This is a genomic window from Faecalibacterium sp. Marseille-Q0746, assembly GCF_017377595.1.
Lineage (GTDB): Bacteria > Bacillota > Clostridia > Oscillospirales > Ruminococcaceae > Faecalibacterium > Faecalibacterium duncaniae.
In genome coordinates this window covers 172021-229691 of sequence record NZ_JAFREI010000002.1, presented here as the reverse complement: position 1 = coordinate 229691, position 57671 = coordinate 172021, and the positions used below count along the sequence as shown (strand labels likewise).

The 57671-nt window shown below is 58.2% G+C and carries 50 protein-coding genes (2 of these 50 only partly in view); 19 read left to right on the top strand and 31 right to left on the bottom strand.

The window, feature by feature from the left end; translation table 11 throughout:
- The 3 genes from J3351_RS02370 to J3351_RS02360 all read left to right on the top strand — a co-directional run.
- Positions 1-630, top strand: the end of a protein-coding gene (locus J3351_RS02370; RefSeq protein WP_207697040.1) for a DUF5046 domain-containing protein. Its footprint begins 999 nt before the window's first position; the window shows 630 of its 1629 coding nt (coding positions 1000-1629); its start codon lies off the left edge, out of view; the stop codon is at positions 628-630.
- A gap of 12 nt (positions 631-642) precedes the next feature.
- Positions 643-1635, top strand: coding sequence for a PstS family phosphate ABC transporter substrate-binding protein (locus tag J3351_RS02365; protein ID WP_097773684.1), 993 nt, complete (start codon positions 643-645; stop codon positions 1633-1635).
- A gap of 113 nt (positions 1636-1748) precedes the next feature.
- Positions 1749-2324 (top strand): transporter, encoded by a 576-nt coding sequence (locus tag J3351_RS02360; protein ID WP_207697039.1) that lies wholly within the window; start codon positions 1749-1751, stop codon positions 2322-2324.
- 82 nt (positions 2325-2406) lie between these two features.
- On the opposite strand, the gene J3351_RS02355 is transcribed toward J3351_RS02360, so the two are convergent.
- The 6 genes from J3351_RS02355 to J3351_RS02330 form a co-directional block, all read right to left on the bottom strand.
- Entirely contained in the window at positions 2407-3318 is a 912-nt protein-coding gene (locus tag J3351_RS02355; RefSeq protein WP_207697038.1) for a transporter substrate-binding domain-containing protein, read from the bottom strand.
- A 112-nt stretch (positions 3319-3430) separates the two neighbouring features.
- The gene (locus tag J3351_RS02350; protein ID WP_242699272.1) at positions 3431-4189 is read right to left on the bottom strand and encodes an amino acid ABC transporter ATP-binding protein; all 759 of its coding nucleotides are present in this window, start codon (positions 4187-4189) and stop codon (positions 3431-3433) included.
- Between the two features lie 5 nt (positions 4190-4194).
- Positions 4195-4551 carry an ABC transporter permease subunit gene (locus J3351_RS14235; protein WP_374222228.1) on the bottom strand — a complete coding sequence of 119 codons (357 nt, stop codon included), beginning with the start codon at positions 4549-4551 and terminating at the stop codon, positions 4195-4197.
- Entirely contained in the window at positions 4548-4970 is a 423-nt protein-coding gene (locus J3351_RS14230; RefSeq protein WP_156070258.1) for an ABC transporter permease subunit, read from the bottom strand. Before J3351_RS14230 ends, J3351_RS14235 begins: the two co-directional genes overlap by 4 nt.
- A 227-nt stretch (positions 4971-5197) precedes the next feature.
- Positions 5198-6004: a leucine-rich repeat domain-containing protein gene (locus J3351_RS02335; protein ID WP_207697037.1), complete on the bottom strand. Its 807-nt coding sequence runs from the start codon at positions 6002-6004 to the stop codon at positions 5198-5200.
- A gap of 42 nt (positions 6005-6046) precedes the next feature.
- On the bottom strand, positions 6047-6682 hold the full coding sequence (locus J3351_RS02330; RefSeq protein WP_005930458.1) for a LexA family transcriptional regulator: 636 nt from the start codon (positions 6680-6682) through the stop codon (positions 6047-6049).
- Positions 6683-6901: 219 nt separating this feature from the next.
- On the opposite strand from J3351_RS02330, the gene J3351_RS14225 reads away from it, so the two are divergent.
- The 3 genes from J3351_RS14225 (at position 6902) to J3351_RS02315 (ending at position 10808) form a co-directional block, all read left to right on the top strand.
- The gene (locus J3351_RS14225) at positions 6902-7906 is read left to right on the top strand and encodes a collagen-like protein (RefSeq protein ID WP_278251059.1); all 1005 of its coding nucleotides are present in this window, start codon (positions 6902-6904) and stop codon (positions 7904-7906) included.
- A gap of 137 nt (positions 7907-8043) precedes the next feature.
- Positions 8044-9015 carry a GGDEF domain-containing protein gene (locus J3351_RS02320; RefSeq protein WP_207697036.1) on the top strand — a complete coding sequence of 324 codons (972 nt, stop codon included), beginning with the start codon at positions 8044-8046 and terminating at the stop codon, positions 9013-9015.
- Positions 8922-10808 carry a bifunctional diguanylate cyclase/phosphodiesterase gene (locus J3351_RS02315; protein WP_207697035.1) on the top strand — a complete coding sequence of 629 codons (1887 nt, stop codon included), beginning with the start codon at positions 8922-8924 and terminating at the stop codon, positions 10806-10808. Before J3351_RS02320 ends, J3351_RS02315 begins: the two co-directional genes overlap by 94 nt.
- A 79-nt stretch (positions 10809-10887) precedes the next feature.
- On the opposite strand, the gene J3351_RS02310 is transcribed toward J3351_RS02315, so the two are convergent.
- The 4 genes from J3351_RS02310 to J3351_RS02295 all read right to left on the bottom strand — a co-directional run bounded on the left by J3351_RS02310 (position 10888) and on the right by J3351_RS02295 (position 17000).
- A complete protein-coding gene (locus J3351_RS02310) occupies positions 10888-12204 on the bottom strand; it encodes a 2-hydroxyacyl-CoA dehydratase (RefSeq protein ID WP_005930465.1) in 1317 nt (438 codons plus the stop codon).
- A gap of 16 nt (positions 12205-12220) precedes the next feature.
- Complete coding sequence (locus tag J3351_RS02305) at positions 12221-15175, bottom strand: acyl-CoA dehydratase activase (RefSeq protein WP_207697034.1); 2955 nt, start codon at positions 15173-15175, stop codon at positions 12221-12223.
- Positions 15176-15429: 254 nt separating this feature from the next.
- The gene (locus J3351_RS02300) at positions 15430-16227 is read right to left on the bottom strand and encodes a HAMP domain-containing sensor histidine kinase (RefSeq protein WP_207697033.1); all 798 of its coding nucleotides are present in this window, start codon (positions 16225-16227) and stop codon (positions 15430-15432) included.
- Between the two features lie 20 nt (positions 16228-16247).
- A complete protein-coding gene (locus J3351_RS02295; protein ID WP_005930473.1) occupies positions 16248-17000 on the bottom strand; it encodes a response regulator in 753 nt (250 codons plus the stop codon).
- A 332-nt stretch (positions 17001-17332) separates the two neighbouring features.
- Here J3351_RS02295 and J3351_RS02290 point away from each other — a divergent pair, with 332 nt between their 5' ends.
- On the top strand, positions 17333-20509 hold the full coding sequence (locus J3351_RS02290; RefSeq protein ID WP_207697032.1) for an ATP-binding cassette domain-containing protein: 3177 nt from the start codon (positions 17333-17335) through the stop codon (positions 20507-20509).
- Positions 20510-20630: 121 nt separating this feature from the next.
- On the opposite strand, the gene J3351_RS02285 is transcribed toward J3351_RS02290, so the two are convergent.
- Together J3351_RS02285 and J3351_RS02280 are read right to left on the bottom strand one after the other, a co-directional pair.
- Complete coding sequence (locus tag J3351_RS02285) at positions 20631-21137, bottom strand: HD domain-containing protein (protein ID WP_207697031.1); 507 nt, start codon at positions 21135-21137, stop codon at positions 20631-20633.
- Positions 21138-21173: 36 nt separating this feature from the next.
- Positions 21174-21605, bottom strand: coding sequence for a hypothetical protein (locus tag J3351_RS02280; protein WP_035393585.1), 432 nt, complete (start codon positions 21603-21605; stop codon positions 21174-21176).
- A 287-nt stretch (positions 21606-21892) separates the two neighbouring features.
- Here J3351_RS02280 and htpG point away from each other — a divergent pair, with 287 nt between their 5' ends.
- The 5 genes from htpG (at position 21893) to J3351_RS02255 (ending at position 28857) form a co-directional block, all read left to right on the top strand.
- Positions 21893-23821, top strand: a complete 1929-nt coding sequence (htpG, locus tag J3351_RS02275; protein WP_207697030.1) for a molecular chaperone HtpG — start codon at positions 21893-21895, stop codon at positions 23819-23821.
- A 99-nt stretch (positions 23822-23920) separates the two neighbouring features.
- Positions 23921-25036, top strand: a complete 1116-nt coding sequence (locus J3351_RS02270; protein ID WP_207697029.1) for a 5-bromo-4-chloroindolyl phosphate hydrolysis family protein — start codon at positions 23921-23923, stop codon at positions 25034-25036.
- A gap of 139 nt (positions 25037-25175) precedes the next feature.
- The gene (locus J3351_RS02265) at positions 25176-26462 is read left to right on the top strand and encodes a galactokinase family protein (RefSeq protein WP_207697028.1); all 1287 of its coding nucleotides are present in this window, start codon (positions 25176-25178) and stop codon (positions 26460-26462) included.
- Positions 26459-27958 (top strand): UDP-glucose--hexose-1-phosphate uridylyltransferase, encoded by a 1500-nt coding sequence (gene galT, locus J3351_RS02260; RefSeq protein ID WP_307862847.1) that lies wholly within the window; start codon positions 26459-26461, stop codon positions 27956-27958. Before J3351_RS02265 ends, galT begins: the two co-directional genes overlap by 4 nt.
- Before the next feature lie 131 nt (positions 27959-28089).
- A complete protein-coding gene (locus J3351_RS02255; RefSeq protein WP_207697026.1) occupies positions 28090-28857 on the top strand; it encodes a copper homeostasis protein CutC in 768 nt (255 codons plus the stop codon).
- Between the two features lie 54 nt (positions 28858-28911).
- On the opposite strand, the gene J3351_RS02250 is transcribed toward J3351_RS02255, so the two are convergent.
- On the bottom strand, positions 28912-29502 hold the full coding sequence (locus tag J3351_RS02250) for a rhomboid family intramembrane serine protease (RefSeq protein WP_156073287.1): 591 nt from the start codon (positions 29500-29502) through the stop codon (positions 28912-28914).
- 82 nt (positions 29503-29584) lie between these two features.
- Positions 29585-29749 carry a hypothetical protein gene (locus tag J3351_RS02245; protein WP_207697065.1) on the bottom strand — a complete coding sequence of 55 codons (165 nt, stop codon included), beginning with the start codon at positions 29747-29749 and terminating at the stop codon, positions 29585-29587.
- A 167-nt stretch (positions 29750-29916) separates the two neighbouring features.
- On the opposite strand from J3351_RS02245, the gene holA reads away from it, so the two are divergent.
- Both holA and J3351_RS02235 read left to right on the top strand, forming a co-directional pair.
- Positions 29917-30945 carry a DNA polymerase III subunit delta gene (holA, locus tag J3351_RS02240; RefSeq protein WP_156058306.1) on the top strand — a complete coding sequence of 343 codons (1029 nt, stop codon included), beginning with the start codon at positions 29917-29919 and terminating at the stop codon, positions 30943-30945.
- Positions 30942-31559 carry a toprim domain-containing protein gene (locus J3351_RS02235; protein WP_207697025.1) on the top strand — a complete coding sequence of 206 codons (618 nt, stop codon included), beginning with the start codon at positions 30942-30944 and terminating at the stop codon, positions 31557-31559. Before holA ends, J3351_RS02235 begins: the two co-directional genes overlap by 4 nt.
- Before the next feature lie 41 nt (positions 31560-31600).
- Here J3351_RS02235 and J3351_RS02230 read toward each other — a convergent pair whose 3' ends face one another.
- Both J3351_RS02230 and J3351_RS02225 read right to left on the bottom strand, forming a co-directional pair.
- Positions 31601-32353 (bottom strand): ZIP family metal transporter, encoded by a 753-nt coding sequence (locus J3351_RS02230; RefSeq protein WP_242699271.1) that lies wholly within the window; start codon positions 32351-32353, stop codon positions 31601-31603.
- Between the two features lie 73 nt (positions 32354-32426).
- Positions 32427-32966: a TIGR00730 family Rossman fold protein gene (locus tag J3351_RS02225; RefSeq protein WP_207697024.1), complete on the bottom strand. Its 540-nt coding sequence runs from the start codon at positions 32964-32966 to the stop codon at positions 32427-32429.
- Positions 32967-33098: 132 nt separating this feature from the next.
- Between J3351_RS02225 and thiD the strand changes: the two genes are divergently transcribed.
- Positions 33099-33899 (top strand): bifunctional hydroxymethylpyrimidine kinase/phosphomethylpyrimidine kinase, encoded by an 801-nt coding sequence (thiD, locus tag J3351_RS02220; RefSeq protein WP_207697023.1) that lies wholly within the window; start codon positions 33099-33101, stop codon positions 33897-33899.
- A 25-nt stretch (positions 33900-33924) separates the two neighbouring features.
- Here the strand turns inward: thiD and J3351_RS02215 are convergent, their stop codons facing one another.
- The 5 genes from J3351_RS02215 to J3351_RS02195 all read right to left on the bottom strand — a co-directional run bounded on the left by J3351_RS02215 (position 33925) and on the right by J3351_RS02195 (position 38104).
- Complete coding sequence (locus J3351_RS02215) at positions 33925-34497, bottom strand: chromate transporter (RefSeq protein ID WP_005930527.1); 573 nt, start codon at positions 34495-34497, stop codon at positions 33925-33927.
- Positions 34494-35063, bottom strand: coding sequence for a chromate transporter (locus J3351_RS02210; protein ID WP_005930530.1), 570 nt, complete (start codon positions 35061-35063; stop codon positions 34494-34496). Before J3351_RS02210 ends, J3351_RS02215 begins: the two co-directional genes overlap by 4 nt.
- Positions 35064-35135: 72 nt before the next feature.
- Entirely contained in the window at positions 35136-35735 is a 600-nt protein-coding gene (locus J3351_RS02205) for an HD domain-containing protein (RefSeq protein WP_207697022.1), read from the bottom strand.
- 89 nt (positions 35736-35824) lie between these two features.
- Positions 35825-37375: a glutamine-hydrolyzing GMP synthase gene (guaA, locus tag J3351_RS02200; RefSeq protein WP_207697021.1), complete on the bottom strand. Its 1551-nt coding sequence runs from the start codon at positions 37373-37375 to the stop codon at positions 35825-35827.
- 96 nt (positions 37376-37471) lie between these two features.
- The gene (locus J3351_RS02195; RefSeq protein ID WP_207697020.1) at positions 37472-38104 is read right to left on the bottom strand and encodes a GyrI-like domain-containing protein; all 633 of its coding nucleotides are present in this window, start codon (positions 38102-38104) and stop codon (positions 37472-37474) included.
- A gap of 197 nt (positions 38105-38301) precedes the next feature.
- Here J3351_RS02195 and J3351_RS02190 point away from each other — a divergent pair, with 197 nt between their 5' ends.
- On the top strand, positions 38302-38625 hold the full coding sequence (locus tag J3351_RS02190; protein WP_117504774.1) for a type II toxin-antitoxin system Phd/YefM family antitoxin: 324 nt from the start codon (positions 38302-38304) through the stop codon (positions 38623-38625).
- Positions 38622-38957: a type II toxin-antitoxin system RelE/ParE family toxin gene (locus J3351_RS02185; RefSeq protein WP_207697019.1), complete on the top strand. Its 336-nt coding sequence runs from the start codon at positions 38622-38624 to the stop codon at positions 38955-38957. Before J3351_RS02190 ends, J3351_RS02185 begins: the two co-directional genes overlap by 4 nt.
- Positions 38958-39119: 162 nt before the next feature.
- Here the strand turns inward: J3351_RS02185 and tuf are convergent, their stop codons facing one another.
- The 10 genes from tuf to J3351_RS14285 form a co-directional block, all read right to left on the bottom strand.
- Positions 39120-40325: an elongation factor Tu gene (tuf, locus tag J3351_RS02180; RefSeq protein WP_156070286.1), complete on the bottom strand. Its 1206-nt coding sequence runs from the start codon at positions 40323-40325 to the stop codon at positions 39120-39122.
- Positions 40326-40493: 168 nt separating this feature from the next.
- On the bottom strand, positions 40494-42620 hold the full coding sequence (gene fusA / locus J3351_RS02175; protein ID WP_207697018.1) for an elongation factor G: 2127 nt from the start codon (positions 42618-42620) through the stop codon (positions 40494-40496).
- A gap of 24 nt (positions 42621-42644) precedes the next feature.
- Positions 42645-43115: a 30S ribosomal protein S7 gene (gene rpsG / locus J3351_RS02170; RefSeq protein WP_005930552.1), complete on the bottom strand. Its 471-nt coding sequence runs from the start codon at positions 43113-43115 to the stop codon at positions 42645-42647.
- A 158-nt stretch (positions 43116-43273) separates the two neighbouring features.
- Positions 43274-43702: a 30S ribosomal protein S12 gene (gene rpsL, locus J3351_RS02165; RefSeq protein ID WP_005930554.1), complete on the bottom strand. Its 429-nt coding sequence runs from the start codon at positions 43700-43702 to the stop codon at positions 43274-43276.
- Between the two features lie 373 nt (positions 43703-44075).
- A complete protein-coding gene (rpoC, locus tag J3351_RS02160) occupies positions 44076-47651 on the bottom strand; it encodes a DNA-directed RNA polymerase subunit beta' (RefSeq protein ID WP_005930560.1) in 3576 nt (1191 codons plus the stop codon).
- A 26-nt stretch (positions 47652-47677) separates the two neighbouring features.
- Positions 47678-51499 carry a DNA-directed RNA polymerase subunit beta gene (locus J3351_RS02155; RefSeq protein ID WP_207684849.1) on the bottom strand — a complete coding sequence of 1274 codons (3822 nt, stop codon included), beginning with the start codon at positions 51497-51499 and terminating at the stop codon, positions 47678-47680.
- A 442-nt stretch (positions 51500-51941) separates the two neighbouring features.
- Positions 51942-53021: an RNA polymerase sigma factor RpoD gene (rpoD, locus tag J3351_RS02150; protein WP_097770299.1), complete on the bottom strand. Its 1080-nt coding sequence runs from the start codon at positions 53019-53021 to the stop codon at positions 51942-51944.
- A gap of 41 nt (positions 53022-53062) precedes the next feature.
- Positions 53063-54838 carry a DNA primase gene (dnaG, locus tag J3351_RS02145; protein ID WP_154277265.1) on the bottom strand — a complete coding sequence of 592 codons (1776 nt, stop codon included), beginning with the start codon at positions 54836-54838 and terminating at the stop codon, positions 53063-53065.
- 21 nt (positions 54839-54859) lie between these two features.
- Complete coding sequence (locus J3351_RS02140; RefSeq protein WP_156060749.1) at positions 54860-55858, bottom strand: deoxyguanosinetriphosphate triphosphohydrolase; 999 nt, start codon at positions 55856-55858, stop codon at positions 54860-54862.
- Between the two features lie 209 nt (positions 55859-56067).
- Positions 56068-56688, bottom strand: coding sequence for a YigZ family protein (locus tag J3351_RS14285; protein WP_207697017.1), 621 nt, complete (start codon positions 56686-56688; stop codon positions 56068-56070).
- A 184-nt stretch (positions 56689-56872) separates the two neighbouring features.
- Here J3351_RS14285 and J3351_RS02130 point away from each other — a divergent pair, with 184 nt between their 5' ends.
- Positions 56873-57304: a hypothetical protein gene (locus J3351_RS02130; RefSeq protein WP_207697016.1), complete on the top strand. Its 432-nt coding sequence runs from the start codon at positions 56873-56875 to the stop codon at positions 57302-57304.
- Positions 57305-57424: 120 nt separating this feature from the next.
- Positions 57425-57671, top strand: partial view of a DUF4300 family protein gene (locus J3351_RS02125; RefSeq protein WP_242699270.1) — the beginning only. The gene runs 662 nt beyond the window's last position; the window shows 247 of its 909 coding nt (coding positions 1-247); the start codon lies at positions 57425-57427; the stop codon falls past the right edge of the window.

Sequence of the window (57671 nt, the reverse complement as noted above, 5' to 3'; positions counted from 1 at the left end):
TCCACCCCCGAAATGGCGGGGCGGTATCTGTTCCACGACCTGCTCACCGGCGAGGAGAAGGATCTCTACGATGCCAATACGGATGATGCCACGTTGGCCATCTATGCCGTAGACGGCACCGTGCGGGTGTTCGACCTGCAGACCGGTGTTCTGCTGACCGATACCACCATCGACCCGGTGGAAAATCAGGTGCGTACCCATATTTCCCCCGAGGGGAACGGCTGGGCCTGGATCGAGCAGGATGACAATGACAGCTACGACGCAACGGCCATCCACATCTGCGGGCCGGACGGCATCCACAAAACCCTCGACCCGGCCAAGCTGAATGAGACCTACAACTACTACTCGCCCCTGCTCTCCACTGAGGACGGCATCTACTTCTACGGCTGCTACAACGGCCCCGGCAGCAGCTGGCTCTACGATGTTCTGGACAGCGACGGCAATGTGGTGGTAAGCGGTCTGCGCACTTGTGCCGGGTACTACGCCAACAGCGTCAATGGCCTGCCCGAGGGCGTGTTCGCTGCCGTCAAGGGCTTTGAGAGCGGCTGGATGGACCTGACCGGCCAGTGGCTCTACGCCGAGAGCATCTTCGCTTCCAGCAACGATGAAATGGACAACGGTTTCTTCTAAGGAGGTTTTTCCATGCGTACTGTCAAAATTTCCCGCCGCGCGTTCCTGACCGGTCTGGGTCTGGCATCCACCGCCGCCCTGCTCTCCGCCTGCAACACCGTGCCTGCCTCCTCTGATTCGGGGGCGGCACCGTCTCAGCCGGATTCTGAGGCCCCTGCCTCTTCTGCCGCCAGTGAAATGCCCGCACAGCCCATCCTGAGCGTGGATGAATTCCCCATTACGGATGGCAGCACGGCCTGCATCCCGCTGATTGCACAGATCATGGCCGACACCACCGGGCTGGATCTGGAGACCGCCCGGAGCGCCGTGACCACCAACACCACGGCCCAGGCCTGGCGCAACCTGGGCCTGTACGGCAACAATTACGGCGATTCGGTCAAGCTTATCATCGCCTACGAGGCCCCGGAATCCGTCAAGGAGGAGCTGAAGGCTGACGGTGACCCGCTGGAGCAGAAGGCCATTGGCCGGGACGCGCTGGTGTTCATCGTCAACGAGGACAACCCCGTGCAGAGCCTGACCCTGCAGCAGCTCAAGGACATCTACGCCGGAACGATCACCAACTGGAAAGATGTGGGCGGCAAGGATCAGGAGATCATTGCCTTCCAGCGGCGGGCGGACTCCGGCAGCCAGACCCTGTTCCAGAAGCTATTGATCCAGGACGGCCCGCTGATGGAGGCCCCCACCGAGCTGGCCCCCACCGCCATGGGTGAGCTGGTGGACAGCATTGCAGAGTATAACAACTCCGCCAACGCCATCGGTTTCTCGGTCTACTACTACATCGACCAGATGTACTCCAAGCCCGGCCTGCGGCTGCTGGCCGTGGATGGCGTGACCCCTTCCAACGAGACGATCGCCGACCAGAGCTACCCGCTATGCAACGAATTCTATGCCGCCATCCTGCAGGATTCCGCTGCCGACAGCCCGGAGCGCAGGATCTACGAGTGGCTCTCCACCGATGCAGGCCGTTCCTGCATTGAGCACTCCGGCTATGTGGCCGTCCAGTAATTCCCGGAAAATTCGACACATTTCATTGACTTTGCTCAGATCCTTTGCTAAACTGAAAAAAAGTTTGTCAGCTTTTTTCGTTTCACGATCTTGAACAAAGGAGATGCTGCACCATGTCCCATCCTTCCGACACCCCGCACTCCGCCCATGTTGAGAGCCGCAGCCGCAAGGCGCTGCGCAGCTACATCATTCAGGCCGCCACCCTGCTGGAGATCGTGCTGTCCGGGCTGGTGCTCATCGGCCTGCTGCTCAGCTTCATTCCCCTGCTCAAGTGGATGCCGGGCCTGCTGTTTGATGGCAACGATGTAGAGATCCGCGGCTTCCTTGAGCGGGCGCTGGACATCGTCATCGGCGTGGAGTTCATCAAGATGCTGGCCAAGCACAGCCCAGGCAGCAGCCTGGAAGTGCTGCTCTACGCCATTGCACGCCACATGGTGGTCGGGCACGAATCGGCTCTGGACAACCTCATCAGCGTGGGTGCCATTGCATTGATCTTTGTCGTGCGCAAGTTCTTCTTTGTGCCGGCCTTTGGTGCCCACCTGCCTGACGGCAAGCCCGCCCCGGACCTGACCCCCAACCAGAGCGGCATCCCCGCCGAGGAGTTCCGCACCCGCCTGCGCCAGCGCATCCATGCAGAAGCTCTCGCCGACGAGGAGGACGACGACGAGGATGAGACCGAGGAAGTGTAAGATTTCCAAACGCACAAAAACCCGAGGACAGCTGTGATGCTGTCCCCGGGTTTCTTATTTGTCCGCGATTCCGTTTTCAGGCTCAGACGTTGGTCTCGCCGCCCTCAACGACCAGCTCATCCTCATAGTCGAGACCGTAGGTATCCACCAGCGTCTCCTCGTAATCCTTGTAGAAGAAGCTCTCCTCGCCCAGGCTCTTGATCTCGTCGTTGATCCAGTCCAGCAGGGTGGTGTTGCCCTTGCTCACAGCGGGAGCGATGGTATCCTGACTGCCCAGAGAGGGGATGCCCACCATGTAGCCGGAATTCTGCTTTGCAAAAGCGATGACCTCGGTGTTGTCGTTGGCCCATGCTACGCCATTGCCGTTTTCCAAGGCGTTCTTGGCGGTTGCGTAGGAATCATACTTCTGCAGGGGAATGTCGGGATATTCCTTGGTCAGGTAGGTCTCGGCGGTGGTGCCGGAAATGACGATCATCTGATCGTCGGCGTTCCAGTTGTCCAGACTGGTGATGACATTGCTGTCGGGAGAGATGACACCCAGTGCAACGTTCATGTAGGGCAGTGCAAAGTCAACCTCCTCGGCGCGCTCGGGCGTGACGGTGAAGTTTGCCAGAATGATATCGACCTTGCCAGTCTGCAGGTACTCAATGCGGTTGGCGGCTTCCGTGGAGACGAAGTTGGCTTCCACGCCCAGATCCTCGGCCAGGCGGCGGGCAAAGTAGACATCATAGCCCTGATACTCGCCGTTCTCATCCACATAGCCAAACGGGTTCTTGTCGGAGAAAACGCCGATGTTCACGGTGCCGTCCGCCTTGATCTCGTCCAGCGTACGGAACACGTCACTGCCAGCAGCTGCGGCAGAGCCGGATGCAGCAGAGCCGGATGCGGCAGAAGAGGAGGATGCGCTGCCGCCGCAGGCAGAAAGCAGGGCGGCGGTGGAAACTGCGCCCAGACCCAGCAGGAAGGCACGGCGAGAGATCTTGTTAACTTTCATGGTAATAACTCCTTTCCTTTCTTTCCCATATAAAATCTATCCATGATCTGTGACATCATTTCACAGCATCAGACAAAAAGGTTCAAAGTGGAAATGGGTTGCTGCGCATTTCTCACTGCTTTGCAACCGCATCAAAGGTGAACGTGCGCAGGAAGCGCTGTGCACGTTCGGTCTGCGGGTGGTCGAAGAAGTCCGCCGGGGGCGCTTCCTCCACAATACGGCCATCGTCCAGAAACAGCACCCGGCTGGCAATTGCCCGGGCAAACTGCATCTCGTGGGTGACGATCACCATGGTCTTGCCCTCACGGGCCAGGTCGAGCATGACATCCAGCACCTCGCGCACCATTTCAGGGTCAAGGGCGGCGGTCGCTTCGTCGAACAGCAGGATCTCGGGGTGCATACAGAGCGCGCGCACAATGGCAACACGCTGTTTCTGACCACCCGAAAGCTCCCGGGGGTAGCTGTTCTTTTTGGCCAGCAGGCCCACGCGGTCCAGCAGGGCCTCGGCTTCCTGCTGCACCTCAGCCCGGGGGCGCTTCTGCACCTTGGTGGGGGCCAGCAGGATATTTTCCAGCACGGTCAGGTGCGGGAAAAGCTCATAGCTCTGGAACACCATGCCGATGCGCTGGCGCAGGGCCGCCAGATTCTTGCCGCCGTAGGCGACCGTCTCACTGCCCAGCTTCACCCGGCCCGCCTGCACCGGCTCCAGACCGTTCAGACAGCGCAGCAGGGTGCTTTTGCCGCAGCCGGAAGGGCCCACCACAACGATGACCTCACCGGGCTTGACGGCAAAGCTGACATTATCCAGAACATTTGTCTTGCCATCGTAGCTTTTTACCAGATGGTCTACAGTCAGGATCGGCTCTGCCATAACAGTCACTTCCATTTCTTTTCGAGGTAACCGGCCAGCAGGCTGATGGGCCAGCAGGCCAGAAAATACAGGATAAACACGGTGAGGTAGATGCCAAACGCCGCGTTGGGGCTGGCGGTGCGGTTGGCCTCAATGATCTGCTGGGCCACCTTGAGCACCTCCACCACACCGATCATCAACACCAGGCTGGTGGTCTTGATCATGCGGGTGATGAGGTTGATGGACAGCGGGATGAGCCGCCGCACTGTCTGAGGGATGATGATGTACCAATAGGTCTGCGCCCGGCTCATGCCCAGCGCCTCGCTGCTCTCATACTGATGCTTCGGGATAGCGATGAGGGCACCGCGGACGAGGTCGCTCATCTCGGCCGTGCCCCAGAGCACGAACACGATGACCGCCGCCGTCTCATGCCAAGGCTCAGGGCACTTTCTGTCTGGATGGGTTCGATGGCTTCCAGCCCGCTGCGGAAGGCTTCGGCCATGTAGCTGCCGCCCAGAAAGGCAAGGCCTGCAATGCCGCAGAGCTCGGCGTTGGTTTTGATGCCGATCTTGGACAGGCCGTAATACAGAAAGAACAGCTGGACCAGCAGCGGCGTGTTCCGGCTGAGTTGGATATAAGCGCCCACGATACGGCGCAGCACCGGCACTTTTTCGTACTGGAGCACGGCGCAGACAAGGCCCACAAGGATGGCCCAGAAGATACCGGCCACACCCAGACGCAGGGTGAGCCAGGCCGCTTTTTCATACTGCGGCAGATATTGCACCATCACATTCCAGTCCATGTCTGTTCCCCTCCTTTTCTCCTGATCTTGCGGATGTTTGTATCCGTTGGCCGTATGATATACCCATTTCCCTAGAATGTCAATAGGTTTATAGGTTTTTTTGTCACACAAATTCCGGTCAAATTGATAAACAAGCCATTCATCGCTGATTTTTCACTTCTACTTTTCCACGCAAAAACGCCATCTCTTGCCTTTTTGCACAAGAGACGGCGTTTGTTTTTGGTGGCTTAACTTTGGGTTGCTGTTTTCAGCAGTTCGTTTTCTTCTCCAATTTTTAGCACAGATTTCTTTGCTTCCCAGTCGCCCGGATAAATAATTGTATTCAACTTACAGTAAGAAAACGCACAGTCATCTACTCGTGTCAACGTTTCCGGCAAAGTGATTTCTTTCAGGCCACTATGTTCAAATGCGCCTTCTTCAATCCGGATCACTCCCTCGCCAAGCTGCACACTTTGCAGAGCTTTACACCGGGCAAATATGCGCTGACCTGTCATTGGTGTATTTTCAATTGTTGCAATTGTAAGCGAATGACAGTCCGCAAATACATCGTTTTTCAATTCCTTAACACTGGCTGGTATGTAAATCTGTTTTAGTCCGGATTCTTGAAATGCAGACTGCTGAATTTCAACCACATCTTCTGGAATCGTTATCCCGGTTAGTTTCCAATTTTTCATAAAGCAGTTCGCACCGATACTATACGGCTTTCCCGTCGGAAGGAGCACATTTGCCCCATTCGTAAACTCATAGCTGACCAATACCAGCTTGCCTTGCTCTATTTTCCACTCTGCCTTACATCCTTCCGGGACGACCATGCCATCCCACGGTTTGGGCGGTTCCGGTTCCGGAAGCGGCTCCGGTTCACTGGAAGAAGCCGATTCCGAGGGGGCGGGCACTTCCTCCGGCTGAGAGGGAGCCGATACCTCACTGGAAGCGGGCGGTTCCGCAGGCGCGGGGACCTCTCCCCCGCCGCAGGCAGAAAGCAGCACGGCACCGCACAAAAACAGCGCTGTGCATAGAACGGTCCTCCATTTCATAGCGAGCCTCCTATTCTGCCCCGCAGGGGCCATCTTCTTTTTTCAGAACACCTTGCGGCACTCCACCACAAGGCCGACCACCCGCACCTGCACCCGTTTCAGATCATAGATCTGGGGCTGGTGCACAGGGTTGAAGCTTTTGGGAGTCAGGACCACAAGGCTTCCCTCCTGACGGAAATATTTCACGGTGGCTTCATCGCCGTTGACCATCACCACGGCAAGCTGGCCGTTTTCCACCTCCGGCTGCTCCCGCACCAGGATCTCATCGTTTTCCGAAATGCCCACGGCGTTCATGCTGTCGCCCCGAACACGGAGCCAGAAGTACCGTGCCCCGTCTTTCCGGGTGATGGGGATGTAGCCCTCAATGTTTTCTTCCGCATACATGGGCAGGCCTGCACGCACCGTGCCCAGCAGCGGAGCCGTGAGAGCGGGATCGAACGGGACAGCCCCTTCGGGCAGCTTCCGCTCCTCCTGCACCGACGGGACGGCTTCGCCCAGCAGTTCCCCCACCGGCACGCCAAAATAGGCAGATACTCTGGCCAGCGTCTCGCCCGAGGGGGTCGCCCCGGTGTTTTTCCATTTGGTCACTGTGGAGTTGCTCAAGCCCATCTCCTGCGCGGCCCGGCTGCGGCTGATTCCTCTGGCCTGACACAGGGCCGTGTAGCAGTCATAAAACACAAATTTTGCACTCCTTCTTGTGCAGAACGTCGGTTTTCTAACCGGATTCAGATTTTTCCTTGACTTTCTGAATTTAATCAGATATTATAGCCTCGTAAGCTGATTTTGGTTAGATTTTATCCATCAAACCTTCTGCGGTCTTTTCACAATCTTACCGGAAACTCTAACCAAAGTCAAGCTTTTTGAACGCGAAAACCACGACAAAAGGAGTGAAACTGTATGATTGAACGTCAGATCCATTTATCCTCGGGCGGCGGGGCTGCCTTGCAGGGGTACGATGGCCTGCTCCGCTTCGGCTACACCAAAAACCGGGGCATCTATGCCCTGCGGGTGGAAGCCGACGGCGAGTGGCAGGGCATGACCCTGCGGGCCTTCTGGCACCTGCCGGATGGGAACGCTGCCCCCTCCACGCTGGTGGTGGACGGCCTTGTGGAGGTGCCCGCCCTCATCACGGCTGTGCCCGGGGAGGGGCGCATCACCTTTGAGGGCACCGATGGCACCCGCACCCTGACCAGCGCGGACGTGTGCTACTGCGTGGCCGAAAATTCCGGCACGGAGGACAGCACCCTGCCCCAGCCCGGCACGCCCGCCTGGCAGGCCCTGCTGGAACGGCTGAAAGCAGCTGTGGAAAGCGGTGCATTCCGGGGCGAAAGGGGGGAACCCGGACCGCAGGGAGAGCCCGGTGCCGCAGGACCCACCGGCCCCAAAGGAGAGCCCGGCCCGCAAGGCCCGCAGGGAGAACCCGGCCCCCAGGGCCCAAAGGGTGACCCCAGCGATCCCGGCCAGTGGGAGCTGCTGGAAAAGGTGTCCCTGAACGCCGCCGCTGCCAGCTTTGAGCGCACCTTTCCCACCGAACTGCAGGCGCTGAAGGTGCTGTTTCAGGCAGGCAGCAGCCAATCCAAGGGCACGCTGCACTGGGTTTGCAGCACCAGCGATGGTGCTCAGCTGCTCAGTGCTTCTGCCCCCTGTGCTGCCAGCAGCTCAATGTCCAGCCCGCCCATTCGCACCTTTGCCAGCTTTCAGGCACTTCCCTGCTTCGGCCAGTATCTCTGTTTTGCCGCGTCTGGCACCACGGGTGCACCGCCTGCGGTCGTTCTGCCTGCCGGAAGCAGCGGCCAGAATGTGGATGCCAGCCAGAAGCTCGGCAGGCTGACCCTGACCGTGGACACCAATGTCCGGCTTGCCGCCGGTGCCACGATCGAGCTGTGGGGCGTTCCGGCCTAAGCAGACGCACCGAAACCGTTTCCGACAGAGCTTTCGGTAAAATTTCTTTCACTTTCCATGAAATTTCTGTGTTTTGCCTTGATGCATCTTCCATATTTTGTTATACTGATTAAAAAGCGGAAAGTGGGGAGTCGGCCATGGATGTCCCTGTTCGGTTTATCGATTCGATCATCAACAATCCCCTGCTGATGCAGTTTCTTGTGCATCGGTGGTTTTTTCTGTTGGAATATGACCCCCGTCTGGATCAGCTGCGGGTCTACGATACCCGGAGCCGCACGCTGGAAACGCTGGATGCCTACCTTGGCTCCGAGAAGCCGGAGCACGCCACGATCTTCGCGGAGGACCGCTGGAAGATGCGCGCCCTGCTCACCGGTGAGCTGTACGGCCCGCTGGAGATGCGCTTTGTCTCGCCGGAGGGGGTGTATTATTCCCGGGAGGTGGATGCCCGCCCGGTCGAGGACCCTGCCCGCGGCACGCTCTATGTGGGCTACGCAAAGGACATCACCGACCAGAAGAATCAGACCCAGGAGCTGCTGGAGCAGGCCCGCCACGATTCCCTGACCCAGCTGTATAACAACCGCACCGGCAAGGAGCTTATTGACCGCTATCTGCAGGCCAAAGATCCCTATGCCTCCTGTGGAATGCTGGTCATCGACCTTGATTTTTTCAAGAACGTCAACGACTGCTACGGCCATCTGTTCGGCGACAAGGTCCTGCAGGAGTTTGCCCGGCTGCTGCGCACCCTGTTCCGCTCCAGCGACATTCTGGTGCGGTTCGGCGGCGATGAGTTCGTGGTGTTTTTGAAGGATATCCCCAACACCACCCTGCTCCAGAAGACCCGCCAGCTGTCGGAATCCGTGCAGCAGGTGAAGTTCTGGGAAAACGATTACCGGATGACCTGCACATCGGTGCCTGCTTCCTGCCCGAAAACACAGCGGGCTATTCCTTTGACCAGCTGTTCGAAAACGCGGACTGGGCCCTGTATCAGGCCAAGCAGAACGGCCGCAACCAGTATGTGTTCTGCGACAATCTGCGGCGCTACGCCCAGGCGGTTCCTGCCGCCCCGGAAACGGCCGATATCGATGCACGCTACCTGCACAACGACCTGATCTCCACCGCCTTTGAACTGTTTGAGAAGAACAACAGCTTTGAGACTGCTATCCCCCTCTTCCTGAAGATCGTCGGCATCCGGCTGCAGCTGGACCGCATTACCATTGTGGACACCTGCATCCGGGAACGCAGCGTCTCCCGGCAGTTCCAGTGGACCTCTCCCCACGCGGAGCCGGTGCCTCTGAACGGTAACTCCTTTACCAAGGAGGACTTCCTGACCCTGTTCCACAGCTACGATGAATACGGTACCACCGTGCTGCAGGCCGACAATATGGGAATGTACTCGCCGCAGGGGCGCGCACTGCTGATGCAGGGCGGAGCACAGACGGTGGTCTACGCTGCCATGTACGGCGAGGGCGAATATCAGGGCGCCATTGCCTATGTGGTGTGCGGCAGCAAGCGGTACTGGACTCCCCAGAACCGCCGGGAACTGGGCGAGATCACCAAGATCATCAACGCCTACCTGAGCAAACATCTGGCCGTGAACGCCGTGAGCCGCGGCATGACCTCTGCCCCCGAGTTTGACCGGCTGACCGGCCTGCTGGCCTTTTCCCGTTTCAAGGAGGAGGTCTCCCACAAGATCATCGGCGGCTATGCCGAGGGCTACCAGATCTTCTACTGCGACTTTGAGAACTTCAAATATTTCAATGAGAAATACAGCTATGCCACCGGCGATCAGCTGCTGAAGGAATTCAGCGATTTCCTCATCGAGGCAGCCCGTCACTGGGGCGAGTGCTACCTGTGCCGGGTGGTGGGCGACCAGTTCGTACTCTACCTCTCCTGCCGCGACGAGAAAGGCCCGCTCCATTATGCAGACACGCTCTGCCGCCGGTTTGAGCAGTATCAGGCCCAGCATTACCCGGAGGTACGCCTGCGGGTACGGATGGGTGTGTACGCCATTGAGCCCGGCTGCCTGAGCGCATCGGCCGCCATCGACAAGGCAAACTTTGCCCGCAAGCAGGTGCGCAGCAACACCCGTGTGTCTGCCATCCAGTTTGACAAAAAACTGGAGGTCAAGCAGACCCTGACCGGTGAGCTGCTGAGCGGCCTGCCGCAGGCGCTTGAGAACGGCGAGTTCAAGCTGTACCTCCAGCCCAAGTTCTCGCCCAAAGATCTCTCGGTCATCGGAGCCGAGGCGCTGACCCGCTGGATCAAGCCGGACGGCACCGTGGTCTACCCCGACCAGTTCATTCCCATTCTGGAATCCACGGGCCGCATCGTGGAGTTGGATCTGTACATCTTCGAGCAGGTGGCCCAGTTCCTGCAGCGCAATGCACAGGCCGGACATCGGCTGCTGCCCATTGCGGTGAACGCCTCGGTGGCGCTTGCCCGGGAGGATGCCCCCACCCAGGAGTACAGCGAAATTCTGGAAAAGCACAACATCAGCGCCCGGATGCTGGAGATCGAACTGACCGAGACGGCGGTGGTCTCGGAGTACGACCGGGTGAAGCGCCTGCTTTCCTCCTTCCAGAGCGATGGAATGCAGACCTCGCTGGACGATTTCGGCGCAGGCAGTTCCCTGCTGAACAACATCGTGGATATCCCCGTGAACACCATCAAGCTGGACAAGCTCTTTCTGACCCGGTGCAGCTCCAACGCGCGGGGCACCGATTTCCTGCGGGAGATCGTACATCTGGTCAAACGGCTGGGCTACAACGTCATCTGCGAGGGCATCGAGACGGAGGAGCAGGTGCAGCTCCTCCGCTCGCTGGACTGCGACGGCGCGCAGGGCTTCTGGTTTTCCAAGGCCATCCCGGCTGAGGAGTTCGAGCGGCGGTATCTCTGCAGCTGAGACAAAAAACACTCCCCTTCGGGTGGAGCCGTGCGGCACACGGTCCTGCCCGAAGGGGAGTGTTGCTGTTTAGAAAGAATTATACCGTGGTCTCGACCCGGGGAGCCCCACCGGCGATCTCTTCTGCCGTCAGGGGGGCAGCCTGCGCCGGGGCGTTCAGGCGCTCCTTAGCGACTGCCAGCATCAGCTTGATGCGGTTTTCCTGGTTGACCCGGGTGGCGCTGGGGTCGTAATCGATGGGGGTGATGTTGGCGCTGGGATACAGGGCACGGATCTTGTTCACCATGCCCTTGCCCACGATATGGTTGGGCAGGCAGCCGAAGGGCTGGGCACAGACGATGTTGCCGTAGCCGCCCTGCACCAGCTCGATCATCTCGGCGGTCAGCAGCCAGCCCTCGCCCATCTTGGCCCCCAGCGAAATGATGCCGTGGGGCTTTTCCACCAGCTCCTTGAAGGGGCCGGGGGCATAGAACCCGGCATCGGCTGTGGCCTTGAGCATGGCACGCTCCACACTGTCCAGCCAGTTGAGCAATTGATCCGTGCCCATCTTGACGGCCAGCTTGCCGCCGTAGAGGACATGATCCTCGCCCATATTGAAGATGCAGTACTGCACAAAGCCCATCAGGCCCGGGAAGTTCACCTCACAGTCCTGGCTCTCCAGAAACTTCTGCAGGTCGTTGTTGCCCAGAGGGCTGTATTTGACGTAGATCTCGCCGACCACACCCACCTTGACCTTGGGCACCCGGGTCACGGGGATGGCCGCAAAATCCTTTGCAATGAGCGGGAAGGTGTGCTTCATTTCCCGGGCGGTAAAGCCCTTGCCGGCCAGCAGAACGCGGCCCAAACGCTCGACCCACAGATCGACCATCCGGTCAGCGGCTCCCTTTTCGTTCTCGTAGGGGGCCACCTGATTGCGCAGGGCACAGAGCATATCGCCGTAGAAAATGCAGGCCAGCGCGCGGCGGGCCAGCGGCAGGGTCATCTGGAAGCCGCTGTCTTTTTCCAGACCGGAGAAGTTCAGGCTGGCAACGGGGATCTGGGGATAGCCCGCCTTGACCAGAGCCTTGCGGAGCAGGTGGATGTAGTTGGAAGCACGGCAGCCGCCGCCGGTCTGGGTGATGAGCAGGGCCGTGTGATCCAGGTCATACTTGCCGCTGTTCAGGGCATCCAGAAACTGGCCGATGACCAGCAGGGCCGGATAGCAGGTGTCGTTGTGGACGTATTTCAGGCCCAGCTGTGCCACGGCGCTGCCGCAGTTGCCCAGGATCTCGCACTTGTAGCCGTCGTAGCGCAGGGCGTATTCCAGCAGCCGGAACTGGGTAATGGCCATGTTGGGGATGAGGATGGTGTGGGTCTGCTTCATCTCCGGGGTAAATTTGGGATAATTGTATTCCATAGGTTCCTCCTATGTATCAGGCTTCTGCCTTGGGGGCGGCCTTTTCCTCTGCCGCCTCGTCGCGCTCCTCCAGAGCGGCGAACAGGCTGCGCAGACGGATGTTGACCGCACCCAGATTGGTGATCTCATCGATCTTGAGCTGAGTGTAGAGCTTGCTGCCCGCCTGCAGGATCTCGCGGGTCTCATCGGTGGTAATGGCATCCACGCCGCAGCCAAAGGAGACCAGCTGCACCAGATCCATATCCTTCTGGGTGGTGCAGTACTTGGCCGCCGCATACAGGCGGCTGTGGTAGGTCCACTGGTTCAGCACGCTGGTGGGGAACTTTTCCACCCGGTTGGAGATGCTGTCCTCGGTGACAACAGCCGCGCCGTGGCGGGTGATGAGGTGGTCGATGCCATGGTTGATCTCAGGGTCAACGTGGTAGGGGCGGCCAGCCAGCACGATGATGCGCTTGCCCTGACGGCGTGCCTCATCAATGATCTCGCTGCCCTTGACCCGGATCTGGGCCATGTGGGCCTCGTGCTCGGCGTAGGCAGCATCGGCAGCGGCCTGCACTTCCTTTTCGGAAATGCCGCCGAAGTATTTGGGCAGGACTTCCTTTGCCATCTTGCGGACAAAGTCCTTGGGACGGTGGATGCCCACATAGTCATAGATAAACTTCTGGCCCTCCAGCTCGGGGCAGTTGCCTGCCAGAACTTCAGGGTAATAGGCCACCACCGGGCAGTTATAGTGGTTGTCGCCCAGTCCTTCGTCAAAGTTGTAGGTCAGGCAGGGGTAGAAGATGGCATCCAGGTGCATCTGACTCAGGGCCTTGATGTGGCCGTGGCTCAGCTTGGCCGGGAAGCAGGCGGTATCGCTGGGGATGGTGGCCTGACCGGCCAGATACAGCCCCCGGCTGGACACCGGGCTGGTGTGCACGGCAAAGCCCAGCCTGGTCCAGAAGGTGTACCAGAAGGGCAGCAGCTCGTACATATTCAGGCAGAGCGGAATGCCAATGGAGCCGCGCTTGCCGGGCACGGGCTTGTAACCGGCCAGCAGCTGCTGCTTGTAGGCGTACAGATTCAGGCTGTCGTCCTCGCTCTTACCGGTCACGGGCTTATCGCAGCGGTTGCCGGAGATGAACTTGCGGCCATCGGCAAAGGTGTTGATGGTGAGCTGGCAGTGGTTGCCGCAGCCGCCGCACTTGACGCTGACCACCTTCTGGTCGAAGGCTTCCAACTCGGCCAGATTCATCATCCTGGAAGTTTCCTGATGGTTCTTATGGCTCTGGCGCAGGCCGAACAGGGCCGCACCGTAGGCACCCATCAGGCCCGCGATGTCGGGGCGGATGACCTCCACGCCCATCTCTTTTTCAAAGGCGCGGAGAACAGCTTCATTGTAGAAAGTACCGCCCTGCACCACGATCCTGCGGCCCAGCTCCTCGGGGCTGGATGCGCGGATGACCTTGTACAGCGCGTTCTTGACCACACTGATGGACAGACCGGCGGAAATGTTCTCGATGGAAGCACCGTCCTTCTGGGCCTGCTTGACCGAGCTGTTCATAAACACGGTACAGCGGCTGCCCAGATCCACGGGGCGGTCTGCGAACAGGCCGAGAGCGGCGAACTTCTTGACATCATAGCCCAATGCCTGAGCAAAGGTCTGCAAAAAGCTGCCGCAGCCGGAGGAGCAGGCCTCGTTCAGGAAGATGTTGCTGATGGCACCATCCTCGATCTTGAAGCACTTCATGTCCTGACCGCCGATATCGATGATGAAATCTACATCGGGCATAAAGTATTTGGCGGCGGTGAAATGAGCCACCGTTTCCACCAGGCCATAATCACAGCGGAAGGCGTTCTTGACCAGTTCCTCGCCGTAGCCAGTGGTGGTCACGCTGGCCACCTGCAGGCCGGGGTGCTCCCGGTAGATCTTGATCAGCTGTTCCCGGATCAGGGGCAGCGGGTTGCCAAGGTTGGGCTGGTAATTGGTGTACAGGATCTGGCTCTTCTCGTCCACCACCACCAGCTTGACGGTGGTGGAGCCGGAGTCGATGCCGATATGCACCGGGCCGCACTGGGCGCTGAAAGGCACATGAGGCACTCTGTGGGACATGTGCCGGGCATGGAATTCCTCGTACTCCTGCTTGTTGGCAAAGAGCGGAGGCTCACTGGCATAAGTAGCGGTGGCGGCGTACTGGTCCAGCGCGTCGGCCACTGCGGAGAGGTTGAACTCCTTATCCGCATAGAGGGCGGCACCCAGTGCCACATAGAGCAGGCTGTTCTCGGGGCAGGTGCCGGTGACCCCCAGCGCCTCATCAAAGCTCTTGCGCAGCACGCTGCTGAAGGTCAGCGGCCCGCCCAGATACAGGATATTGCCCTTGATGGGGCGGCCCTGTGCCAGACCGGCAATGGTCTGATTGACCACCGCCTTGTAGATGCTGGCGGCGATATCCTCCGTGCGCGCGCCCTGATTGATGAGGGGCTGCACGTCACTTTTGGCAAACACGCCGCAGCGGGACGCGATGGTATAGGTGCGCTCAGCCTTTTCCGCGGCCTTGTTCATCTCGTCGGCACTCATCTTCAGCAGGGTGGCCATCTGGTCAATAAAGGCACCGGTGCCGCCGGCACAGCTGCCGTTCATGCGGACCTCGGTGCCGTTGGTCAGGAACAGGATCTTTGCGTCCTCGCCGCCCAGCTCGATCACGCAGTCGGTGGCGGGCACAAACCGCTTGACTGCCACACGGGTGGAGAACACCTCCTGCACAAAGGGCACGCCGCAGCTGTCGGCCAGGCCCATACCGGCAGAACCGGAGATGCTCAGCAGAGCCTTGTTTCCGTGCAGGTGCTCTGCATCGATGCGGCGCAGCAGCTCCTGCGCCTTTTCCAGAATATGGCTGTAATGACGCTCGTATGTTGAATAAATCAGCGCATCATGTTCGTCCAGCACCGCGCACTTGATGGTGGTGCTTCCGATGTCAAGACCTACTCTCACTTGCTTTTCCTCCTGAGGAACAATATAAAAATACAGTTGTATTATACTCAAAAATCGGGATACAATCAATCCAATCACCATATTTTACACGCAAAAAATAGTATTTTCCGCTCAAAAAGTTAAACATTTTGTTAAATTCACGAATACAGCCCCCCTGTTTTTCTACATTCCGGTTAAGATTCTTTACTCAGAGTGATTTTTACACAAAAACGCCCTGCCCCGGAAAAGCCCGGAGCAGGGCGCTGAATATCGTATCATTCCATTTTATCGGACAACAGGGCAAGCTCCCGCAGGATCTGCCAGCGCAGGCCATCGGCAGTGGTGAGTGCCGGATGGATGGTGTGCAGTTCCACGCTGCCCTCAATGGGAAACATCGTTCCGGCCAGCGGGATGCGCACCTCTGCCCGGGTACCGCTTCCGGCATCGCGCGGCGTGAGGGAAAGCACCCACCCCATGTGGGCGCAGTAACGGCGGCAGAGCAGCAGCCCTGCCTGCACACCGCCCAGGAAACGGCGGCGGTTCTCCATCCAGTTTTCACCGGTGGGCAGGCCGCAGCCGTCGTCCTCCACGATCAGGTACAGATCCTCGTCGTCCCGGGTGAGCCGGATCTTGATCTGCCCGCCGGGGCTTACGGCCCGCAGGGCGTTGGAAAGCAGATGAAACAGCAGCTGCTCGGCCTCCTGGGCATCCGCCTTGACATAGCAGCGCCGGAACGGGCTGTGATCCACGATCAGCCGGATGCCCAGCTGCTTCTCGATCTCCGGGGCTATCTGGGCGGCCTCCATCAGGATCCAGCACAGGTCTACCGGCTTCATGGACGGCTTGTCGTTCATCTCCACTTCCAGCAGACCCATCATCTCCCGCAGGGTGCGCTCCAGGCGGATGCTCTCCTGCCCCATATCCTCCAGCGCCTGCCGGGTCCTTTCGTCTCCGGTCCGGGCCAGATGCATCTGCAGGTATTCCCGGTTCTGGTCCATGATGCGCAGGGAGTGCAGCAGCACGCTCTCAAATTGTTTGCGGGGGAAATCCCCCATCCCGCTCTCTTTTGCCATTCCGTTCTCTCTCTTTTTTCTCATCGTCCGGCCTTCCGTCCCTGCGTTCCGCTGTCGATCAATTTCTGGCGGCCCGCATAGATCAGCTTGCCCAGGGTAACGCTATGCCCCATCAGGCCGTAATCCTGCTTGAATTTCTGCCAGGCTTCGGTGTTGTATTTTTCCACCCCGTCGATCAGGCGGCGCATCCCGCAGTCCACAGCGGCCACTGTGGTGTGGTGTTCCTCGGCCACAGTCTGCAGGATCTCCTTGCGCACGGCCAGCTTCCGCTCTGTGCCGCATACGACCTGCAGCGCGGTGGTCAGATATTCACAGTTCACATCCGGCTGCTGGATGCCCCACTCCGCATAAAGCTGCTTGCAGAACGGCAGCACCCAGAAGATGCCGATGTCCGTGGAGCTGCGCAGATCCAGCAGCAGATCCAGCAGGCTGCTGCGCTCCGGCAGGTACTGCCTGCCGTCCGGCCGCAGGAACGATGCCGTGGCATCGCTGTACCAGTCATCCCCCTGCAACAGCAGCAGCGGGCGGTTATGCAGGCTGTTGAGCCGTTTGAGGAACTCATACCCATCCATATCCTCCAGCTGGCTCGAAAGCACCACGATATCCACACTGCGCTGCTGGCGCAGCTCCCGCAGCAGCTCCTCGCCGCTGTGGAAGCAGACACAGCAGATTGCAGGATTCTGCTCCTCCAGATAATTTTTCCGGACGCGGATTTCCCGCTCGTCGTAGCTCAAAAGCGCGACATGCAGCTTTGAAACGAGTCGTTCCGTCAATCCAACCTTCCCCTTTGCCTTAAATTTGCCGCACTTTTCTTCCGTGCGTACTGTACGATACTATTTTATAAGGCCCTGCGGAAAGATTCAATCCCTGAAAAAACGTCACTATGCGTCGAACCGTGCAGGAATGGTGGCTTTTTGCGTCTTTATTTCCGGTAATTTACGTCATAAAGTGTCGATTTTTGTTTCTTTTACCTTCTCCAGCATAACACCATCTTTCCAGAAAAGCAACGGTTTGTTCACATTCATCTGATACCATATCTACGTTATTTTGTTTTTTGTCCGGCATTTCCCACACGCCGCCGGGCACGCATAAGAAAGGCCTGCCTATGCTTCAACTGAAAAAGATCCGCAAGGAATACAAAACCGGTGACCTTGTACAGACCGCACTGAATGATGTCAGCCTGAACCTGCGCGACAGCGAATTCGTCGCCATCCTGGGCCCCTCCGGCTCCGGTAAGACCACCCTGCTGAACATCATCGGCGGCCTGGATCGGTACGACAGCGGTGACCTTGTCATCAACGGGATCTCCACCAAAAAGTACACCGACCGCGATTGGGACTCCTACCGCAACCACACCATCGGCTTTGTGTTCCAGAGCTACAACCTGATCCCCCATCAGACCGTTCTGGCCAACGTGGAGCTGGCCCTGACCATTTCCGGCATCTCGGGCTCAGAGCGCAAGCGCCGCGCCACCGAGGCACTGCAGAAGGTCGGGCTGGGCAATCAGCTGCACAAGCACCCCAGCGAAATGTCCGGCGGCCAGATGCAGCGCGTTGCCATTGCCCGTGCGCTGGTCAACAACCCGGATATCCTGCTGGCGGACGAACCCACCGGCGCGCTGGACAGCGAGACCAGCATCCAGGTCATGGAGCTGCTCAAGGAGGTGGCAAAGGACCGGCTGGTGGTCATGGTCACCCACAACCCGGAGCTGGCCCAACAGTACGCCACCCGCATCGTGAACCTGAAGGATGGTGTCATCCGCTCCGACACCGCCCCCTACAAACCTGACACCGCTCAGCTTGCCCCTGCCGTTCACAAGAACATGGGCCACTCCTCCATGTCGTGGTGGACCTCGCTGACCCTGAGCTTCAACAACCTCTGGACCAAAAAGACCCGCACCCTGCTCACGGCCTTTGCAGGCTCTATCGGCATCATCGGCATTGCGCTGATCATCTCCCTGTCCACCGGTGTCAACCAGTATATCGCCGATATGGAGCGGGACACCCTTTCCGAGTACCCGGTACAGATCCTGCGCAGCGGCATGGATCTGACCAGCCTGCTGTCTGCTGACCTGCCCGGCCAGACCGCCGCCCCCGACCTCAGCGAGGGGATGGTGCCGGTGCGCCAGCTCGTGACCCAGATGGTTTCCGGCATCACCTCCAACGACCTGAAGAGCCTGAAAGCCTACCTCGAGAGCGATGCCTGCAGCATCGGGGAGAGCGTTTCCTCGGTGGAGTATTCCTATAATGTACAGCCTCAGATCTACCGCCAGGACCCGGACGGCAGCATCCGGCAGGTGAACCCGGATTCCTCCCTTTCCGCTCTGGGCATCAGCTCCACCAGCTCGACCAACAACATGATGGCCAGCATGATGAACACCAGCGTGTTCTACCAGCTGCCCGCCAGTGATGCCCTGTATCATTCCCAGTACGAGGTCAAGGCAGGCCGCTGGCCCGAAAGCTACAACGAGTGCGTTGCCGTGCTGGGCGCGGATGGTTCCATCACCGATTATGCCCTCTACGCGCTGGGCCTGCGGGACAACGCCGAGCTGGACAAGATGATCCAGCAATTCGCCCAGAACCAGAATGTGGATGTGCCCGAAGATTTCAAGACCTACCGGTACAGCGATTTTCTGGGCCGCACCTTCAAGCTGGTCAACGCGGCCGACCGCTACCAGTACGATGATGCCCACAGCACCTGGGTGGACAAATCGGACGACAATGCCTTCCTGCAGGAGCTTGTGGCCAACAGCGAGACCATGACCATCGTGGGCGTGGTGCAGCCCAGGGAGAACGCCTCCGCCGCCATGCTTTCTTCCGGCATTGCCTATCCCGCCTCCCTGACCCGGCATGTCATGGACACCGCCGCCCAGAGCAGGCTGGTACAGGATCAGCTCGCCGCCCCGCAGACCAATGTGCTGAACGGTGAGCCCTTCGGCACCGAGCAGACCGCTGCTGTGGACATGGCTTCCCTCTTCTCCATTGACACCGACCAGCTCGAGAGCGCCTTCCAGTTCGACCCCGGCAAGCTGGATCTTGACCTGAGCGGCGCGTTCGACCTGAGCGACGGTTCCGTAGATTTTTCCTCCCTCATTGACCCGGACAGCTTCCAATTTGATCTGACCGAAACGCCCGACATCGACATGAGCGCCCTGACGGACGTGTTCGCCAACATGGACATTTCCATCCCCGCCGACAAAATGCAGCAGCTGGCCCAGAAGGTGATGACCGGCTACAAGGATTACATCATCGGCAACGGCATTCTGGGGCTGGACAAGATCGGTTTTGACCAGTATCTCGCCAGCGACCAGTTCCAGCAGCTGATGAAGGATTCCATGGGCAGCCTCATCGATACCGCTGCCCTGCAGGAGCAGTTTACTGCCGCCATGCAGCAGGTCATGGGCAGCATGATGTCAAACTTCTCGGAACAGATCGCCGCCGGATTACAGACCCAGCTGGGCGCTGCCATGGAGCAGGCCATGGGCCAGATCAGCACGAATCTGCAGAGCCAGATGACCGAGCGCTTCTCCTCTCTGGGCAGCCAGATGGAAAGCGCGCTGAAGATCGACGCAGATGCGTTCCGGAATGCCGTCCGGTTCAACATGACCGAAGACGATCTGGCGGAGCTGATGAAGTCAAAAATGATGTCCACCAGCGCCACCTATGAAAGCAACCTGCAGTCCTTTGGCTATGCCAGTGAAGATGACCCCAGCCAGATCAGCATCTATCCGCTGGACTTCGAGCAAAAGGCTAAAGTCCTCAATGTGCTGGACAGCTACAATGCCGCCATGCGTGAGCAGGGCGCGGAAGACAAGGTGATCCAGTACACTGATGTGGTGGGCACCCTGATGACCTCCGTGACCAGGATCATCAACATGATCTCCAACATGCTGGTGGCCTTTGTCTCCATCTCGCTGGTGGTCTCCTCCATTATGATCGGCATCATCACCTATATCAGCGTGCTGGAGCGCCGCAAGGAGATCGGCATCCTGCGTGCCATCGGTGCTTCCAAGCGGAACATCTCCGAGGTGTTCAACGCCGAGACCTTCATCATCGGCCTGTGCTCGGGCCTCATGGGCATCGGTCTCAGCAGACTGCTGCTCATTCCGGGCAACATGCTCATCCAGAAAATCGCCGTCGGCACCAGCGTAGTGGCCGTTCTGCCCTGGAAGGCCGCTGTGGTGCTGGTTGCGCTGGCAACTGTGCTGACCATTCTGGGCGGCTTCATCCCCGCCAAAACCGCTTCCCGCTCTGACCCTGTCAAGGCTCTGAGAGCAGAATAAGATCACTTTTTCAAAGAGGCTGTTGCACAAGCCCCAGCAAAAAAGACCAGAGTTGTTTCGCCAAAAGGCGTTACAACTCTGGTCTTTTGCTTTCTTTCATGTGAACAGTGCGGCGGCTTCTTTACCACTCTTCTTCGTCAGCGCCCACCCTTGTGCGGCGGAACATGCTCTCCACAATGGCGCAGTATTTATCCGCCAGACAGACGATGACCGCCTCGCGGCAGGTCGGGATATGGCGGAAGGTCAGGGGCCACATGTGGCTTGCAATGACGTTCTGCTCCTTTTTGGTAATGCCGAACACCCGCTGTGCGTTCACACAGGCAGACCCTGGGTGGGAAAAGCCGTGCATCTCAAACAGATTCCGCAGGCCGTGGAAAGAGCCCTGCTTGTGCCAGTCATAGAGATAGAAATCGTGGAGGAAGGCCCCCACGGCCAGCGTGGTCTCATCGGCTCCCAGATGGAAGCGGTGGTTGATCCAGCAGCTGACCACGACCACATTCTTGCAGTGCTGGTAGGTGGTCACATCACCGTGCTGGATAAACTCACGCATTTCCTGCACCTTAGGGTGATGGTCGTACTGTTCCAGAATAGCGGACAGGCGCTCCCGTTCCGTTTGTGAAAGCTGCATGGAAAATTCCCTTTCTTTTTGTCAGAAACGCTCAGCTCAGCTCCGCAGCTGAACCGGGTTGGAGCTACCGAAGTTCTCAGCGGCCGAAGGATTTTCGCGGGTCAGGCTCAGGTCCACCAGATACTGCCTGCCGTCGCCCAGTGCTTCCAGCTCGGCCAGCTTGGCCTCGGCAGAAGCCTTGTCCGGGTACCACTGGATGAGGAAGAAGTTTTCCTCCTCCACACCGTAATACAGCCACTGGCCGTCTGCCCGCAGCAGGTCGTCCAGATGATCCACCTCATCGCCATCGGTCAGGCCCAGGCCCTCCTCGGCGTAGACATTTTCAGGTTCCACCTGCAGCACCTCAATGACCTGAATGGCGCTCTGTAAGTATTCATCCTGCGAAATGCTCTTGTCCGAGCGTTCCCAACCCGTCAGGAATGCCTGCATCAGCAGGTTCTTCACGGAGATCTCCGGCTTCATTGCCATAACATATTCCTCTTTCCTCGTTTGTTTCCGCTGATCAGTATACGCTAAAAATTGTGAAAGGTCAACTATTTCTTTATGAATTTTTTGTAGCAACGCACAAAAGGCATTTTGTTCCAGTTCATTTCTGAACTTTTTATGAAACCCCTTGATTTTTGACCCGCATCGGTGTATATTAGCACTCGAAAGATATGAGTGCTAAGAAGATGCAGCATCGGCTGCTTCTTCTGCATTGCCGCTCCTTTTGCGAGGGGCCGGATCTGAATACTGTACAAAAGAGGTTTTGTATTATGGCGAAGAAAGAATTTCAGGCTGAAAGCAAAAAGCTGATGGACATGATGATCAACTCCATCTACACCAACAAGGAGATCTTCCTGCGTGAGCTGATCTCCAACGCTTCGGATGCCATCGACAAACTTTATTATAAGAGCCTGACCGATCCTTCCGTGGGCATGAACAAGGGCGATTTCCGCATCCTGCTCACCCGCGATAAGGACAATCGCCTGCTGACTGTCTCCGATAACGGCATCGGTATGACCAAAGAAGAGCTGGAGCAGAACCTGGGCACCATCGCCCACTCCGGTTCTCTGGACTTCAAGAAGGACAACAAGGACGAGAACATCGACATCATCGGTCAGTTCGGCGTGGGCTTCTACTCCGCCTTCATGGTCGCCGACAAGGTCACCGTCATCTCCAGGGCATACGGTGCGGACGAGGCCTGGCAGTGGGAGTCCAGCGGTGCTGACGGCTACGAGCTGACCCCCGCTGAGAAGGAAACCGCCGGTACCGACATCATCCTGCACATCAAGGACAGCACCGATACCGACAATTACGAAAACTTCCTCGACGAATACGGCATCGTGGCCATCGTCAAAAAGTACAGCGACTATGTGCGCTATCCCATCCAGATGGAGCGGGAAAAGAGCCGCCAGAAGCCCGAACCCGATCCCAAGCCCGAGGACTACAAGCCGGAGTGGGAGACCTACACCGAGCTTGAGACCCTGAACAGCATGGTGCCCATCTGGAAGAAGCAGAAGAGCGAGGTCACCGACGAGGAATACGCCAGCTTCTACAAGGATAAGTTCAACGATTATTCTGACCCCGCCCGCGTCATCGTGAGCCGCACCGAGGGCACCGCCAACTACAACGCCCTGCTGTTCGTGCCCAGCCATCGCCCCTATGATTTCTACACCAAGGAATATGAGAAGGGTCTGGCCCTGTACGCATCCGGCGTGCTCATCATGGAAAAGTGCGCAGACCTGCTGCCCGATTACTTCAGCTTCGTCAAGGGCATTGTGGACAGCCAGGATCTGAGCCTGAACATCAGCCGTGAGATGCTGCAGAAGGACAACCAGCTCAAGCTGATCCACAACGCACTGGAAAAGAAGATCAAGAACGAGCTGCACTCCATGCTGGTCAACGACCGCGAAAAGTACGAGGCATTCTGGAAGGAATTCGGCCGCCAGATCAAGTTCGGCGCTTACTCTGATTACGGGATGCACGCTGAGCTGCTGCGCGACCTGCTGCTGTTCTGGTCTGCCAAGGAGCAGAAGATGGTCACCCTGCAGGAGTATGTGGACAAGATGCCTGCCGAGCAGAAGTTCATCTACTTTGCCGCCGGTGACTCCACTGACCGTCTGGCCAAGCTCCCCGCCGCCGAGCTGGTTCTGGACAAGGGCTATGATGTCCTGCTGCTGACCGAGGACGTGGATGAGTTCTGCCTGCAGATCATGCGCAGCTACCCCCGCAAGGATGCCGAGGGCAAGGACGGCACCGTGGAGTTCAAGAACATCAACAGCGGCGATCTGGGCCTTGAGACCGAGGACGAGAAAAAGGCCGCTGAAGATGCCACCGCCGAGAACAAGCCCCTGTTCGATGCCATGAAGGACGCTCTGGACGGCAAGGTCAAGGAGGTCAAGGTCTCCACCCGCCTGAAGGATCACCCTGTCTGCCTGAGCGCCGACGGCCCCCTGTCCATCGAGATGGAGAAGGTGCTCTCCAAGCAGCCCGGCAGCGAGGGCGTGAAGAGCGACAAGGTGCTGGAACTGAACATCAACCACCCCGTGTTCGCCGTGCTGAAGGCCGCACAGGAGGCCGGTGATACCGACAAGGTCAAGAAATACAGCAGCCTGCTCTATGCACAGGCACAGCTGATCGAGGGCCTGCCCGTGGATGATCCCGCCGCTTACGCCGAGGCCGTTTGCAGCCTGATGAAGTAATTTCCTTTCCCACAAATAAATTACCCCCTTAACAAAAGGGCCGTGCTCCGCTATAATAAAGTGGAACACGGCTTTTTTGTTTTAGGAGGATTCTGCCCCATGGAGCCCAGACGCAGCAAACATTTTCTTGCCCACATTCCCACCATTGCCCTGCTGGTAGTATTCGCCATGTCAGCACCGCTGGGCGTTCTGTTTTTCATCCTGCGTGCCATTGACCGGGATGCCGAAAAAAAGGAGCAGGAGAACGCGGAATATTCCAGCGATTTCCGCCCCCAGGACACCGGTGCCGGTCAGTCGGCCCGGGACACTGAGCCGGTCTACGGCCACGATGTGCCCACTGCCGAGCAGCAGAACGCCAAAAAGTGGCACAAGACCCTGACCAGCCTCTGCACGGTGTTCGGCGGCATCTTTCTGGTGGTGGGCCTTGCAGGCCTTGCCGATATCATTGACCTGTGGGGCTACTGGTTCGACTGGGGCGAGTTTCTGACCGCGCTGGCCCAGACCATTGGCGGCGGCGCTGCGCTGGCCATGGGCCTGCGGATGAAGCAGGCCCGCAAGCTGGAGCGCCAACTGGACAAGATCGTTGGGACCCGGGATAACATCCCGCTGGACGAACTCTTTGCAGCCGCGGGCATTGATGCCGACAGGGGCCGCGCCGCCGTGGAGCGCGCCATCGACCACGGCTATTTCGGGGCCGATGCCTATATCGACAACCGCACCGGCACGCTGGTGGTGCGGGGCGCTGCGCCCCAGCCGCCCAGACCCGCCGAGCCCGCACCCGCACCGGCTCCCGAGGATCAGTATGCCGCCCTGCAGCGCCAGCTCCGGCAGGCCAACGATGCCATCCCCGACCCGGTGATGACGGCCAAGATCTCCCGGCTGGAGGATGTCAGCGCCCGCATCTTCGCACTGGCTAAAAAGGACCCGGACAAAAAAGCCCAGCTGCAGAAATTTATGGATTACTACCTGCCCACCGCGCTGAAGCTGCTGAATACCTACGCCCAGCTTTCGGCACAGGATGTGCAGGGCTCCAACATCACTGAGGCAAAGCAGAGCATTGAGCGGAGCATGGATCTGCTCATCACCGCCTTTGAAAACCAGCTGGACAAGCTGTTTGCCTCCGATGCGCTGGATGTTTCCACCGACATTGCTGCGCTGGAAGGGATGCTGAACCTCGACGGGCTCACCGGCGGCGATTTCGCGCCCCGGAGCTGACCGCCGGAACTGCGTTGACCTTTCATCCAGATGCAACAATAATACATGGTCTTTTCTCGACAGAACCGATATTATAGAATCAGAAGAACGGGCCCTGGCCCTTTGAAGAATCATTCACCTATACGAGGAGGAACGCGCCATGATGAAGCCTATTTCTGTCTGGAAGCAGGAGCTGGCGGGCGGCACCCATACCGCCCGGCTGGCCTCCCTCTACTGCTGTTCGCCGGAGCAGACCGCTGCCCACGCCGCACGCTATGCGGCAGTGCTGGACGGGCTGGAAGCGACCTTTGGTGCCCACACCGAGGCCGGACTGTACAGCGCCCCGGGCCGCACCGAGATCGGCGGCAACCACACCGACCACCAGCATGGCCGGGTGCTGGCCGGCAGCGTGAACATTGACATGATCGCTGCCGCTGCCCCCAACGGCCTGAACCAGCTGCGTGTGCAGAGCGAGGGCTATGACCTCTGTGTCATCGACCTTGGCGACCTTGCTGCCCGCAAGGAGGAAGAGAACACCACCATGGCCCTGCTGCGGGGCGAGTGTGAGGCCTTCAAGGAGCGTGGCGCTGCCCTCTCCGGCCTGGACGTGTACATTTCCTCCAACGTGCCCAAGGGCAGCGGCGTTTCGTCCTCTGCCGCCTTTGAGGTGCTGATCGGTGTCATCCTGAACGACCGCTTCATGGCCGAAAAGGTCTCCCCCATCGCCATTGCGCAGATCGGCCAGTGGGCAGAGAACGTCTACTTTGGCAAGCCCTGCGGCCTGATGGATCAGATGGCCTCCAGCGTGGGCAACATTATCACCATCGACTTTGCCGATCCTGCCCACCCCGATGTGGAGCCGGTGCAGGTGGATTTCTCTCAGGCAGGTCTTGCCCTTTGCATCCTGGATTCCGGTGCAGACCACGCCGACCTGACCGATGAGTACGCCGCCATCCCCAACGAGTGCCGCGCCGTGGCCGCTGTCTGCGGCGGCCAGGTCCTGCGGGATGTGCCCTTTGAGACCTTTATTGCAAATCTGCCCGCATGCCGCAAACAGTGCGGTGACCGTGCCGTGCTCCGGGCTTTCCACATCTACGCCGACAACCAGCGCGTTGCCCGGCAGGTAAACGCCCTGCGCGCCGGTGATTTTGAGACCTTCCTGCAGCTGGTCAACGAATCCGGCACCAGCAGCTGGGAATACCTGCAGAACGTCATCCCTGCCGGGTACAAAGAGCATCAGGAAGTGGCTGTGACCATTGCCGCCGCAAAGCATTTCCTGAACGGCGCGGGCGCTGTCCGCGTTCACGGCGGCGGCTTTGCCGGCACCGTGCAGGCCTTTGTGCCGCTGGAGAAGCTGGATGCCTTCAAGGCTGAGATGGAGGCCATTCTGGGCGCAGGCAAGTGCCACATCCTCTCCATCCGTCCGGAAGGAGGTGCCGTGCTGTGATCTCTACTGCCATTCAACAGCTCGTCAACTATGGGCTGGACACCGGGCTCATCCTGCCCGATGACGAGATCTACATCCGCAATCAGCTGCTGATGACCATGCAGCTGGACAGCTTTACCGAGCCCGAGGGGGATGTCTGCTACACCGACCTCGAGAGCATCCTGAAAACGCTGGTGGACGATGCCGTGGCCCGGGGCGTGTGCGCGGACAATTCCACCGCCCGCGACCTGTTTGACACCAAGCTGATGGGCGTGCTGACCCCGCGCCCCTCCATTGTCCGCGCCAACTTTGAGGAGCGGTACGAAAGCGAGGGCCCCCAGGCCGCCACCGACTGGTTCTATGAATTCAGCCAGGATACCGATTACATCCGCCGCTACCGCATCAAGCGGGACGTGAAGTGGGTCACCAAGACCCCCTACGGCGATCTGGACATCACCATCAACCTCTCGAAGCCCGAAAAGGACCCCAAGGCCATTGCCGCCGCCAAGCTGGCCCCCCAGAGCGCTTACCCCAAGTGCCAGCTCTGCGTGGAGAACGAGGGCTATGCAGGCCGGATGAACCATCCCGCCCGCGAAAACCACCGCATCATCCCGCTGACCATCAACGGCAGCGCATGGAATCTGCAGTACAGCCCCTACGTTTACTACAACGAGCACTGCATCGTGTTCAACAGCCAGCACACCCCCATGAAGATCGAGCGGGCCACCTTCCGCAAGCTGCTGGACTTCGTGGGCCTGTTCCCCCACTATTTCGTGGGCAGCAATGCAGACCTGCCCATTGTGGGCGGCAGCATCCTGAGCCACGACCACTTCCAGGGCGGTCACTACGAGTTCGCCATGGCCAAGGCCCCCATCGAGAAGAGCTGGGTATTCCCCGGCTTTGAGGATGTGGAAGCCGGCATCGTCCACTGGCCCATGAGCTGCATCCGCCTGACCTGTGCGGATGACGAGCGTCTGGTGGAGCTGGCCGACAAGATCCTGACCGCATGGCGCAGCTATACCGACGAGGCAAGCTTCATCTTTGCCGAGACGGACGGCGAACCCCACAACACCATCACCCCCATTGCCCGGGTGCGGGATGGCAGATATCAGCTGGATCTGGTCCTGCGCAACAACATCACCACCCCGGAACACCCGCTGGGGGTCTACCATCCCCACGCAAAGCTCCACCACATCAAAAAGGAGAACATCGGCCTGATCGAGGTCATGGGTCTGGCAGTCCTTCCCAGCCGCCTGAAGCAGGAGTTGTTCGATCTGGCAGATATGCTGGTGGCCCGGGTGCCTGCCGAGCAGTACCCCGAAGCCCTGCAGAAGCACGCCGCATGGGCACAGGAGATCCTGGCCCGCCATCCTGAGCTGAACAGCGACAGCGTCCACCTGATCCTGCAGGATGAGGTAGGCCAGGTGTTCGCGCAGGTGCTGGCAGATGCCGGTGTCTACAAGCTGGATGAAGCCGGCCGCGCCGGTTTCGTGCGGTTCCTCGAAAGTGTAAAGTAATGGATTAAACCTCTCAGTCACGCTTCGCGTGCCAGCTCCCCTAGTAGGGGAGCCCTTGGCAGAATGGTTTAAGTTTATCAAAGCAACGAAAGGCCCGTCAGTAGAGATGCTGACGGGCCTTGGAGGTATTTATGACTTACACATTGGAAGTTTGTGTAGACAGTGTCGCAAGCGCCCTTGCGGCAAAGCGGGGCGGGGCCGACCGGCTGGAGCTGTGCGCCGACCTGATCATTGGTGGCACCACACCCAGCCTTGCGCTGGTGCGGCAGGTCAAGGCCGAGACCGGCCTGCCGGTGCGTGCCCTGCTGCGGCCCCGATTCGGTGATTTCTGCTACGACCGCTATGAGCTTGCCCAGATGGCCGAGACCGCTGCCGCGCTGGTGCAGGCGGGTGCGGACGGCATTGTGACCGGTGTGCTGACCCCGGAGGGAGAACTGGACGTGGACGCGCTGCGCCCCATCTACGCGGCCGCCCGGGCCGCTGCAAAGGCCGCTGGCCGTCCGGTCGTCTGCACCCTGCACCGTGCCTTTGATGTCTGCAAAGACCCCTTTGCGGCGCTGGAAGCGGCCAAAGCGCTGAACCTTGGCACCATCCTGACCAGCGGGCAGGCCGCCAGCGCCCCGGCGGGCGCTTCCCTGCTCCGTCGGCTGGTGGAAGCCGCCGGACCTGACCTTGAGATCCTGGTGGGTGCGGGTGTGACCCCTGCCAATCTTCCTGCTCTGGCAGCTGAGACAGGCGCACACGCCTTCCACATGTCCGGCAAGCAGGTGCTGGACAGCCGGATGACCTTCCGGCGGGAAGGTGTTCCCATGGGCCTGCCCGGCTTCTCCGAGTTTGAGGTCTGGCAGACCAGCGAGGAGACCATCTGTGCCGCACGGCGGGTCCTGAACGAACTGTAATCCATAAAACGACCCCGGAAAGCTGTTCTCACGCTTTCCGGGGTCGTTTGTTGATCATCGCTTTTTTCTGGCAGCCGGTCTCCTGCGTTTCCGGGGCAGCATGGCATACACATACCCAAAGGCTGTGCCGCACACACCGCCCACGATGTGCATGAAGTTCGCCACATTATCGTGCGCAAAGATGATATCATACACCTGCTGGCCCAGATACAGTGCCGCCACCAGCAGCATGGTCACCGGGATGCCGCCGGAGAAGCCCGACAGCGATGCCAGCATGATGAGCATGAACACGATGCCCGAAGCCCCCAGCAGGGCGGTATGGGGGAAGAGCACACACTGCAGAATACCCGAGATGAGCGCCGTGAGCAGGATGCCCTTGAGCAGGGGACCGCTGCCGTATTTTTCTTCCATCGGCGGGCCGATGACCAGCAGCAGGAGCATATTGTTCAGGAAATGATCCCAGCTGGCATGGCCCAGCACATGGCCGAAGAGCCGGATGTAAAACAGTGGGTCTTTCAGAGAACCGCGATAGACGCAGAACAGGTGCTTTGTAGTCCAGCCGCCTGTCCACTGCCCCAGGAACAAAGCCCCCAGGGAGAGCAGAAAAAAGGTCAGGATCACCGGCGAATTGTATTGCAGCTGCAATGTTAGCTTGGGGCGTTTCGTAAGCGTTTCATCCTTTCAGCGCCCGCTCTGGCACGGACGGAATTTAAGGATATTATAGCATTTATGCCAGATACGGGTCAAGCAGGGCATCCACCGTTTTGTTCCGCTTGGGAGCGGGCTTGTGCACGGCACGGCCGCGGCAGACCACCAGCTCCATCTTGTGCGCCACCGGCTCCATCTGTTCGGTGCCGTCCAGCAGGATGCAGTTGAAATAGGCTCGTTTCATCCGTATTCTTCCCTTTCCGTTCCGGCGCAGGCCGTTTTCTTTCAGTATATCACGTTTGCGGAAGCGATAAAAGACATCCGTCGTTTTTTCTTCCGTCTCCTGCATTGACATTTCCCGCCCCGGTGGGTACACTTATAAGGTATTCTTTTCTGAAAGGGGGCCCCGCCATGGCAACGGAAGCCAAACTACGTCAGCTGGCAGACCGCGGCTGTCCGGTCTACTATTTCTATTCCAGCGAGCGGTATCTTGTCCGGCAGGCGGTGTCTGCCGCTGTCCGGATCCTGAGCGCTGACACGGATGAGGAGACCACCGTGCTGGACGGTGCCGCGCCCGAGATCGAGCAGCTCATCATGGCAGCGGGCACCATCTCCTTCTTTGGCACCCGGCGCGTGGTGGTGCTGCCCGAGCTTGACCCCGCCGCCTACGGCGACAAGGATCTGGAGGAGCTGTGCAGCACCCTTGCCAGCCTGGAAAATGCCGTGGTGGTGCTGGGCAGTGTGTTCGAGCTGGAGCGCAGCAAGCTCAAAACCGGCAAGCGGGCACAAAAGCTGATCGCCGAATGCAAGAAGCTGGGCTTTGCCGAGGAGCTCTCCAAACCCAAGCCCTACGAGCTGAAGATGATGCTGATTGAGCGGGCCAAGGCGCAGGATACCACCCTGCCCGAGGGCGCTGCCGCAGCCCTGCTGGAGCGCTGCGGCGAGGATCCCTTCCTACTGGAAAACGAGGTAGACAAGCTCTGCGCCCTTTCCGGCTACCAGACCGTTACCGCCGCCATGGTGGCCGAGATGGGCACCGTGAGCCTGGAAGCGGATGTGTTTGAGATGATCCGGATGATCACCGCCAAGAACGCCACCGGTGCCTGCAAAAAGCTGCAGACCCTGCTGCGCTTACAGCAGGAACCCATTGCCATCACTGGCGCAATGATCGGCAGCTATGTAGACCTGTACCGGGTCAAGCTGGGGGCTTCCAAACGGAAGAGCTACGCCGCCGTGTTCAAGGATTTTGGCTACAAGGGCAGCGATTACCGACTCAAGCGCTCAGCCGAAACGGCATCGCATTACACGCTGGGCCAGCTGGAGACCTGCCTGCAGGTGCTGCTGGACCTCGATAAAAGTTTGAAGAGCCAGCCCGTGGATGTGCAGACCCTGCTGGAAGCAGCACTCTGCCGTCTGGCGCTGGCGGGGAGCGGACGATGAGCGAACGAGAACTGCTGCACACCGACCGGGTGCTGGTGGTGGAGGGCAAATACGATGCCGCCCGCCTTTCCCACCTGACCGATGCCATGATCCTGCTGACAGACGGCTTTGGCATCTACAAGGACAAAAAACGCCAGCAGCTGCTGAAAGCCCTGGCGAAAAAAAACGGCCTGATCCTCTTCACCGATTCCGATGCCGCCGGGTTCCGCATCCGCACCTACATCACCGGTCTGGTGGGGGCAGAAAACGTGGTGCAGGCCTACGTGCCCGCCATCCATGGCAAGGAAAAGCGGAAGCCACAGCCTGGCAAGGAAGGCCTGCTGGGCGTGGAAGGCGTGGATGATGCCATCGTCCTGCAATGCCTGCGGGATGCACTGGGCGCAGAAGCCGGGGCCGCGCCTGCCCGCCCGGAGGGTCGGCAGATCACCTACACCGACCTGTACAACTGGGGGCTTTCCGGCACCCCGGGCAGTACCGAGCGGAAATACCAGCTGCTCAACGCGCTGGGCCTGCCGCCCCGGCTCTCCAAAAAGGAGCTGGTGGAGGCGCTGAACCGGCTGTACAGCTTTGAGCAGCTGGATACCCTGCAGGCCGAAATACTCGAAGCACACTGACAGACGAAAAGGAGACCGCACCACGCGGTCTCCTTTTTGCGTTACAGGGCAACATCCAGCGCCATCATCAGGGCAAACCCTGCCACCACGCTGATGACTCCCGCCGGTTCGTCTGCCTCCACGGCTTCCGGGATCATCTCCTGTGCCGTCACGCAGACCATGCACCCGGCGGCAAGGCTCATCAGCCAGGGCAGGGCTGCACTGACCCACCCGGCCAGTGCAAGGGCCAGCAGGCCCCCCAGCGGCTCCACAAGCCCGGAGGCAGCCCCCGCCGCAAAGGCGCGGCGCTTAGACCTGCCCTCCTGCGCCAGCGGCAGGCTGACCGCAGCTCCCTCTGGAATATTCTGCAGCCCAATGCCCAGCGCAAGGGCCAGCGCCCCGCTGATGGCATCCGGTTCTCCCCGCAGGGCCAGCGCGGCAGCAAGGCCCACTACCATGCCCTCGGGCAGATTGTGCAGGGTGACTGCCAGCACCATCCGCCCACAGCGGCCCGGCCCGGTATTCAGCAGGCGGCCCGCCAGCGTTTCCAGCCGCAAAAGCCCTACCGCACCCAGCAGCAGGCCCACGGCAGGCGGGACCCATGCAGGCAGCGGCCCCTGCTCTGCCCGCTCAATGGCCGGCAAAAGCAGGCTCCATACGCTGGCCGCCAGCATGATGCCCGCCGCCATGCCGCAGAGCATCCGCCGGGTGGCAGGCTCCCCAGTCTTCCGCAGCAGGAACACACCAGCCGCACCAGCCGTGGTGCAGAGCATCGGCAGCAGCAGCACTGCCGCCGTCAGGAAAATCTGTTCCAAATCGCACTCCCCCTTTTCCCGGTCTATGCCGGAGCGGCAGGAGGTGTGCAAAGAGCGACCCTAAACAGGATTTTCAAAACAATTTCTGCAAAATTTCCTTGATCTGCTCCAGATCCTCTACAAAATAGATCCCCTGCTGGCGTTCCGGGGAGGAGAGCCCCTTTTCGATCATCCGGGCAAGCAGGACTTTCAGGCCATCGTAGTAGCCGTTCAGGTTATAGAGGATGCAGGGCGCATCCAGATGCCTGAGCGACACCTTGGACATCACCTCGGCGATCTCCTCCAGTGTGCCGGTGCCGCCGGGAAACGCAATAAACGCATTCCCCAGCGCGATCATCTTTGTTTTGCGCTCAGTCATATCCTTTGTCACGATCAGCTCCGTCAGCCCCTCGTGCTGCAGCTCTTCCTGCACAAAAAACTCCGGTTCCACGCCGGTCACTTCGCCCCCGGCGTTCAGGGTGCTTTCGGCGATCTCTCCCATCAGGCCGCAGCGGGAGCCGCCGTACACCAGCGCGTTCCCGCTCTCCCCGATCCACCTTCCCAGCTCCTGCACCGCCTGCTTCAGGGCCGGATCATTGCCCTCGTTTGCGCCCAGATATACCGTGATGTTCATTGTATCCTCCCCCAGTTTCGTTTTTGCCTTATTTTATCACGCTTTTCTCCGGCAGAAAAGAGGGCGGGCCAGTTTTCCTTGCAAATGCCGCCGGACTGTGCTATGCTGAGAGGAAAAAGGGGGATTTTCCTTATGAAAACAGCATTGACCATTGCCGGAAGCGACTCCAGCGGCGGCGCAGGCATTCAGGCCGACATCAAGACCATGACCGCCAACGGTGTGTTTGCTCTGAGCGCCATCACGGCTCTGACGGCCCAGAACACCACCGGCGTGACCGGCATCTTTGAGACCACACCCGAATTTCTGGCCCAGCAGCTGGATGCGGTGTTCACCGATATCTACCCGGATGCCATCAAGATCGGCATGGTGTCGTCGTCTGCGCTCATTGAGACCATTGCCAAAAAGCTGCGCCAGTACGATGCAAAACATATCGTAGTCGATCCCGTGATGGTGGCCACCTCCGGCTCCAAGCTGCTGCAGGACAGCGCCATCCAGATCCTGACCGGACAGCTTCTGCCCATGGCCGAGGTGGTCACGCCCAACATTCCGGAGGCCGAGATCTTGTCCGGCATGACCATCACCGATGCCGCCGGGATGGAGGCCGCTGCAAAGTGCATCAGCGAAAAATACGGCTGTGCCGTGCTCTGCAAGGGCGGCCACAAGGTGAATGATGCCGACGATCTGCTCTGGCACAACGGCAGCGGCAAGTGGTTCCACGGCGAGCGCATCGCCAACCCCAACACCCACGGCACCGGCTGCACCCTGTCCAGCGCCATTGCCTCCAATCTGGCAAAGGGCTATCCCCTGGATGCCGCCGTAGAGCGGGCCAAGGCATATATTTCAGGCTGCCTGTCCGCCATGCTCGATCTGGGCAAAGGCTCCGGCCCCATGGACCACATGTTCGCCCTGCGCGGCGAATTCGTGGAGCACTGAGCCACAAAAAAAGGGCGATGATCTCTCATACGCCCCAGAACAGGATTCCCAGTCCCGCCGCCAGCAGGATCATTCCGATGGGCGACGGGGCTTTTTGCGTCCGCTTCTTCCAGACAAAATGCACCGCCCATAAAACAGCAAACACAAGGATTGATCTCGCATCCGGTGCAAATCCATCCGCCAGCGTTTTGATGCCGCCCAGTGTGGAGAGCATCATGTTCAGTGCGGTCGCCAGGATCATGGCCACCACACAGGGCCGCACACCGGAAAGAAAGGCTTCCACACCCGCATACTTCATCAGGTTTTTCAGCACCGCCGCGATCAGCAGGATGATGAAGAACGAGGGCAGCACCACCCCCAGCGTAGCGATCAGCGCCCCCGGAAAGCCGCCCTGTGATGACCCGATAAAGGTTGCCATATTGATTGCCAGCGGGCCCGGGGTGGACTCTGAAACGGCGACAAAACTCAGGAATTCTGCTTCGGTCAGCCAGCCATGACGCAGCACGGTCTCCCGCACCAGCGAGATCATCCCGTAGCCGCCGCCAAAGGAGAGCGCTCCAATCATCAGAAAATTGAGGAACAGCTGGAGGTAGATCATGCTTTCTCCTCCTTCCGCAGCTTTCTTAACAGGTAGAGCAGCACCCCTGCCGCCCCGCAGAGCAGGATGTAGTAGAGGGACGAGAAGGACACCGCCGCCACCGAGCAGCCCACCATGGCCGCCACAACACCGGCAACGATGATCCTGTTGAAGGCCGTGCCGGACAGGCTTTTCAGCATCTTCATCCCCGCCGAAAGGATCAGATAGATGACGCAGACCTGAATGCCCCGGAACGCGCTTGCCACTGCCGACAGCTGCAAGAACCGGTCAAACACCAGTGAAATCAGGTAGATGACCACAAACGAGGGCAGACAGACCGCCAGCGTGGATGCCGCGGCCCCTTCTGCCCCTTCGATCTTATAGCCCACATAGGTGGCGCTGTTCACCGCCACAGGGCCCGGCGTGGACTCCGCAATGGCGACCATATCGAGAAATTCTTCCCGGCTCAGCCACTGCTTGTCCTCCACAAATTCCCGTTCCAGCAGGGCCACCATTGCGTAGCCGCCGCCAAATGTGAACGCACCGATCTTCAAAAAAGTCCAGAACAGATCTCTTGTTTTTTTCATACACTTCACCTCGCTGCCTGCCTATTATAGCATAAAGTCTCCCATCAGGGAACCCATTCACAAGACCTTCGATCATCCTATCTCTTCCGGCACAAATGAGTCTTTCTCACAAACAAGGTAGATGTCCTTCTTCATTTTCTTCTCAAAGTATTGCTTCAATCTCATATTGGAATCCCACTTGTCTTGCGGATAAAAGCCGTACCGTTTCTTTACATCGTTCATTCTATCTTCTATATCCAGAACCCCTTCCGCTCCCGCCAGACTATCACACAATTGAATCAACCGGTCATAATCATCGTATACTGTCCTAGCCAATTCAGTCTTAATCATTTTCATTTCTTCATCTGAAACATCAAATTTTCCAATGTATTCATTTATCGTGTGATTGTTAAAAGAATGCGTCAAACAGATTTTTGCCGCCTCATCATATCCAAGGCACATCATAAATCTGTACCCATCGGAAACATGGCCAAGATGTCTTACGCCAAATTTTCTTCCTATATCATGCAGTAAGCCTAAAACATAGGCCTTCTCCGCATCCATGTCTCCACATGCCACTGCTATTTTTTCTGCACAATGTGCTGCTGTTAAACTATGTTTTCCCCAAGGCCCCGGATTATTTGATAGACCATCCCGAATCAACGCCATTGCTTCTTCTCTTGTCGGCAGCATAACCTATCCCTTCTTTCCCTTTCCTTATGCATTGATAAAAACAAATGCCGAAAACCCGCATGAATACAGGCTTTCGGCATTTTGATCCATTACTCGAGCTCGATGGTGGCAGGCGGCTTACCGGTGCAATCGTAGAACACACGGTTGACGTGCTTGACCTCATTGACGATACGGCTGGTCACGGTGCCCAGAACATCCCAAGGCACATTGTAGCTCTCAGCCGTCATAAAGTCGGTGGTGGTCACGGCACGCAGGGCCACAGCGTAGTCATAGGTACGCTCGTCACCCATCACGCCGACGCTGCGCATATTGGTCAGAGCGGCGTAATACTGGTTGATCTCCTTATCCAAACCAGCCTTGGCGATCTCCTCACGCCAGATTGCGTCTGCATCCTGCACGATGGCAACCTTTTCGGGGGTCACCTCACCGATGATGCGGATGCCCAGACCAGGGCCGGGGAACGGCTGACGGCTGACCAGATACTCAGGCAGGCCCAGTTCGCGGCCAACCTGACGCACCTCATCCTTAAACAGGTTGCGCAGGGGCTCCACCAGCTCCTTAAAGTCCACGGTATCGGGCAGGCCGCCGACATTGTGGTGGCTCTTGATGACGGTGGATTCGCCGCCCAAGCCGCTCTCCACAACGTCAGGATAGATGGTGCCCTGTGCCAGGAAATCCACCTTGCCGATCTGCTTTGCCTGCTCCTCAAAGACGCGGATGAACTCCTCGCCGATGATCTTGCGCTTGCGCTCGGGCTCAGTAACACCGGCCAGTTTGCTGAAATAGCGGTCACGGGCATCCACGCAGATGAAGTTGATATCAAAGCCGTTGGCATTGCCCGGACCAAAGACAGAGCAGACCTCTTCCTTTTCGTTCTTGCGGAGCAGGCCGTGATCCACAAACACGCAGGTCAGCTGCTTCCCGATGGCCTTTGCCAGCATCGCAGCCAGCACAGAGGAATCCACGCCGCCGGACAGGGCGCACAGCACCTTGCCGTCGCCAATGCGTTCCTGCAGGGCCTTGACATTGTTCTCCACGAAGGAGTCCATCTTCCAGTCGCCGGAGCATCCACAGACGTTATACACGAAGTTGCGGAGCATCTTCTTGCCCTCAGCGGTGTGGAGCACCTCCGGGTGGAACTGAACAGCGTACAGGCCCTTCTCGGCGTTCTCTGCAGCAGCCACAGGGCAGTTCACAGTGTGTGCGGTGATCTTGAAGCCGGGGGCTGCCTGCTCGATGTAGTCGTTGTGGCTCATCCAGCAGATGGTGGAGGGCTGAACATCCTCGAACATCTTGCTGCTGTTGTCCACAAAGACCTCGGTCTTGCCGTACTCACGCTCAGGGGCGCGGCAGACACGACCGCCCAGCAGATGCATCATCAGCTGGCTGCCGTAGCAGATTCCCAGCACAGGGATGCCCCAGTTGAAGATCTCGGGGTCGATGGTGGGCGAATCTTCCAGATAGACGCTGTTGGGGCCGCCGGTGAAGATGATACCCTTGGGGTTCTTCGCCTTGATGACCGACAGGTCGGTTTTGTAGGAATAGATTTCACAGTAGACATTGTTCTCGCGGACACGGCGCGCGATCAGCTGATTGTACTGGCCGCCAAAGTCCAGCACGATGACAGTTTCATGCTGCATGATGTTCTCCTCCCTTTTTCGAGATGTTTCTATAGGTAGATTTAGTATAGCACATCTCACAACGAAAATCGACAGTCTTTGTGAACTTTCCCGATTTTATTTTGCACGAACAGGGTGCCGCAGTACTGTTTTCAGTTTTTCCGGTGCTGTCCGGCGCGGATCGCTGAGGTAAATTTCGTGGTGGCGGCGGTGCCCGGTGAAATCAGTCTCATAGCCCTGTTCCCGCGCAAAAGCATCCATCTGCTCCAGCGTCTCCGGTTCAGTATCATAAGAGCCAACATGCATACACTGCACACAAAGTCCCTCATCGTAGTGGAAGAACTGCACTTTGGAGAAATCCTTCTTCTTTTTTGCAGTCGCTTCCTGAACGGCCCAATCGAACACTTCCCGGGTCACGAAATCCGGCAGGCGGATCATACTTGTCCACTCAAAGCATTCTTTGTGGGCATAGTCCACACCGTCCACCCCCTCCTGATGCCACAAACCCTCCAGCGGTGGGACAACATATTCAAAGTAACCGTCGATCTTATGGCTTCCCTTGTAGCTCATCTTGATGGTAAAGGCAATGCCATACAGCAACTCCATTGCCGCCTGATACTCTCCACCTGGTTCATTGGGGTCTCCCCTGCCCTGTACAGACACAAAATTCATCGGCGGAACAGTCACAATACCCGGCTTCCTGGGTGGAAGATAAAACTCCTTGTACTCCTTCTTATAGTCAAACGCCATAGTGCCGTCCTCCATTCTCCGACATCTTCTCTCTTTAATGTCAGGATATCATAACAACCTTTATTTGTAAACAGATCTACAACAAAAATTCCTCCAACTTTTGTCCGCCTTTATATCATCAGTGAATTTACTGCGATTTCTATTGCTATTTTTACAGATAACTGCTATACTATAACCATAGAAAGGAGCTGACAGACATGGCATCTGTTGTAAGCGCTATTACCAATACGATCCCGATCACTCAATTCAACCGCGGTCTGGCGGGAAAGATCTTCGACGATGTCAAGCGGAACGGTGCAAAAGTTGTGATGAAGAACAACACCGCCGAATGCGTGCTTCTCTCTCCTGAGGAATACGTTCGTCTGATGGATGAGGTGAACGATGCCCGCCTGTTGACCATTGCCACCGAACGGATGGTGCACTATGACCCCGCCACAGTCATATCCGAGGCAGAAATGAACCGCCGCTTGGGCATCACGGCAGAGGACCTCGCAGATTTTGACGAGGTAGACATCGAATGAGCTGGACACTGGAATACCTCCCCGAGGCCGAAAAGGATCTGAAAGCACTGGATGGCAGCCAACGGCTCCTTGTCCTGAAAGCCATCAAAAAAGTGCAGCAAAATCCCCTGCCTGCTGAAGAAAATGGTTATGGAAAAGCTTTGGGCAACCATAGAAGCACCAATCTGGCTGGATTTCTAAAAATCAAGCTTCGTGCTTCCGGCCTGCGGGTCGTCTATCAGCTGCGCCGCACCGAGACGGAAATGCTGGTGATCGTCATCGGTGTCCGTGCTGACGAAGAGGTGTATGAAATTGCTCAGAAACGATCCAATCAATATGATCTGCTCGGCTGATCCCACGGCAGCATAAAAAGCCTCCTGCTCTGCGGAATGCAGAACAAGAGGCTTTTCCCTTTGATTCGCCGATAGCACAAAAAGAGCCTTCCCACTCTCCGGAATGGGAAGGCTCTTTGTAAGTTTAACCTTTTGCCTTAGAACAGGCGCGAAGGGTCAAAATCACTCAATGATCTTGCCAACAACGCCGGAACCAACGGTACGGCCACCCTCACGGATAGCGAAACGCAGGCCCTCCTCCATAGCAACGGGGGTCAGCAGCTCAACGTGCATCTGAACGTTATCGCCGGGCATGCACATCTCGGTGCCTTCGGGCAGGGTGATGATACCGGTCACGTCAGTGGTACGGAAGTAGAACTGAGGACGATAGTTGGAGAAGAAGGGGGTGTGACGGCCGCCTTCGTCCTTGGTCAGAACATAGACCTGAGACTCGAAGACCTTGTGGGGATGGACAGTGCCGGGCTTAGCCAGAACCTGGCCACGCTCGATCTGGGTACGGTCAACACCACGCAACAGAGCGCCGATGTTATCGCCAGCCTCAGCGAAGTCCAGAGACTTACGGAACATCTCCAGGCCAGTGATGGTGGTGCTCAGACGATCGGGCTTAATGCCAACGATCTCCATTGCATCGCCAACCTTAGCAATGCCACGCTCAACACGACCGGTAGCAACAGTACCACGGCCGGAAATGGTCATGACATCCTCGATGGGCATCAGGAAGGGCTTGTCTTCCTCACGATCGGGGTTGGGGATATAGGTGTCAACAGCGTCCATCAGCTCCTTGATGCAAGCATACTCGGGTGCATCAGGATCCTTGGAGGTGGACTCCAGAGCCTTCAGAGCGGAGCCACGGATGATGGGGGTGTCGTCGCCGGGGAAGTCATACTCGCTCAGCAGCTCACGGATCTCCATCTCGACCAGATCCAGCAGCTCCTCGTCGTCGACCATATCGCACTTGTTCATGAACACGACGATATAAGGCACGCCGACCTGACGAGCCAGCAGGATGTGCTCACGGGTCTGGGGCATGGGACCATCGGTAGCAGCAACGACCAGGATAGCGCCGTCCATCTGAGCAGCACCGGTGATCATGTTCTTAACGTAGTCAGCATGGCCCGGGCAGTCAACGTGAGCGTAGTGACGAGCATCGGTCTGGTACTCGACGTGAGCGGAGTTGATCGTAATACCACGAGCGCGCTCCTCGGGAGCCTTATCGATGTTGGCATAGTCCATGAAGTCTGCGTCGCCCTTCAAAGCCAGGTACTTGGTGATAGCAGCGGTCAGAGTGGTCTTGCCGTGGTCAACGTGACCGATGGTGCCGATGTTAACATGCGGCTTAGAACGGTCAAATTTTGCCTTTTCAGCCATTGGAATATCCTCCCTTAAACGGATTGAATTTGGTTACAACAGTCCTGCAAACACAGAATTGCATTGCAAAACTATTCTACTAAATTTGTCCTGTAAAATCAAGTGCTTTTACAGGAAATTTTGCCGGAGCTACACTACCCCGGCAAAATTTTACTTTGTTTCAGGCAATCAAGCCTTGGTGCGGCCAGCAATGATCTGGTCGGCAATGTTCTTGGGAACCGGCTCGTAGTGAGAAGGCTCCATGACATACTGGCCACGGCCCTGGGTCTTGGAACGCAGGTCGGTGGCGTAGCCGAACATCTGAGCCAGAGGAACGAAAGCGTTGACACGCTGAGTGCCTGCCATTGCCTCCATGCCCTGGATCTGGCCACGGCGAGAGTTCAGGTCGCCGATGACATCGCCCAGATACTCATCAGGAACGATAACAGCAACCTTCATGATGGGCTCGGTGATGATGGGGTCAGCCTTGCGCATAGCGTCCTTGAAGGCCATAGAACCTGCAATGGAGAAGGCCATTTCAGAGGAGTCGACCTCGTGATAAGAACCATCCCACAGGGTGACCTTGACATCAACGACAGGATAGCCAGCCAGAACGCCGGACTTCATAGCACCCTGGATACCATTGTCGATAGCCGGGATGTATTCCTTCGGAATGGCACCGCCAACGATGGCGTTGACGAACTCGTAACCCTTGCCGGGCTCGTTGGGCTCGATCTTGATCTTAACATGACCGTACTGGCCCTTACCACCGGACTGACGTGCGTACTTGGTCTCCTGATTGGCCTCCTTGCGGATGGTCTCACGGTAAGCGACCTGAGGTGCGCCGACATTGGCCTCGACCTTGAACTCACGCAGCAGGCGGTCGACGATGATCTCCAGATGGAGCTCGCCCATACCTGCGATGATGGTCTGACCAGTCTCTTCGTCAGTGTAGGTCTTGAAGGTCGGATCCTCTTCGGCCAGCTTTGCCAGCGCGATGCCCATCTTCTCGTTGCCGGCCTTGGTCTTAGGCTCGATGGCAACGCGGATAACAGGCTCGGGGAACTTCATGGACTCCAGAATGATGGGATGATTCTCATCACACAGAGTATCACCAGTGGTGGTGTTCTTCAGACCGACAACAGCAGCGATATCACCTGCATAGCAGCAGTCGATATCCTTGCGGTGGTTGGAGTGCATCTGCAGGATGCGGCCCATACGCTCCTTGGTGTCCTTCACGGAGTTGTAGACAGTAGTACCTGCCTCGACCTTACCGGAGTAGACACGGAAGTAAGCCAGCTTACCAACGAACGGGTCGGTAGCGATCTTGAAGGCCAGAGCTGCGAAGGGAGCGTCGTCGGAAGACGGACGGGTCTCCTGCTCTTCGGTCTCAGGATTCACACCCTTGATGTCCTCGACATCGGTAGGTGCGGGCATATAGTCCACGATAGCGTCCAGCAGCTTCTGGACACCACGGTTCTTGTAGGAAGAACCGCAGGTAACGGGAACCAGAGTATTTGCAATGGTCTCCTTGCGGATAGCAGCCTTCAGTTCCTCACGAGTGATCTCCTCACCCTCGAGGTACTTTTCCATCAGGACTTCGTCGTTCTCGGCAACAGCCTCGACCAGAATGTTACGGTACTCTTCAGCCTGCTCGACCATATCCTCGGGGATCGGCTCAGTGCGCATGTCGTTGCCCATATCGTCGTAGTAGACCTCAGCGTTCATATCGACCAGGTCAACGATACCGCGGAAGGTATCCTCCTGACCGATAGGCAGCTGGATCGCCACGCCGTTTGCGTGCAGACGATCATGCAGCATCTTGATGCAGCGGAAGAAGTCGGCACCCATGGTATCCATCTTGTTGACGTAAACCATGCGGGGGACTTTGTACTCGTCAGCCTGACGCCAGACGGTCTCAGACTGAGGCTCGACACCGCCCTTAGCAGCCAGAACGGTCACAGAACCGTCCAGCACGCGCAGGGAACGCTGGACCTCAACAGTGAAGTCCACGTGGCCCGGAGTGTCGATGATGTTGATGCGGTGACGGTTCTTCTTGAATGCAACCGGATCCTTCTGGGTCTCAGAGTGGCTCCAGTAGCAGGTGGTAGCAGCGGAAGTGATGGTGATACCACGCTCCTGCTCCTGAACCATCCAGTCCATGGTAGCGCCGCCATCATGGACTTCGCCGATCTTGTGATTGATGCCGGTGTAGTACAGAATACGCTCGGTAGTCGTAGTCTTACCAGCATCGATATGGGCCATAATGCCGATATTTCTCGTCATCTGAAGAGAAACTTCTCTGGGTGTAGCCATGAAATTAACCTCCTACAGAACAGATCAATAACGGAAATGAGCGAAAGCCTTGTTGGCCTCGGCCATCTTGTGGGTATCCTCGCGCTTCTTCACGGCGTTACCAGTGTTGTTGGCAGCATCCATGATCTCGGCGGCCAGACGCTGGGCCATGGTCTTCTCACCACGGCTGCGGCTGTAAGCGGTCAGCCAGCGCAGACCCAGGGTCTCGCGGCGGGCAGGGCTGACTTCCAGAGGAACCTGGTAGTTAGCACCACCAACACGGCGGGTCTTGCACTCGAGGCTGGGCATGATGTTCTCCATCGCCTTCTCGAAAGTTTCCAGAGGATCGTTGCCGGTCTTTTCCTGAATCATGGAGAAAGCCTCGTAAACGATCTTCTGAGCGACGCCCTTCTTGCCATCCAGCATCACGCTGTTGACCAGACGGGTGACCATCTTGGAATTGTAAATAGGATCAGCTAAGACATCGCGCTTAGCAATGTTACCTCTTCTAGGCATCTTTCTTCCCTCCTTCACAGAATGATATCATCGGTACTCGAAAGTAATAAAACTCCCGTTGTGTCACAAAGAGCTGACCTTACATAAACCGTTACCCTCCGCACAATGCGGACTTGTTATTTATATAATGGAAAGCCGTTTATGGCGGTTGTCCTCAATTACTTCTTTGCAGCACCGGCCTTAGGACGCTTTGCGCCGTACTTGGAGCGGGCCTGGTTACGGCCTGCCACACCCTGAGTATCCAGGGTACCACGGATGATGTGGTAACGCACACCGGGCAGGTCCTTAACACGGCCGCCACGGATCAGCACGACGGAGTGCTCCTGCAGGTTATGGCCGATACCGGGAATGTAAGAGGTGACCTCGATACCATTCGTGAGGCGGACACGAGCAACCTTACGCAGAGCAGAGTTAGGCTTCTTGGGGGTCATGGTACGAACTGCAGTGCAGACACCACGCTTCTGGGGGCTGCTCAGATCAGAGTACTGCTTCTTCTGAGAGTTATAAGTCTTCTGCAGGGCGGGAGCGGTGCTCTTGGTAACCAGGACCTCACGGCCTTTGCGTACAAGCTGGTTAAAAGTAGGCATTTTGTTTCTCCTTTCTTAATAGTGAACATCGGATATTTTCCGACTTTTTAGCCGCACTTCCCCTATGGGGACGCGCAACAGTTATATAATACTCGTTTTGATTAGGAATGTCAACAGTTTTTCCAATATTTTTTTGTTTTATTCGCCGAAGGACTCAGCCGCTGATTTTTCCTTTACTCCTTCAGTCTGCTGCGCAGACAGCCCCCTCTCAGAGGGGGCCTTTCCCCTGCTTCGGGCCAGGCAGGCCTCCCTCCCAGAGGGAGGTGGCATTGCGAAGCAATGACGGAGGGAGTTTCAAATCAAAAAAGCCGCCCTCCCCTGCGTTCAGGGAAAGGCGGCTCATGGATTGATTCAGTTCCGGGCAGACAGAGTTTTACTGCTGGTTTGCTGCAGCCAGCTCAGCGGCAACAGCCTCGTCGCGCTCCTGCTCACGGCGCTTCAGATCCTCACGCACCTCCGGCAGACCGGTACCGGCGGGGATCAGCTTACCGATGATGACATTCTCCTTCAGGCCGGCCAGCGGGTCAACCTTGCCCTTGATGGCGGCTTCGGTCAGGACACGGGTGGTCTCCTGGAAGGATGCGGCAGACAGGAAGGACTCGTTTGCCAGGGCAGCCTTGGTGATGCCCAGCAGCACCTGCTGATACTCGACCAGCTTGATGCCCTCTTCACCGTCATCAATGCGCTTCTGCAGCTCGGCGTTGATGTTCTCAACTTCCAGACGGTTTGCAAGTGCACCACCGATCAGGTCGGAGGAGCCGGAGTCGGTCACGCGGACCTTGCGGCACATCTGACGGACGATGACCTCGATATGCTTATCGTTGATCTCAACGCCCTGCAGACGGTAGACCTTCTGGACTTCGCTGATCAGGTAGTTCTGCACATCGCTCAGACCCTTGATGGCCAGGATGTCCTGGGGATACAGAACACCTTCGCGGGTGATGATGTCGCCCTTCTCCACACGATCGCCGGGCATGACACGTGCATGCTGGGTGAAGGGGATGGAGTAGCTCTTCACCACCTCGGCACCGTTCTCGTCCTTGCCGGTGACCTTGATGACGACGTTCTTCTTGGTGTCATCCTGAGAGACAACACCGGAGATCTCGCTCATAATGGCCATGCTCTTGGGACGGCGGCTCTCGAACAGCTCCTCAACACGGGGAAGACCCTGGGTAATATCCTCAGCAGATGCGATACCGCCGGTATGGAAGGTACGCATGGTCAGCTGGGTACCGGGCTCGCCGATGGACTCTGCTGCGATGACACCGATGGACTCGCCCAGCTGGACGGGCTCACCGTTTGCCATATCGCTGCCGTAGCAGTGTGCGCAGACACCCACCTTGGCGCGGCAGGTCAGCAGGCTGCGGATCTTCAGCTTGGTGATGCCTGCAGCCTCGATGTCGTTGGCATCGTACAGGTCGATCATCTTGCCCTCAGGTACGATGACCTCGCCGGTGACGGGGTTGATCACATCGCCCACGGCGTAACGACCGATGATACGCTCACGGAAGCTCTCGATCTTCTCCTTGCCCTCGTGGATCTCAGAGACCCACAGGCCGTCGGTGGTGCCGCAGTCGATCTCACGGACAATGACCTCCTGAGAGACATCGACCATGCGGCGGGTCAGGTAGCCGGAGTCAGCGGTACGCAGAGCGGTATCGGCCAGACCCTTACGAGCGCCACGGGCAGAAACGAAATATTCCAGAATGTTCAGACCTTCGCGGTAGTTTGCACGAATGGGCATCTCGATGGTCTTACCTGCGGTGTTGGCCAGCAGGCCGCGCATGCCGGCCAGCTGCTTGATCTGGTTCATAGAACCACGCGCACCGGAATCAGCCATCATAAAGATCTCGTTGTCCTTGGGCAGGTTGGCTGCCAGAGCCTTGGAGACCTTATCGGTGGTTGCCTGCCAGATGTTGATGGTCTGGGTGTAACGCTCGTTCTCAGAGATCAGGCCGCGGTTGAACAGCTTGTTGACCTGAGAGACCTGCTTATCCGCGTCAGCGATCAGCTCGTCCTTCTGCGGAGGAATGACAGCGTCACACACAGCAACAGAGATTGCAGACAGGGTGGAGTACTTATAGCCCTGAGCCTTGATGGAGTCCAGCATCTTTGCGCAGGCACGGGTGCCATTGCGGGTCATGCAGCGGGAAATGATGTCGGGCAGGGTCTTTTTGGTCACGCGGAAGCTGACCTCATACTCCAGCCAGTGCTCCGGGTCGGTGCGGTCGATATAACCCAGGTTCTGAGGAACGGGGTTATTGAAGATGATCCGGCCGACGGTGGCATCCACCAGACCGGTGCGCTCCACACCGTCAATGACCATGGTGCGGCGGACCTTGATGGGAGCGTGCAGGGTCACAACGTGCTCTGCATAGGCCATCAGGGCCTCGTTCTCATCACGGAAGATCTTGCCTGCACCCTCTTCGTTCTCACGAACGGTGGTCAGGTAGTAGCTGCCCAGGATCATATCCTGAGTAGGAACGGTAACAGGTGCGCCGTCAGAGGGCTTCAGCAGGTTGCCGGAAGCCAGCATCAGCATCTTGGCCTCACGGCAGGCATCCTCGCCCAGGGGCAGGTGAACTGCCATCTGGTCACCGTCGAAGTCAGCGTTGAATGCGGTACATGCCAGGGGGTGCAGCTTGATGGCACGGCCCTCGACCAGCACGGGGTTGAAGGCCTGAATGCCCAGACGGTGCAGGGTAGGTGCACGGTTCAGCAGGACCGGGTGGCCCTTGATCACGGTCTCCAGGCTGTCCCAGACCTCGGGCTTTGCACGCTCGACCATCTTACGGGCAGACTTGATGTTGTTGGCAACACCCTTCTCGACCAGATCCTTCATCACGAAGGGCTTGAACAGCTCCAGAGCCATCTCCTTGGGCAGACCGCACTGATCCATCTTCAGCTCAGGGCCGACGACGATAACGGAACGGCCGGAGTAGTCAACACGCTTGCCCAGCAGGTTCTGGCGGAAGCGGCCCTGCTTGCCCTTCAGCAGATCGGACAGGCTCTTCAGGGCACGGTTGTTGGGGCCGGTGACCGGGCGGCCGCGGCGGCCGTTGTCGATCAGGCTGTCAACTGCTTCCTGCAGCATCCGCTTCTCGTTGCGCACGATGATGTCGGGAGCACCCAGCTCCAGCAGGCGGCGCAGACGGTTGTTGCGGTTAATCACGCGGCGGTACAGGTCGTTCAGGTCGGAGGTGGCAAAACGGCCGCCGTCCAGCTGGACCATGGGGCGCAGATCAGGGGGCAGCACGGGCAGCACGTCCATGACCATCCACTCGGGGCGGTTGCCGGAAATGCGGAATGCCTCCACGACCTCCAGACGCTTCAGGATGCGGACCTTCTTCTGGCCGGAGGACTTTTCCACCTCAGCGGTCAGCTCAGCGCTCAGCTGATCCAGATCGATCTCCTTCAGCAGCTCCTGGATGGCCTCAGCACCCATGGATGCCTCAAACTCATCGCCGTAGCGCTCACGCATCTCACGGTATTCCTTCTCGGTCAGCAGCTGCTTCTTCTCCAGCGGGGTCAGACCGGGATTGGTAACGATATAGCTTGCAAAGTACAGGACCTTCTCCAGCAGGCGGGGGCTGATGTCCAGCATCAGGCCAATGCGGCTGGGGATGCCCTTGAAGTACCAGATGTGGCTGACGGGCGCGGCCAGCTCAATGTGGCCCATGCGCTCACGGCGAACCTTTGCCTTGGTGACCTCGACACCGCAGCGATCACAGATCTTGCCCTTGTAGCGGATGCGCTTGTACTTGCCGCAGTGGCACTCCCAGTCCTTGGTAGGTCCAAAAATGCGCTCGCAGTACAGGCCGTCGCGCTCCGGCTTCAGGGTGCGGTAGTTGATGGTCTCAGGCTTCTTGACCTCGCCGTAGCTCCAGTTGCGGATCTGCTCCGGAGAAGCCAGGCCGATTTTAATGGAATCGAAAACGTTGTTTTCCATGAAACGAACCCTTTCTTAATCTCTAGTTAAAAATCCACTTCGTCGGAAGCGGGAGCCGCACTGCCGGAGTTGTCATCTTCCAGCACAGAAGGATCATCGAAGCCTGCGTCAGCATCCTTGATGGTGTAATCGTTCAGCAGCTCATTCTCGTTGGTAACAGTCTCGGAACCTGCAACATCACGCATATCAAAGCCAGTCTCTTCGTCGTCGAAGTTCTGGCGCATATCGATCTCGTTGCCGTCCTTGTCCTGGACCACAACGTCCATACCCAGAGACTGCAGCTCCTTCAGCATAACGCGGAAGGACTCGGGGATGCCGGGCTGCGGGATGGGTTCGCCCTTGACAATGGCCTCGTAGGTCTTGACACGGCCCTCAACGTCATCGGACTTGACGGTCAGGATCTCCTGCAGGGTGTAAGCGGCACCGTAAGCTTCCAGAGCCCAGACTTCCATCTCACCGAAGCGCTGACCGCCGAACTGAGCCTTGCCGCCCAGAGGCTGCTGGGTGACCAGAGAGTAGGGGCCGGTGGAACGGGCATGGATCTTATCATCGACCAGGTGATGCAGCTTGAGGTAGTACATATAACCAACGGTAACGCGGTTATCGAACTTCTCGCCGGTACGGCCATCGTAAACGGTGGTCTTGCCATCACGGTCCAGCTCGATCTTGGAGAAGTCGATGATGTGGCCCTTCTCACCCATGATCTTGGGCAGCTTGGTGGGATATGCGGGAGCATTCTCACCGTGCCACAGCTCACGGGCGGTGTCGAAGGTATCGCCGATGTCGTTCTCACGCGCGGAATCGAACACGGGGGTCATAACCTTGATGCCGCATGCCTTGGCAGCGTAGCCCAGGTTGACTTCCAGCACCTGACCGATGTTCATACGGGAAGGAACGCCCAGGGGGTTCAGCACAATGTCCAGCGGGGTGCCGTCGGGCAGGTAAGGCATATCCTCCTGCGGCAGGATGCGGGAAACGACACCCTTGTTGCCGTGACGGCCTGCCATCTTATCGCCGACGCTGATCTTACGCTTCTGAGCGATGTAGCAGCGGACGACCTCGCGGACACCGGGCTGCAGCTCATCGCTGTTTTCAGGAGTAAAGACCTTGACATCCACGATGATGCCGTACTCGCCGTGGGGCACGCGCAGAGAGGTATCACGGACTTCGCGGGCCTTCTCGCCGAAGATGGCGCGGAGCAGGCGTTCCTCAGCGGTCAGCTCGGTCTCACCCTTCGGGGTGACCTTGCCGACCAGGATGTCGCCGCTCTTGACCTCGGCACCGATGCGGATGATGCCGCGCTCGTCCAGATCCTTCAGGGCATCCTCGGAGACGTTGGGGATATCACGGGTGATCTCCTCAGGTCCGAGCTTGGTGTCACGGGACTCGGTCTCGTACTCTTCAATATGGATCGAGGTGTACACATCCTCGCGGACGATCTTCTCGTTCAGCAGGACGGCGTCCTCGTAGTTGTAGCCCTCCCAGGTCATAAAGCCGATCAGGGCGTTCTTACCCAGAGAGATCTCACCGTTGCGCATTGCGGGGCCGTCGGCCAGCACCTGACCGGCCTTGACGCTCTCGCCCACTTCAACGATGGGGCGCTGGTTGATGCAGGTGCCTGCGTTGGAGCGGGCAAACTTGACCAGCGGGTAGTTGTCCACGCCGCCCTGTGCATTGCGGACGGTGACGTGGTCGGCATCCATCTTCTCAACGATACCGTCGTTCTTTGCCAGAACAGCGGTGCCGGAGTCGGTGGCAGCCTTGTATTCCATACCGGTAGCCACGATGGGCTGCTGGGTGACCATCAGAGGCACTGCCTGACGCTGCATGTTGGAGCCCATCAGAGCACGGTTACAGTCATCGTTCTCCAGGAAGGGGATGCAGGCGGTCGCAACAGAGACCATCATTCGGGGCGAAACGTCCATATAATCGACCTTATCGGCATCGATTTCCAGGATGTCATCGCGGCGGCGGGCAGAAACGCGGGGACGGATGAAGTGCTTGGTCTCATCCAGAGGCTCATTGGCCTGAGCAACAACGTACTCGTCCTCAACGTCAGCGGTCATATACTCCACTTCATCGGTAACGACCTGATCGATCAGCTTGCCGTTTTCGTCGTAAGTCTTTTTGACCTTGCGGTAGGGAGCCTCAACGAAGCCGTACTCGTTGATCTTGGCGTAGGATGCCAGATAGGAGATCAGACCGATGTTGGGACCTTCAGGGGTCTCAATGGGGCACATACGGCCATAATGGCTGTAGTGAACGTCACGGACCTCGAAACCTGCGCGGTCACGGCTCAGACCGCCGGGGCCCAGAGCAGACAGACGGCGCTTGTGGGTCAGCTCGGCCAGAGGGTTGTTCTGGTCCATGAACTGAGACAGCGGAGAGGAGCCGAAGAACTCCTTGATGGCGGCGACCACAGGACGGATGTTGATCAGTGCCTGCGGGGTGATAACGCTCTGATCCTGGCTCTGCAGAGTCATGCGCTCACGAATGACGCGCTCCATGCGGGAGAAGCCGATGCGGAACTGGTTCTGCAGCAGCTCACCAACGCTGCGGATGCGGCGGTTGCCCAGATGGTCGATATCATCGGTGGTGCCAACGCCGTGGCCCAGACCGTTCAGGTAGTTGATGGAGGACAGGATGTCCTTCACGGTGACGGTGCGGCCGATCAGCTGGTCATGGTTGCGGCGGAGCATTTCCTTCTGCTCCTCCACATCGGAGGTGGTGTCGAGGATCTTCTTGATCTCATCAAAGGAGCAGCGCTCGTTGATGCCGCACTCCTTGACATCAAAGGAGAAGAAGCCCTGTGCGTCCACACAGCCGTTGGTGATGACCTTAACCTTCTTGCCCTCGATGCTCAGAATAACGGTATCCACACCGGCGGCATCTGCCTTCTCGGCCAGCTCACGGGTGATCTTGCCATTGGCCTCAACGATGATCTCGCCGGTCAGGGGAGCAACGATGTTCTCAGCGGCAACAAAGCCGGTGATGCGGCGGGCCAGAGACAACTTCTTGTTCATCTTGTAGCGGCCGAAACGAGACAGGTCGTAGCGGCGCGGATCGAAGAACAGCATGTTGATCTGGTTGGTAGCGGACTCCACCGTGGGGGGCTCGCCGGGGCGCAGCTTGCGGTAGACCTCCAGCAGGCCCTCGTCCTGGTTCTTGGTGGTATCCTTCTCCAGAGTGGCCAGGATGCGCTCATCCTCGCCGAAGAAGTTCAGGATCTCCTCATCAGAGGAAAGGCCCAGCGCACGGCACAGCACGGTGACGGGCAGCTTGCGGTTCTTATCGATACGGACATAGAACACGTTGGAGGCATCGGTCTCGTACTCCAGCCATGCACCGCGGTTGGGGTTCATGGTTGCGCTGTACAGGTCGTTGCCTACCTTATCTTTGGCATCTCCGTAGAATACGCCGGGAGAACGAACCAGCTGGCTGACGATGGCACGCTCAGCACCGTTGATCACAAAGGTGCCCGCATCGGTCATCAGCGGGAAGTCGCCCATGAAAATTTCCTGGTCCTTGACCTCGCCGGTCTCCTTGTTCAGCAGACGGGCAGTCACGCGCAGGGGGGCAGCGTAGGTCACGTCGCGCTCCTTGCACTCCTTGATGCTGTACTTGGGCTCCTTATCCAGACGGAAGTCCACGAAGCTCAGCGCCAGGTTACCGGTGTAGTCCTCAATGGTGCCGATGTCGTGGAAGACCTCTTTCAGGCCCTCGTCCAGGAACCACTGGTAAGAGTTCTTCTGGACCTCGATCAGATTCGGCATACTGATGACTTCGTCGATGTGGGAGAAGCTCATGCGCTCGGTTTTGCCGAGCTTTACGGGCTTGACTTTCATCATAAAATCAACCACTCCTTACTTTTATACTCTACGGATATTGCGTTATACGGGTCAGATTTGAGCACACACACATAAATCGACCCGTATCCTCCAAGGAAGTTCGTCGCTTTTCACAAACTTTTCGGTCAACACCGTCCAGCCGCTTCCAGTACAGCTCCCTTTTTGGCGCACTAGGCCATTATGTGATACTAATGCAGTATACACCTCAAAAGCCTTGCTGTCAAGCCATTTTTCGCATTTTGGCCCAATATTTTTGTCAAGTCCGCGATTTCATGGTACGCGCGGGCGCGTGTAAACTTTGCGCATTTTGGCTCTTGATTTTTGAGTTTTGCACGTTCTCACCAAAAACACCCTTGTGCATTTTGTACACCTTGGCTCTTGATGCGCGCTCTCCCCTGCCCATGCAAAAAGCACCGCAGCTGCCTGCGGTGCCCTTACATGCTCATTCTTCCAGATAATCCCGCAGGCGCTTTGCGCGGCTGGGATGGCGCAGCTTGCGCAGAGCCTTGGCCTCGATCTGCCGGATGCGTTCCCGGGTCACGTTGAACTCCTTTCCCAGCTCTTCCAGGGTGCGGGCCTGCCCGTCCTCCAGCCCGAAGCGCAGAGTCAGCACCCGTTCCTCCCGGGGTGTCAGGCTCTTGAGGACGTTTGCCAGCTCCCGCCGCAGCAGTTCCCGCCCGGCCTCGTCCACCGGAACGCCTGCTTCCTCATCCTGAATAAAATCCTCCAGGTGGGCATCCTCTTCCTCACCCACCGGTGTTTCCAGGCTGATGGGGTCCTGCGCCAGCTGCAGCAGCTCCCGCACCCGGTCAGGCTCCATGTCCAGCCGGACGGCGATCTCTTCGGCTGTGGGTTCCCTGCCGTTTTTGCGCAAAAGCTCCCCTGTCGTCTTTTTCACCCGGTTGATGCTCTCCACCAGATGCACCGGGATGCGGATGACCCGCCCCTGATCGGCAATGGCCCGGGTGATGGATTGCCGGATCCACCATGTCGCGTAGGTCGAGAACCGGAACCCTCGGTCGGGTTCAAACTTTTCTGCCGCTTTCATCAGGCCGAGGTTTCCCTCCTGAATGAGGTCAAGGAAGGGCAGCCCCCGCCCGGCATAGCGTTTGGCCACCGAGACCACCAGCCGCAGGTTGGCTTCGCTCAGCTTCCGCCGGGCATCCGCATCCCCGGCCTGCGCGGCCCGGGCAAGCGCCAGCTCCTGTTCCATTGTCAGCAGCGGCACCCGGCCGATCTCCTTCAGATATGCCTTCACCGGGTCATCCAGCGCTACGCCCTCGGCTGAGAGCTCGTGCTCCAGTTCCCCGATCTGTGTTTCATCCAGCATGGGCATGTCCGCTTCTTCTTCGGTTACACGGATGCCCCGGGCTTCCAGCGCCGCATACAGCGCATCCAGCCCGGATACATCGTATTCCTGCTCATCCATGGCCCGGCTGATCTGCTCGGGTGTCAGGGTATGGCGGCGGGCCCGGCCTGCCAGGATCTTTACCAGTTCTTCCGTCTGCGACAATTTCCGCATGATTCTTTCTCCTTCCAGCTCCAGCCGGAGGAGAGGAACGGTCAGTCGTCCACAGGGTCTGTGCCCTGCTTCTTTTCTCGCATCGACTGGAGATACCGTATCAAATCATCATTGGACATTTCGGCCGCCTTGCCTGCCACGGGGGTGCCCCGGGCAATGCGGTCCAGATAGAGCCGGATATCGTCCGGCGTACAGTTCACATCGCTGTATTGTGCCGCAAGGCGGCTCAGCTCATTCAGCGCCTCTTCGCTCACAAAGGGGCGCAGAGTGGAAAGGCTGATCTCGATTCCCTGCTCCTGGCACTGCAGAAACGCTTCGTACAGCTCCTTCTGCTGGGGCAGAACGAACTTTTCCGGGCTGAGCTGGGCCCGCACCTGCGGGATATAGCTTGGCTCCCGGAGCATGGCGGCCAGCAGCCGCTGTTCTGCCGAGGCAACCCCCAGCGCCTGAGAGCCGCCCGCACTGTAAGGCACGCTGATCTGGTGCATCTCACCGGACTGCAGCCGCGCCTGATTCTGCGCCCACCGGCGTTTGCTGTTGGAGCGCTTTACTGCATCGGCAAGCTGGGTCATAATGGCGTTCTTGGAGATGTTCGTCTCCTCAGCCAGCCGCCCGGCGTAGACCTCCTGCTCGGTGGGGTTGGAGCGCTCCGCCAGCATATTCACGGCTTCCTTGACATATTCCAGCCGCTGGGCATCCTGCTTGAGGTCGTATTTGTTCTTGAGCCGCCCCAGCCGGAAGTCCAGCGCGTTGCCCACGCCGTCCAGCAGTGCCTTGAACCGCTCGGAGCCATACTTTTTGATGTACTCATCCGGATCTTTTGCACCCGGGATCTGCAGCACGCCCACCTTGACCGGGCTGTTGCGGAACAGTTCCAGCGAGCGCAGGGTGGCCTTCTGACCGGCCTCATCCGAGTCGTAGCTCAGGATGACTTCCTCCGCGTACTGGCTGATGAGCTTTACCTGATCCGGGGTCAGGGCCGTGCCGCAGGCGCAGACCGCCGTGTCGATCCCCGCCTGATGCATGGAAATAACGTCCATGTAACCCTCGCAGAGAACGAACCGCCGGGAAGCGCTCTTCTTGGCGATCTGCAGAGCGAACACGGTATCTGACTTGTGGTAGACCAGTGTCTCGGGGCTGTTGACATACTTGGGTTTGGAATCGTCCAGCACACGCCCGCCAAAGGCAATGATGTTGCCCCGCAGGTCAAAGATGGGGGTCATCACCCGCTTCCAGAACAGGCAGTAGATCCGGCCTGACTGGCTGCGCTTGAACAGGCCGCTGGCATCCAGTTCCTGCTGGTTGTACCCCTTATCGCGCAGATACTGGTACAGCCCCTGCCCGTCATCCGGTGCATAGCCCAGCCCGAACCGGACGATGGTCTTGTCGTCCAGACCGCGCCGCCGCCAGTAGGCCCGGGCCTGCCGTGCTTCCTCGACCGTGGAGTTCAAGCAGGCGTGGAAGTACCGCGCGGCTTCCTTGTTCATGGAAAGGATGCGGCTGCGCAGGCGGCCCGTCTTGTCGTCCTCCTGCGGCTCCGGCATTCCCGCGCGGGCAGCCAGCATCTTGACCGCCTCGGTGTAGTCGATGCTGTTGATGCGGCGGACGAAGTGGATGACATCGCCGCCCACACCGCAGCCAAAGCAGTAAAAGCTCTGGGTATCCGGGTAGACGTAGAACGAGGGGGTCTTTTCGCTGTGGAAGGGGCACAGGCCGCCATACAGCCGCCCCTTCCGCTTGAGCTGGACATAGTTGCCCACCACATCCACGATATCGGTGCGGCGGGTCAGTTCCTCAATATATTCGTGTGGGATCATTTTGGTATTCCGATGCTCCTTTTATAACACATGCCACTTGCGGGGCACAAAGACATCCTCAAAGGTGCGGATGGCAAATTCATCGCTCATGCCGCTGATATAGTCCGTCACTGCGCGGTCGCGTCCTTCCTGATAGGCCAGCTGCAGGTAGAAGTTGGACATCTGTTCGATGTGGGTCAGGTAATACTCGTACAGCTCGGTGAGCACCTTTTCCACCTTCTGTTCTTCCTTTTTGGCGCTGCGATCCACATAGACGGTACGGTACATGAAATCCTTGAGGGCCAGGAAGGCTTCGTTCTCCTCTGCGCCCACCTGCACATCCCCCTCGCTGCTGCGCAGGATGCTGTTGATCATGGTGGTGATGCGCTGAGACTTCGTCTCGCCCAGCACAGCGGTGCATTCTCTGGGCAGGGTGGCCGGGTCCAGCACACCGGCACGCACGGCATCCTCGATATCGTGGTTCACAAAAGCGATCTGATCCGCCATGCGGACGATGCGTCCCTCCGGGGTGGCCGCCCAGGTGCCCTTGGTATGGGTCACGATGCCGTTACGCACCTCCCAGGTCAGGTTCAGGCCCCTGCCGTCCTTTTCCAGCTTGTCCACCACCCGCAGACTCTGCATATAATGCCGGAACCCCTCCGGGCAGAGCTTGTCCAATGCGCTCTCCCCTGCGTGGCCAAAGGGCGTGTGCCCCAGGTCATGGGCCAGGCTGATGGCCTCGGTCAGATCCTCGTTGAGACGCAGGGCGCGGGCGATGGTGCGGGCGATCTGCGCCACCTCCAGTGTATGGGTGAGCCGGGTGCGGTAGAGGTCGCCCTCCGGCGAGAGAAATACCTGCGTTTTCTGCTTGAGCCGCCGGAACGCTTTGCAGTGGATGATCCGGTCACGGTCCCGCTGGAACACCGGACGGATAGGGTCCTGCTCTTCGGGCCTCACCCGGCCCCGGCTGGCATCGCTGAATGTTGCCCAGGAGGCCAAGGTCAGCCGCTCGATCTCTTCGGTGCGCTGTCGTACATCCATCAGGAACCCTCACTTTCTGTTTTCTCCCCCTCCTCTCGCACGGCGCAGCCGATCCCCATGCCGCGTCTGCGGCAAGTATAGCACACCCGCCCTGTCGAAGGGGGAAAGTTTTTGTCTTGGAACGAATAAAACTTCTTGATTTTACTGCCGCTCCCTAGCCTTTCCCGCAGGGAAGCCAGTGTCATAACAGCCGGCAGTCAGTTTGCAGGTCAGAACGGAGCGTAGAACGGCTGCGATACACTCACCTGTGCACCGCCCCGGGTCAGCTCCCGGAGCTGCTCCAGCAAGGGCGGCTCCGTACCCTCGGGCATCTGCCAGCGCAGGGTGACACGGTCGGTGAACTGAGGGTCTGCAAGCTTTGCCCCCGCCGCCTGGATGAGCAGCGCCGCCCGCTCATAGAGCGAGTAGTCCACGGTTACTTCCAACTCCACCACACTGCGCACCGTGACCACCTCGGCGGCTTCCAACGCGCGAGCGGTGGCGGTGGTATAGGCCCGCACCAAGCCGCCGGTGCCCAGCAGCACGCCGCCAAAGTATCGGGTGATGACCACGATGAGGTCGGTCAATCCGCTGTGCTGCAGTACTTCCAGCGCCGGGGTTCCCGCCGTCTTGGCCGGTTCGCCGTCATCGGAGTAGCGTTCCCGGTTGCCCTCCCGCAGGCGGTAGGCATACACATTGTGCCGGGCCGTGCGGTTGGCTGCCCGCACCTGCTCCAAAAAAGCCACCGCCTTTTCCTCGCTGTCCGCAAAGGAAAGCTGCGCAATAAAGCGGCTCTTCTTTTCCTCATATTCGCCGGTGGCCGTGCCCCGGATGGTGCGGTAATCCTCCACGCTGGTTCCTCCTGCCCATTGATTTGATTTATTTCATAAGTATAGCATAAATCCCGGCAAAGAAAAAGCCTGCTTGCTGGCACTGCGTACCGTAAAACTCCCGTTTCAATCTTCACGAGTGATTTTTCTTGGAAGAATCCCCCCCGAAGAACATCTGCCCGGCATTATACAAACGAAAGAATGTATGAAAAAGAAGAAACCCATCTCAGAAGAGCAGCATTATCTCTGTGAAATCGGTCTGGAAAAGATGCCATATGGATCTTCCTGGCTCTACAAATCTTATGCAGAGGAAAGCCTCACGCACATCACGATTACGGCCTATTATAATGTGGGCGAAGCTTTTCTTCAAGCTTCCACTGCATCATGGGGGAATCTATGGGATTGCCGTGCCGCGCTTCGCAAGTTGGTATCCTCCGTCTATCTGGAAAGCGATTTGAACCTTCCATTCGGAAAAAACGGAAAATTCTTATTCCAACTTGGGTATACTCCTGTTGTGTCCGACATGAAGAAAATCGTTCAGAAAACTGCCGCATTGTCTTTCCCCCAATGGGCGTTAGCCGTATGGGATATGGATACTGCAACATTATATATGGTCAAATACGACAGAAGTCATTGATTTTCTTTGTTTATCTGTGATACCATTCGTTACGAGACCAACGGCGTTGCTCTCTTCGCTTATGGTTGAGACTCCGGCACTCAAAGAAACTTTCCGAAAAACACAACGAGGTGACCATTTTTGAAACGTCGAACTTTTCTTGTCTGCACCGCTGCACTTTTTTGCGGTGCGCTTTTGGCAGGAGGCTGCACTCAAAAAACTTCTCAGCCCGTCCTTCAGCAAATTGAATACTCCAATTTGGCAGATTCGGATACACAAGCTCTTCTTTCCAAGCTTTTGCAGGATGCCGGCGTATCCGACCTACGGATACAGACCTTCTTTGATCATGTGCAAAAGTTCAACAATGCTGTGGACCCGGCGTGGCTCA

Bases quoted from the DNA above. Each gene is read 5' to 3' on its own strand.
- rpsL (WP_005930554.1), bottom strand. From the start codon at position 43,702: ATGCCTACTTTTAACCAGCTTGTACGCAAAGGCCGTGAGGTCCTGGTT.
- J3351_RS02205 (WP_207697022.1), bottom strand. From the start codon at position 35,735: ATGCTGCCGACAAGAGAAGAAGCAATGGCGTTGATTCGGGATGGTCTA.
- thiD (WP_207697023.1), top strand. From the start codon at position 33,099: ATGAAAACAGCATTGACCATTGCCGGAAGCGACTCCAGCGGCGGCGCA.
- J3351_RS02320 (WP_207697036.1), top strand. From the start codon at position 8,044: ATGGATGTCCCTGTTCGGTTTATCGATTCGATCATCAACAATCCCCTG.
- J3351_RS02235 (WP_207697025.1), top strand. From the start codon at position 30,942: ATGAGCGAACGAGAACTGCTGCACACCGACCGGGTGCTGGTGGTGGAG.
- J3351_RS02270 (WP_207697029.1), top strand. From the start codon at position 23,921: ATGGAGCCCAGACGCAGCAAACATTTTCTTGCCCACATTCCCACCATT.
- J3351_RS02310 (WP_005930465.1), bottom strand. From the start codon at position 12,204: ATGGAATACAATTATCCCAAATTTACCCCGGAGATGAAGCAGACCCAC.
- J3351_RS02265 (WP_207697028.1), top strand. From the start codon at position 25,176: ATGATGAAGCCTATTTCTGTCTGGAAGCAGGAGCTGGCGGGCGGCACC.
- dnaG (WP_154277265.1), bottom strand. From the start codon at position 54,838: ATGATCCCACACGAATATATTGAGGAACTGACCCGCCGCACCGATATC.
- J3351_RS02355 (WP_207697038.1), bottom strand. From the start codon at position 3,318: ATGAAAGTTAACAAGATCTCTCGCCGTGCCTTCCTGCTGGGTCTGGGC.
- J3351_RS14235 (WP_374222228.1), bottom strand. From the start codon at position 4,551: ATGAGCGACCTCGTCCGCGGTGCCCTCATCGCTATCCCGAAGCATCAG.
- J3351_RS02255 (WP_207697026.1), top strand. From the start codon at position 28,090: ATGACTTACACATTGGAAGTTTGTGTAGACAGTGTCGCAAGCGCCCTT.
- J3351_RS02210 (WP_005930530.1), bottom strand. From the start codon at position 35,063: ATGAAAAAAACAAGAGATCTGTTCTGGACTTTTTTGAAGATCGGTGCG.
- J3351_RS14225 (WP_278251059.1), top strand. From the start codon at position 6,902: ATGATTGAACGTCAGATCCATTTATCCTCGGGCGGCGGGGCTGCCTTG.
- J3351_RS02190 (WP_117504774.1), top strand. From the start codon at position 38,302: ATGGCATCTGTTGTAAGCGCTATTACCAATACGATCCCGATCACTCAA.
- J3351_RS02215 (WP_005930527.1), bottom strand. From the start codon at position 34,497: ATGATCTACCTCCAGCTGTTCCTCAATTTTCTGATGATTGGAGCGCTC.
- J3351_RS02130 (WP_207697016.1), top strand. From the start codon at position 56,873: ATGAAAAAGAAGAAACCCATCTCAGAAGAGCAGCATTATCTCTGTGAA.
- J3351_RS02225 (WP_207697024.1), bottom strand. From the start codon at position 32,966: ATGAACATCACGGTATATCTGGGCGCAAACGAGGGCAATGATCCGGCC.
- guaA (WP_207697021.1), bottom strand. From the start codon at position 37,375: ATGCAGCATGAAACTGTCATCGTGCTGGACTTTGGCGGCCAGTACAAT.
- J3351_RS02290 (WP_207697032.1), top strand. From the start codon at position 17,333: ATGCTTCAACTGAAAAAGATCCGCAAGGAATACAAAACCGGTGACCTT.
- holA (WP_156058306.1), top strand. From the start codon at position 29,917: ATGGCAACGGAAGCCAAACTACGTCAGCTGGCAGACCGCGGCTGTCCG.
- J3351_RS14230 (WP_156070258.1), bottom strand. From the start codon at position 4,970: ATGGACTGGAATGTGATGGTGCAATATCTGCCGCAGTATGAAAAAGCG.
- rpsG (WP_005930552.1), bottom strand. From the start codon at position 43,115: ATGCCTAGAAGAGGTAACATTGCTAAGCGCGATGTCTTAGCTGATCCT.
- J3351_RS02350 (WP_242699272.1), bottom strand. From the start codon at position 4,189: ATGGCAGAGCCGATCCTGACTGTAGACCATCTGGTAAAAAGCTACGAT.
- J3351_RS02185 (WP_207697019.1), top strand. From the start codon at position 38,622: ATGAGCTGGACACTGGAATACCTCCCCGAGGCCGAAAAGGATCTGAAA.
- rpoD (WP_097770299.1), bottom strand. From the start codon at position 53,021: ATGCGGAAATTGTCGCAGACGGAAGAACTGGTAAAGATCCTGGCAGGC.
- fusA (WP_207697018.1), bottom strand. From the start codon at position 42,620: ATGGCTACACCCAGAGAAGTTTCTCTTCAGATGACGAGAAATATCGGC.
- J3351_RS02155 (WP_207684849.1), bottom strand. From the start codon at position 51,499: ATGATGAAAGTCAAGCCCGTAAAGCTCGGCAAAACCGAGCGCATGAGC.
- J3351_RS02285 (WP_207697031.1), bottom strand. From the start codon at position 21,137: ATGCAGCTTTCACAAACGGAACGGGAGCGCCTGTCCGCTATTCTGGAA.
- J3351_RS02300 (WP_207697033.1), bottom strand. From the start codon at position 16,227: ATGGCAAAAGAGAGCGGGATGGGGGATTTCCCCCGCAAACAATTTGAG.
- htpG (WP_207697030.1), top strand. From the start codon at position 21,893: ATGGCGAAGAAAGAATTTCAGGCTGAAAGCAAAAAGCTGATGGACATG.
- tuf (WP_156070286.1), bottom strand. From the start codon at position 40,325: ATGGCTGAAAAGGCAAAATTTGACCGTTCTAAGCCGCATGTTAACATC.
- J3351_RS02140 (WP_156060749.1), bottom strand. From the start codon at position 55,858: ATGGATGTACGACAGCGCACCGAAGAGATCGAGCGGCTGACCTTGGCC.
- rpoC (WP_005930560.1), bottom strand. From the start codon at position 47,651: ATGGAAAACAACGTTTTCGATTCCATTAAAATCGGCCTGGCTTCTCCG.
- J3351_RS02335 (WP_207697037.1), bottom strand. From the start codon at position 6,004: ATGAAATGGAGGACCGTTCTATGCACAGCGCTGTTTTTGTGCGGTGCC.
- J3351_RS02195 (WP_207697020.1), bottom strand. From the start codon at position 38,104: ATGGCGTTTGACTATAAGAAGGAGTACAAGGAGTTTTATCTTCCACCC.
- J3351_RS02280 (WP_035393585.1), bottom strand. From the start codon at position 21,605: ATGGCAATGAAGCCGGAGATCTCCGTGAAGAACCTGCTGATGCAGGCA.
- J3351_RS02365 (WP_097773684.1), top strand. From the start codon at position 643: ATGCGTACTGTCAAAATTTCCCGCCGCGCGTTCCTGACCGGTCTGGGT.
- J3351_RS02245 (WP_207697065.1), bottom strand. From the start codon at position 29,749: ATGAAACGAGCCTATTTCAACTGCATCCTGCTGGACGGCACCGAACAG.
- J3351_RS02360 (WP_207697039.1), top strand. From the start codon at position 1,749: ATGTCCCATCCTTCCGACACCCCGCACTCCGCCCATGTTGAGAGCCGC.